Genomic DNA, 57,671 nt, shown 5'->3' with positions numbered 1-57,671 from the left:
TTTTATAGAAATTATTGATTTTTCGTTTTGGTAGAGCTCTGTTGTTTTTCCCCATTTGGTCAACAACAAATGACCAAAGTCCGAATAAGTGACTTACGCCTGTAATACGGAGATCTTCATATTTTAAGTTTAGTCTCTCGAGAGCAGCAGTCGCCTTGTTAAACTGAGGTTCTATTCTGTCAACCCATTCTGAAGTTTTGACCGAATAGGTTTCATATTTCTGATCAATCGTCTCTTGATTTGAGCCGAATAGCTTGTCCTCGGCGATAACAAAAATTAATTCTGATATGAATTCATGATCTTCCATTCTGTTTCGGTCTGTAGCCGTTTCGAGGCGTTTAATCCAAAATGGGTTAGTGTTTGCAATTTTTTCTACGAGCTTAAGTAATGGAGTGTTGTAATACTTTGCTTTTCTGAGTTCTTGCCCATTTAGTTTTTCACCGTTTCGATTCAGTCGGTCGAAAATCTCATCGATGAGTGATGAATCGTCCGAGTCGATTAGCTCTATTGGAATTCTATAGCGCCAGAAAGCTTTTTTGTATTCGGAAAGGTTTCCTTCAATTTCGCTGAATAGTAAACCTGAAATTTCATCGTTTTGATCTAGCTCGCTACTTACAGCAAGCTCATTTCTTATGAACATTGTAAGGGCGGTAAGTCTCTGTTTCCCATCGACAATGTCAAAGCTTGTTTTTCCTGTGTCTTCATCAATTTTTTGGTGTAGAAAAATTGGTGGAATTGGGAAGTTTTTCAGTATGCTATCTATTAGGAATGCACGTTTTTCATCCGTCCAAACACTTTTTCTCTGGTAGACAGGATCGTAGTTATATTTATTAAGTAAATGGTTTTCATAAAATTCTGAAATGCTAATGGACGCGCTTTCTCGTTTTAATCGACTCATTTTATCAATTCCTGAAGAATGGAGCTGCTGCGATATTGTTGGTATCTTGAAAATCTACTTTGTAATACTGCGTCAAAAATCGGGTTGGAGGATGGGTTTATTTTTGTGATATTGCAATCCTCTTCCGCCGAAAGCAGTATTTTATCAACTTCAAGGCGATCAACGTGCCAATAAGAAATCCCAGATATTATTATGGTTTCCGAGTTCTTTGCGCTGGCAATTGCTTTTTCTAATATGAGTCTGGACCAGCTTTGCTGGTATCTAGTCGAATCTCCATAAGGAGGTATAATGGTATTTATGAGTCTTTTTTGTTCTAGATCTTCATATGATGTTTTTATGTCGGATGGAGTGAGGGGGTCTTTGAATTTGTAGGAAATAAAATAATCAGGCATTGTTTCGGTTTGTGTTGGCTCTACCGAGGATACAAAGCTAATTGAACCGTGCGGCTTGAATATGGTTATTTTTTTTCCCTGCTCTTTATCTATTTGACTCGTTTGAAATTCAATTCCCTCATTTTTTAGTATGCGTTCGAGGTAAATGTCGTAGTTTAGAGTGATTATGTTTATTTTTTCATATTTTTTTTGAGCTGATTTTAGGAAGTTAAGCCAGTTCCACGTACTTATATTTTTTTTCCAGTCGCTTTCAACGAAAATTTTATCATACCAAATGAAAAGGCTTCTTAAGTACTCTACCAGCTCTAGATATGCTCTTATGTAAATGTTTTTCTCTTCGTCGCTCTGGTTCTTTGAACGATAAGAGTAAAAGTTTGCGCAAGTTATGATTTTTTCGAAAATAATTGCTGCGGTTTCTGGTGGGGTGTTTGGTGTGATCCCTAAGCTGACCAAGTTTGGGCAGTTTTTATAGGTTAGAAAACCTGAAAAGCCATTATGGCTCGGCCACTCAATTTCATCGCCTCGTGCGAATAAATTTCTTACGTTTATTTGCTCAGCTAGTTTAAGGTGGCTCATTAGGTCAATTGTGACGCCGTTACCTAATATTAAAGTGAGAGTTTTCATCGCGTCCCTGAAAAAAAATCACATGTAAAAAGAAGCCCCGCATATGCGAGGCTTCTATAATTAGCTTCCCAACAGCCATATAGGCGGCTCTTTATATCATGGCATTATGATATCATCAATCCCAGCTCAACGCCCCACCCGTCTGATACTCAATCACCCGAGTCTCAAAGAAATTCTTCTCTTTCTTCAAGTCCATGATCTCGCTCATCCACGGGAACGGGTTGGTCGTGCCTGGGTACTCTTCCTTCAAGCCAATCTGCGACAAACGACGGTTAGCGATGAACTTCAGATAGTCTTCCATCATCGCCGCATTCATCCCCAGCACCCCACGCGGCATGGTATCGCGGGCATATTCAATCTCCAGCTGAGTCCCTTGCAGGATCATCTGGGTCGCTTCTTCCTTCATCTCGGCATCCCACAGGTGTGGGTTTTCGATTTTGATCTGGTTGATCACGTCGATACCGAAGTTCAGGTGCATCGATTCGTCGCGCAGGATGTACTGGAACTGCTCGGCCACGCCGGTCATTTTGTTGCGACGGCCCATGGAGAGGATCTGGGTGAAGCCGCAGTAGAAGAAGATGCCTTCCAAAACGCAGTAGTAGGCGACCAGGTTGCGCAGCAGTTCTTTGTCGGTGTCGACGGTACCGGTTTCGAACTTCGGATCGGAGATCGAACGGGTGTACTTCAGGCCCCAGGCCGCTTTCTTAGCGACGGATGGGATCTCGTGGTACATGTTGAAGATCTCGCCTTCATCCATGGCCAGCGATTCGATGCAGTACTGGTAGGCGTGGGTGTGGATCGCTTCTTCGAAGGCCTGGCGCAGGATGTACTGGCGGCACTCTGGGTTGGTGATCAGGCGGTACACGGCCAGCACCAGGTTGTTGGCAACCAGGGAGTCGGCGGTGGAGAAGAAGCCGAGGTTGCGCATGACGATGCGACGTTCGTCGTCGGTCAGGCCTTCGGGGTTTTTCCACAGGGCGATGTCGGCGGTCATGTTGACCTCTTGCGGCATCCAGTGGTTGGCGCAGCCGTCGAGGTACTTTTGCCAGGCCCAGTCGTACTTGAACGGCACAAGTTGGTTGAGGTCGGCGCGGCAGTTGATCATGCGCTTTTCGTCAACGGCGACGCGGGCGGAGGCGCCTTCGAGTTCGGCGAGGCCTTCGGCGACGTCGAGGCTGTCAAGGGCGGCCTTGGCGCGCACGATGGCGGCGGAGTCACTGGCGGTGACGGCGCGGGCTTCGATGGCGGCAGCGGCGCCGGCACCGTCGAGGCGGTCCATGTTGGCTTCGGTGGCGTGGCCGGCGTTGGCGCCTTTGGTGGCTACTTCGCCTTCTTCTTCTTTGTCGAATTCGTCCCAGCTCAGCATGACGTGTCGTCTCCTGCGTGAGGGCTCAAAGGTGCCCGTGTGAAACCGGATGGTTGGGTGTTCACACGGCCCTGAGGCCGCGGTGGATCTTAAGGAATCGTTTGTTGCAGCTAGCGCACGCATTAAACGTAATTGGGTTACGGGTGCTCTGCTTGAGGCTTGAGGTGCGCAGCGGTCGGTGCAAGCTTGCGCGGAGGCCTCAGGTCTGGCTCTTCATCCCGGTGTAAAGGGATATTGCAGGCCCGATTTACCCGCGCATTGTAGGGGAAAAAAACGCGCTTGTGTTGGGGCGGATGGTTACGGATCACAGACAAAAAGCCTGCTATCTGAGCCAGAGTGAGGGTTTGCAGGGGTTTGGCGGGGTGACGGGCGGTGGAGGTATTTTGTTGGGGCTGGAGGAGGGGTTGTAGCTGATTGCAAAGGTGTGGCGGCTACCGCCATCGCAGGCAAGCCAGCTCCCACATTGGGATAGGGGTATTTCAGGGGAAGGTTCTTGGCCGCAAGAACGATTTCTTGCGGCGGCCAAGATCCGGGTTTAGAGCAAACTTGAGAAGTTATTAGCCGTTAGAGCAACCATTGCCCATGACTTGGTAGTTAAGAATGTGGCGTTGGCCTTGCGAATCTTCATATTCCATTTGTACCGGTACAACTTGGCAAACTTCCGGGATGGTACTCATGGACAATACTTTGGCGACGTCCAAGTGGGTGCTGTAAGTGTAGTCTTCAACGATCGGGGTATTGCGGCCAGCTACGTCAGTCGCGGCCTCGTCGGCCAGGGCGGCGGTGGCGCACAAGCTGCTGAGGGCCATAACTACTAAAGCTTTCATTTCTCTATTTACCTTATTGAGGTCGAAGTGGGTCACGGGGCCCTTGTGAGGCCACGTGTGTAACTTGGGATTGGAAAGTTCGGATTAACGTTGCCTTCGTGGGGGCTGTTGCGTTGTTAATCACAGTGTCGCGTTGACGGAATGAATTTTAGGCGTGTGGGTTATATTCATATACCCGTGCTTTTGATAAACACTATTGGCGGTTTTTGTAACAATCCCGTGGTAAAGCTTTTTTCATCAAGGCGCAAAGCGCCACGGGCTGCGGGCCAGAGCCGCAAACGCACATAGCAGGGCAAAATGTAGGGGCTTGTTACTACCATCGTCGAATGGTTCTATGGGGCAGCCCCGGCTACAACAGGGCATACAAAAACAACTATTGTCACCGAGGTAAGAAAGATGAGTGCGGCTTCCCTGTACCCCGTTCGCCCCGAAGTAGCAGCCAACACGCTGACCGACGAGGCGACCTACAAGGCCATGTACCAGCAGTCGGTGGTCAACCCCGACGGTTTCTGGCGCGAGCAAGCCAAGCGCCTTGACTGGGTCAAGCCTTTCACCGCGGTGAAGCAGACCTCTTTCGACGATCACCATGTCGACATCAAATGGTTTGCCGATGGCACCCTGAACGTTTCCTACAACTGCCTGGACCGTCACCTCGCCGAGCGTGGCGATCAGGCAGCCATCATCTGGGAGGGCGACGACCCTTCCGAAAGCCGCACCATCACCTACCGCGAGCTGCATGAAGAAGTCTGCAAGTTCGCCAACGCCCTGCGCGGCCAGGATGTGCACCGCGGCGACGTGGTGACTATCTATATGCCGATGATCCCCGAAGCCGTGGTCGCCATGCTGGCGTGTACCCGCATCGGTGCGATCCATTCCGTGGTGTTTGGTGGCTTTTCGCCGGAAGCCTTGGCCGGTCGCATCATCGACTGTCGGTCGAAGGTGGTGATCACGGCTGACGAAGGCATCCGCGCCGGTAAGAAGATTCCGCTCAAGGCCAACGTCGACGATGCCCTGACCAACCCGGAAACCAACAGCATCCAGAAAGTCATCGTGTGCAAGCGCACCAATGGCAACATCAAGTGGAACCAGCATCGCGACATCTGGTACGAAGACCTGATGAAAGTGGCGGGCACCGTGTGCGCGCCCAAAGAGATGGGCGCCGAAGAAGCGTTGTTCATCCTGTACACCTCCGGTTCCACCGGCAAGCCCAAGGGCGTGCAGCACACCACCGGCGGCTACCTGCTCTACGCAGCCCTGACCCACGAGCGCGTGTTCGACTACCGCCCGGGCGAAATCTACTGGTGCACCGCCGACGTCGGCTGGGTCACCGGCCACACCTATATCGTCTACGGCCCGCTGGCCAACGGCGCGACCACCTTGCTGTTCGAAGGTGTGCCGAACTACCCGGACATCACCCGGGTGGCGAAGATCGTCGACAAGCACAAGGTCAACATCCTCTACACCGCGCCGACCGCCATCCGCGCGATGATGGCTTCCGGCACCGCTGCCGTGGAAGGCGCCGATGGCAGCAGCCTGCGCCTGCTGGGGTCGGTGGGTGAGCCGATCAACCCGGAAGCCTGGGACTGGTACTACAAGAATGTCGGCCAATCCCGTTGCCCGATTGTCGATACCTGGTGGCAGACCGAAACCGGCGGCAACATGATGAGCCCGCTGCCGGGTGCCCATGCGCTCAAGCCGGGGTCGGCGGCACGGCCGTTCTTCGGCGTGGTGCCGGCGCTGGTGGATAACCTGGGCAACCTGATCGAAGGGGCGGCCGAGGGTAACCTGGTGATCCTCGATTCGTGGCCTGGCCAGGCGCGTACGCTGTACGGCGACCATGACCGCTTTGTCGACACCTACTTCAAGACCTTCCGTGGCATGTACTTCACCGGTGACGGTGCGCGCCGTGACGAGGACGGTTACTACTGGATCACCGGGCGTGTGGACGACGTGCTGAACGTGTCCGGCCACCGCATGGGCACCGCCGAGATTGAAAGCGCCATGGTCGCCCACCCGAAAGTCGCCGAGGCGGCGGTGGTCGGCGTGCCCCATGACATCAAGGGGCAGGGCATCTATGTGTATGTCACCCTCAAGAACGGTGAGGAACCGAACGAAGCGCTGCGCCTGGAGCTGAAGAACTGGGTGCGCAAGGAGATCGGGCCGATTGCCTCGCCGGATGTAATCCAGTGGGCGCCGGGCTTGCCGAAGACGCGTTCGGGGAAAATCATGCGGCGTATCTTGCGCAAGATCGCCACGGCGGAATATGACGGGTTGGGCGATATTTCCACGCTGGCCGATCCGGGCGTGGTGGCGCATTTGATTGAAACGCACAAGACCATGAACGTCGCGTAAAGCGAGACTGGTCTGATAAAGCCCCATTCGGTGTAAGCCGGGTGGGGCTTTTTTGTGAGGCGCAGTTCACTACCACTGAAGAAACCGGTTCACTGTGGGAGCTGGCTTGCCTGCGATGGCAATCTGTCAGTTAGCCCACCTATGTCTGATACACCCTCATCGCAGGCAAGCCAGCTCCCACAGTTGGCGTGCATTTCAAATCAAGGTCGGTGAGCTGTCTGACGGCCTTACTCAACGCAGAGGCCAATAAATATCGGTTTCCCTTGTGGGAAGTTTCCGAATGTTACCGCCGGCCCTGAATGTGTAACCCCACGCCCAATCATGAGGCAATGTGCTACGCCTTTGCCCCGAAAAACCCCATTCCAGACACTCCCAGAAATAAGATTAAACGCCAGACTTGCCGTGCTAGAAGGGTTTGCGAATAATAGGCCCGCAATTTGCAGCATCAACAGGTTTAATATCTTTTGTCTCTGCATAAAATTCAGGGACTGTCAATGTGCTGGAACCGCTTTCTCAGTGCTTCTGTAAATTGTTGTCGCATTGAGGAAATATCGGCTTCCGGCCTGTCGTTAGAATGCCGATCACTCGCTCGTCGTCGCAGGTGTATAGCCCGCGTAGGACGCAGCACCGCTATTCGGTTTCACTTAAGTCGCATCGTGGGCCCCGGCTCATACTGCTTTTTGCCCTATACCGATGGAGTCCCAAGATGAAGAAACTCGTGCTGTTGGGCGCCCTGGCGCTGTCCGTGCTGTCCATGCAGGCTTTCGCTGATGAGAAGCCCCTGAAGATTGGTATCGAAGCGGCTTACCCTCCGTTTGCCTCGAAGGCGCCGGATGGCAGCATCGTGGGTTTTGACTACGACATCGGCAACGCCCTGTGCGCAGAGATGAAGGTCAAGTGTGTATGGGTCGAGCAAGAGTTCGACGGCCTGATCCCTGCGCTGAAAGTGCGCAAGATCGACGCGATCCTGTCGTCCATGTCCATCACTGACGACCGCAAGAAGTCCGTGGACTTCACCAACCGCTACTACCTGAGCCCAGCGCAGCTGGTGATGAAGGAAGGCACCACCGTCAGCGACAGCCTGGATGAACTCAAAGGCAAGAAGATCGGCGTGCAGCGCGGTTCGATCCACGACCGTTTCGCCAAGGAAGTGCTGGCTCCGAAAGGCGCCACCGTTGTGCCTTACAGCTCGCAGAACGAAATCTACCTGGACGTGGAAGCCGGTCGCCTCGACGGCACCGTGGCCGACGCTACCCTGCTGCAAGACGGCTTCCTGAAAACCCCGGCCGGTAAAGGCTACGCGTTCGTGGGCCCACAGTTCACCGACGCCAAGTACTTCGGTGACGGCATCGGTATCGCTGTACGCAAAGGCGACAAGGCCGAGCTGGACAAGATCAACGCGGCCATCGCGGCGATCCGTGCCAACGGCGAATACAAGAAAATCCAGGACAAATACTTCGACTTCGATATTTACGGCGCTGACCCTAAGTAACTCGTCGCAGCTGTCTGTCCGCAATGGCGCAAGCAACAGAATTCCTGAGGTTTGCGCCATTTTTTCATCCCCCTTTTCGAGGACCTGAATCATGTTGAAAGGCTACGGGGCCGTCATCCTCGATGGCGCATGGTTGACGCTTCAGCTCGCCTTGTCGTCCATGGCCTTGGCCATTGTTCTGGGTCTGATCGGGGTCGCGTTACGCCTGTCGCCGGTGCGCTGGTTGGCCTGGCTGGGTGACCTGTACTCCACCGTGATCCGTGGGATCCCGGACCTGGTGCTGATCCTGCTGATTTTCTACGGCGGTCAGGACCTGCTCAACCGCGTCGCGCCGATGCTCGGCTACGACGACTATATCGACTTGAACCCCTTGGCCGCCGGTATCGGCACCCTGGGTTTCATCTTTGGCGCCTACCTCTCGGAAACCTTCCGTGGCGCCTTCATGGCCATTCCCAAGGGCCAGGCCGAAGCCGGCATGGCGTATGGCATGAGCCCGTTCCAGGTGTTCTTCCGGGTGATGGTGCCGCAGATGATTCGGCTGGCGATCCCTGGCTTCACCAACAACTGGCTGGTACTGACCAAGGCCACCGCGCTGATTTCGGTGGTGGGCCTGCAAGACATGATGTTCAAGGCCAAGCAGGCGGCAGACGCCACCCGCGAGCCTTTTACCTTCTTCCTCGCAGTGGCGGCGATGTACCTGGTGATCACCAGCGTCTCGTTGTTGGCCTTGCGTCATCTTGAGAAGCGCTACTCGGTAGGCGTAAGGGCGGCTGATCTATGATCTTCGACTACAACGTCATTTGGGACGCCATGCCGCTGTACCTCGGCGGCTTGTTGACCACCCTGAAACTGCTCGCCATCTCGCTGTTCTTCGGCCTGCTCGCCGCCTTGCCCCTGGGCTTGATGCGCGTGTCCAAACAGCCGGTGGTCAACGGTGCGGCCTGGCTGTTCACCTACGTGATCCGCGGCACCCCGATGCTGGTGCAGCTGTTCCTGATCTACTACGGCCTGGCCCAGTTCGACGCCGTGCGCGAAAGCTTCCTGTGGCCGCTGCTGTCCAGCGCGACGTTCTGTGCGTGCCTGGCGTTTGCGATCAACACCAGCGCCTACACCGCCGAGATCATTGCGGGCAGCCTCAAGGCCACGCCCAATGGCGAGATCGAAGCGGCCAAGGCCATGGGCATGTCGCGCTACAAGCTGTACCGCCGCATCCTGCTGCCGTCGGCCCTGCGCCGCGCACTGCCGCAGTACAGCAACGAAGTGATCATGATGCTGCAGACCACCAGCCTGGCCTCCATCGTCACCCTGATCGACATCACCGGTGCCGCGCGCACGGTGAATGCCCAGTTCTACCTGCCGTTCGAAGCCTACATCACCGCCGGCGTGTTCTACCTGTGCCTGACCTTCATCCTGGTGCGCTTGTTCAAGATGGCCGAAGGCCGCTGGCTGAGCTACCTGGCTCCACGGAAGCACTGATATGGAACGTATCGATCACCTGTTGCCCTGGGGTCACCTGGGCTGCGAGCGCCAGCTGAGCGTGTTCCGTTTCGGCAGTGGCGAGCGCAAGGCCTATATCCAGGCCAGCCTGCACGCCGATGAATTGCCGGGGATGCGCGCCGCGTGGGAGCTGAAAAAACGCCTCACCGAGCTGGAACAGCAGGGCGGCCTCAATGGCGTGATCGAGTTGGTGCCGGTGGCTAACCCGATGGGCCTGGGGCAGTTGCTGCAAGGCAGCCACCAGGGGCGTTTCGAGATCGGCAGCGGCAAGAATTTCAACCGTGATTTCGTCGAGTTGAGCGAGCCGGTGGCCGAGCGGCTCAAGGACAAGCTGGGGGATGATCCCCACGCCAACGTGCGCATGATCCGCCAGGCGATGAGCGATGCGCTGCAAGCATTGCCCGAGCCGAGCAGCCAGTTGCAAGGCATGCAACGCATCTTGCTGAGCCACGCCTGCACCGCTGACATCGTGCTCGATCTGCATTGCGACGCCGAAGCCGCGCTGCACATGTACGCATTGCCCCAGCACTGGCCGCAGTGGCGCTCGCTGTCCGCACATTTGAACGTGAAGGTCGGCCTGCTGGCGGAAGACTCCGGCGGCAGTTCGTTCGATGAAGCCTGCTCGCTGCCGTGGTTGCGTCTGTCCCAGGCGTTCCCCGAGGCGCAAGTCCCGCTGGCGTGCCTGGCGACTACGCTGGAGTTGGGTGGTCAGGCGGACACTGGCCGCGATGAAGCGATCTTCCACGCCGAAGGCATTCTGGCGTTCCTGGCCGAGCAGGGCCTGATCAAAGGTGAGTGGCCTGCGCCGCAACACGAACCGTGCGAAGGCTTGCCCTTCGAGGGCACCGAGTTGCTGTTTGCACCTCACGCCGGCGTGATCAGTTACCTGCGTAAGGCGGGTGATGTGATCGAAAAAGGCGAGCCGATTTTTGAAGTGATTGATCCCCTGACCGACCGCGTGAGCATTGTCTGCGCGGGCACGTCCGGGGTGTTGTTTGCCGTTGAACGGCTACGTTATGCCCAAGCGGGTTTCTGGCTGGCCAAGGTGGCGGGGCGCGAAGCGCTGCGTCACGGGCGCTTGCTCAACGACTGACCACCTGTTTTTGTGAGAACCGACCGCATGTACAAACTTGAAGTCCAAGACCTGCATAAACGCTATGGCAGTCATGAAGTGCTCAAAGGTGTGTCCCTGGCCGCCGCGGCCGGTGATGTGATCAGCATCATCGGTTCCAGTGGTTCGGGCAAAAGTACCTTTTTGCGCTGCATCAACCTGCTGGAGCAACCCCACGCCGGCAAGATTCTGCTCAACAACGAAGAGCTGAAACTGGTGGCCAACAAGGACGGCGCCATGAAGGCTGCCGACCCCAAGCAGCTGCAGCGTATGCGTTCGCGCCTGTCCATGGTGTTCCAGCATTTCAACCTGTGGTCGCACATGACCGCGCTGGAAAACGTGATGGAAGCCCCGGTGCACGTGCTGGGCGTGTCGAAGAAAGAGGCCCGTGAAAAGGCCGAGCATTACCTGGCCAAAGTCGGCGTGGGTCACCGTAAAGATGCGTTCCCCGGCCACATGTCCGGTGGCGAGCAGCAGCGCGTGGCGATTGCGCGTGCCCTGGCGATGGAGCCTGAGGTGATGCTGTTCGATGAGCCCACCTCGGCGCTCGACCCGGAGTTGGTCGGTGAAGTGCTCAAGGTGATGCAGGACCTGGCCCAGGAAGGCCGCACCATGGTGGTGGTGACCCACGAAATGGGCTTTGCCCGTGAAGTGTCGAACCAGTTGGTGTTCTTGCACAAAGGCATTGTTGAAGAGCGTGGCAACCCGCGTGAAGTGCTGGTGAACCCGCAGTCCGAGCGTTTGCAGCAGTTCTTGTCCGGCAGTTTGAAATAATCAAGGCTGCTTTTGTGCACTGAAGTAGTGCATGCTTCACAGCTCTAAAGCTGGCCTCGATTCCTGTGGGAGCTGGCTTGCCTGCGATAGCGGTCTATCAGAAACAGATGTATTCACTGACCCACCGCCATCGCAGGCAAGCCAGCTCCCACCTTTGATCTCTGTTTGATTTGAGATTTGTTTGGGTTTCCGGGCTAGCATTGGCCTTTGTCTTCTTTACTGTTTCAGGCTTCGGATAGCACTCCATGACCGCCCATAAAATTGGTTTCCTGATTTGGCCCAGCACAAAAGCCCTGACGCTTGCGCTGGCTGAGGAGGCCTTGCGCGTTGCCCAGCGGGTGCATCCGGAGGTGGTCTACGAGCTGTCGTTCCTGCTCGCCGAGCCCGCCACCGACGGCGCCTGGCAACTGCCGGGCGAGCCGTGGGCCGGCAAGCTGGAAGGTTTCCAGAAGCTGTTCCTGCTGGCAGACGAACCGCCCACCGTCATCGCTTCGCAACTGAGCACCGCGCTCAAGCAGTTGGTGCGCGCCGGTTGTGTGATCGGCGGCCTGTCGGCGGGGGTCTACCCGCTGGCCCAGCTCGGCCTGCTCGACGGCTACCGCGCTGCGGTGCACTGGCGGTGGCAGGATGATTTCGCCGAACGCTTCCCCAAGGTTATCGCCACCAGCCACCTGTTCGACTGGGACCGTGACCGCCTCACCGCCTGCGGTGGCATGTCGGTGCTCGACCTGCTGCTGGCAGTACTGGCTCGTGATCATGGCGCCGAACTGGCCGGCGCCGTCTCCGAAGAACTGGTGGTCGAGCGCATCCGCGAAGGCGGCGAGCGCCAGCGTATCCCGCTGCAAAACCGCCTGGGTTCCAGCCATCCGAAGCTGACCCAGGCCGTGTTGCTGATGGAAGCCAATATTGAAGAGCCGCTGACCACCGACGAAATCGCCCAGCACGTGTGCGTGTCGCGACGACAACTCGAGCGCATCTTCAAGCAATACCTCAACCGCGTCCCCAGCCAGTATTACCTGGAACTGCGCCTGAACAAGGCGCGCCAGATGCTCATGCAAACCAGCAAGTCGATCATCCAGATCGGCCTGTCGTGCGGCTTCTCCTCGGGGCCGCATTTCTCCAGCGCCTACCGCAACTTCTTCGGCGCCACCCCCCGCGAAGACCGCAACCAGCGCCGCAGCAGCAGCCCGTTCGAATTGTCCTCGGTACCCGCCGAGCGCGGTTGAGCGGGTTCACTCCTCCTGGGTCTGAGCCTGGGGCGACGGCAGTGGATTGCCGTGTTCGTCCTGCGTGGCCTCGATCACCTGAAATTCGTTGCCCGTGCGCTGGAAATAGCGCCTGAGCAAGCCAAGGCTTTCTGGCGACAGCGGGTTGCTGCTCAGGTCGCTGTCATCGTGAAACACGGGGATCATTTCCAGCAGGTCGGGCGGAATTTGCGTAATGAGGTTGTCGCTCAGGTCCAGGGTTTGCAGGTTTTCCAGTTGGAACACGCCCGTGGGCACCGTGCTGATGTGGGTAGCGCGCAAATGCAGCGCCACCAACTGGTTCATGCCGCTGACGTCGGGCGCCAGGGTCAGTGGGTTGTCGCTCAGGTCGAGAAACTCCATGGCACTCAAGTCCGCAATGGCGCGCGCGCTGTCTGCCGTCAAGGTGATAGCGCACTCATTCAGTTCCAGGCTGGACAGTTTCGGCAGGTTGTACAGCGCACTGGGCAGGGCTTGCAGCCGGCAACCCCGCATATTCAGCGTCTGCAGGTTTGGAAAACACTTCAACGTGCCATCCACTGACGTTGTTGTGCCGTCGCCGGTAAATTCGAAACGTGAGATATGTTCAAGGCGTGCACTCAGCCGGGGCAACTCGCCCATGATCGGTGTGTCGAGGTTCAGGCTGTGGGTGAGTTCATCGTCGAGGCTCTCATCATCTTCTGCGCTTTCGCGGCGCCATGCCTGCTCCAGAAGTGTCTTGAAGTCACGCCGTTTCAGCTGTTCCCGGGCTTGAGTGTCTTCATCCAGCGGAATGTCCAGTACGGGATGGCGTTGGGGTACGTCCAGGGCCCAATGCTCCAGGTCAGTCGTCAGCTGTTCATACTCGCTCTCAAGGTGCGTCAGGTGGGAGGCGAGTTCATCCATGTGCCCGGGTAGCCTGAAGACAAACCGGTCAGCTTCGTTTTCCAGCAGCAGAGGGTAGAGCGCCTCGACCCTTGCACGTTCGGCCGCCGGGCTTTGGGCGTTGAAGTATTCACCAGTGCGTTGGCAGTAGGCTTTGATCAGGTCCAGGCTGGCACGCGACAGCGGGTTGGCATAAAGGTTGAAGCGGTGAGTGACAGTTGCAGGCAGCCTGAAGCTGGCATCCGGCAGCTCGGTAATGGCGTTGTGGCTGAGGTTGATGGACATCGGGCGGTTCTGGGTCAACAAGCCCGGAGGCACTTCCCGCAGGCCGGTGTCTTGCAATGAAACATCGTTCAAGTTGGCCAGGCGCTGAAAGTCCACCACAAGGCCCAGAGGGTTGTTGGACAGGTCCAGATGCTCCAGGCGTGTCATGCCTGCCAGTGCAGTGCGGCTGGCCTGCGACAGGGTGATACCGCAACGTGGCAGGCCCAAGTGCGTGAGCTTGGGCAAGTCGAAGGTCGAGGCCGGAATGTCCCCCAGGTGGGCGTCTTGGATGTTGAGAATGTCCAGTGCCGCGAAGCTCTTGAGAAAGGTGTGCGGGTGTAAGGCGATGCCGTTGCCTTCAAGGCTCAGGTAACCGATGTGGTTGAACTGCGCACTCAGCGCCGGCAGATCGCCAGCCAGGGCGGGGGGCAAGCTCAATGCATGGATCAGGCGAGTATCCTGGGGTGTTTCCCGACGCCAACTGCGTTCCAGCACGCCGTGCAGTGACTGACGCCTGGCGTGTTCGAGCTCGCCGAGGCCTGGGTTATTCGACCACTCTGCCAATTCCCCCAGCAAAGTCTCCAGCTCTTCAGCCAGCCGTGCCAGTTCGCGCCGTCCTGCCTCGATGTCTCCCGGCAGGCTGAAGATGAATTGATTGATGGCGTCGTGAGTGAGGGAAGGATACAGCTGGCGCGCATCCCGTTGGTCGACTTCGGCAGCGTCGGCTTCGAAGCAGCTGCCATGCTGTTGGTAGTACGTTTTGATGCGCTCCAGTGTGGGCTGCGAGAACGGGTTGCCCGAAAGATCAAAACGCCGGCTGGCGGCAGGTGATAGTTCGAACAGCGCCGGCGGCAACTCACGCAACTGGTTGCCGCTCAAAAAGACGGTCTCCAGATCAAGCAGGTTGAGCAGGCCCGCGGGCATATGCCCAATGCCCGTCTCGGACAGGTCCAGGTCTTGCAGGTCGCGCATGGCTTGAAGGTCTGGCACTCGCCCCAGGGGGTTCTGATGCAGGTTGAGCCCTTGCAGGTCGCTCAGGGCAGCCAGGCGTGCGGCGCTGTTTGCACTGAGGGTGATGCGGCAGTTTTCCAGGCTCAAGATGCGCAGATGGGCCAGGTTGTCGATTGAGGCCGGAAGGTCGCCGAGGGGAATGTCCCTGATTTCCAGGTGACGCAGGCGTGGAAAGGCTTCGATAAAGCGCGCAACCCCCAGTGTGCCTTCGGCACCGATCACCGAGAGGGAAGAGACGTGTATCAGCGGTTGGTCGAGTGTCGGCAGTTCGCCGAGGGTCGGCCAGCCCAAACGCAGCGTGAAGCCATCGCGCGCCGGGTCCTCGTAGTGGTTGTCGATCTCGGTTTCCCGACGCCAGCAGCGTCGCACTTGCTCGGCGATATGCGCGCGGTTTTGCCGCTCATAGCGACGCCGGCTTGCACTCAGGGGTGTGCCCGTGTCGGGATGCTGCGAGGGCAGTGTGCCTTGCCAGGTCGCCAGCGACGTGTCCAGGCTCTGGTATTCGGCTTCCAGCAAGGCGAGTGCCGCGCTTGCGTCGTCGGGAGTCGCAGCCAAGTGGTCGAGCAACTGTTGGGCTTGTTGCTCATTCAGGATCGGAAACAGGCTGCGCGCGCGCTGTAACGGCGTTGCAGGCAAGGTCGGGGCCACGGGTTCTGCGGCGTAACCTTCGGTATTGCCGAGCAGGCGCAGGGTTTCGATGCGCAGGGTGTGCGAATGGGGAGTGTCCGTCTGGGCGCGCAACACTTCGCGTGGCAAGGGGTGCTGCGCCAGGCGTCTTCGCAGCTCGGGGCCGTCGTGGATATCGATGTTCAACGCCCGGCGTTGCGCATCAGGCAGGGCATGGAGGATCGCGCGGTACAGGTCGATCTCCCCTGACAAGGCAAGACTGCCTTCATGGGGCACGTACAGGCCGGAGTCCAGGCGCACCAGTGTGCGCTGGATCGGTGCGTCAGCCGGGCCGATGCTGTTCCACAAGGTTCCTTCGAGGCTGCGGTGGCGTGCGTCCAGCCGGATTTGATCCGACCATCCGGGTTGCAGCCGCAGCGAGTTGAGGCTCAGCCGATCGGTGTCGACACTGTTTTGTGAGTCGAGATACAGGCCTTCATAGGCCCGGTTCAGACGCAGCTCATCCAGGGCGGCCTGGGCCAGTTGGGCCAGGCGTGGTGGCGTGCGGCGCTGGTCGAGGATGTCGAGTTCAGCGCCGCTGGCGTCGCCTGCCAGTCGTTGTGCCACACCGATGGGCAGGCCGGCCGCAGTGTGTTGAATCTGCCGCGCGTAATGCGTTGTGGCAGAGGGCAGCGCGCCATAACGGGAGTCGAACAAAGCCGCACGTTGGCGTTCGGCACCCTGCGCCAGTTTTTCACGCAGTTGTTGCGTGCGCACTTCCAGGCTCAACTGCGGGTCGCCGATGCGTTCGCCGAATTGAATACGCAACTCATCCGGCGTCAGGCTTTGGAGGACGGCCTTGAGCAAATCTCCGTTTTTCAGCTGCGCTTCATGAATTTGCACCATGGGTTTGCTCGGGTCGCCAAAGGTCCAGGTGACCCGGCCGCGACTGTCGAGAAAGCACAGTGACTTCTCTGTTGGCCAATTGCCGTAGGTGGTCAGCAGTTGCAAGGTGTCCTGGGGGTCGATGCTGCCGTATACCGCCGGGTCATCGCTGCGCAGGTTGTCGATCAGGCGTGTGAGGTCACGGTCTATGCGCACGCGCGCCAGGCTGTCGTCCAGCAGAGGCGGCAGGGGCAGGCTGTTGACGTGCATTTTGCGCAGTGCGTCTTCCTGTACACCACTGAGGCCCAGGGCCTGTTCGCGGTCTGCCTCACTCAGACCTTCGGCTTTGTGGCCCAGGCGCTGCAACAGGGTGTTGCGGTCCCATTGCAGGGGGCGTTCCAGCTCGGTATGCCAGGCGCCCGCACCGTTATGGTGAACCAAGGGTTGATAGGCATCCGGGCGAGTGAGGTGTTTGAGGCGATAGTGTGCACTGTGCTCGGTCGGCTCCACGGCATAAAGCTTACCGCCCAGGGGCAGTATCGATTCGCCCCGCAAGGTATGCAGGCCCTGTTCATTGATGCCCAGGCGCGGCGGCAGACTGAGATCGTGCTGATAGGGCGACAGGTCGGGCTTCCAATAGCGCTTGCCCCCGTTGGCCAGGGTCACCGGTTTGAACCGTTCGATGAAGGCCACGACCTCTGCCGGTAACACTTTGCGCATTTGCGTGATGCCGATCGTACTGCCCACGCCAAATGCACCCAGTTTCACGAGTGACTGAAGAACGCCCATCAGGTGGACGAACGCCTCCCGTGTATCGTTTTGCGCCCAGGCGATTATCCCCTCGAATACCTCATCGAGCAGTTGATAGGCCATGTACCCCAACATCAACTCGCCCAATCCTGGAATGAAGGGGGCGACGATCAGCAGGGCGGCGTTGAGGATGGATGAGGCGACATTGACGAACGAGTCCCACAGCGCCCAGCGGGCTTTGCGGTCGACATCGGCCGTTGACACGGCTTGGGTTCGCGCGTCGTTGAGGATCTGATTGAGCTTTTGCTGATAGAGGTGTTGCCACGGCTCGCCTTGAATGACGTCTGCGACAAATTGCAGTTTGGGGTCATCGGTCGGCTGATTGCGCCACGGCGCCAGGCTGCTGCCGTACCCAGGCGGGTGCCAGGTGATTCGGCCCAGGCGCTGACTCAGATCGGCAAAAAAACGCCCACGGTGTTGGTGGGCGACAAAGCGGCTGAAAAAAGCCTGATAGTCGGGGCTGCGCAGCTGCCGTGTCAGCGCCTGCTTGAACGCCAGTGGCGAGGCATATTCCTTGAGCGGATGCTGTGGGTCGTCCGGGACGTAGGCCAGCAGGCGCTGGACTGAGCGGGTGTTCTCCAGGTCGGGTGCGAGCAGAAGGATGCCGGTCAGCGGCACTTGCAACATCGTGAAGGCGTGGCAGCGCAGGGGCAGGTTGTCGAGTGTCAGGTTGCGGCGGCCTTGCAGCAGCCCGTCCACCTGCTGTGCGTAAGCGTCGCTGATATCGCCCCGTGTGCGTGCCAGTTGCAGGGCGGCGCGCAGGGCGGCTTTCTGGCTGACGGTCACCTTGTGTTCGAGCACGGCGGCACTCACGGGTTCAGTGAGGCCCAGCTGTTCGCGCAAATAGGTTTGATAGTGTGCGCCGATGTCCAGTTCGCGGCATAACTGCGTGAAAGCGGGAATGCTGATTATCTTCCCGATCGCGGGCAGTGTATTGAATCGGCCGCTGTCGGAGGGCGGCGTAATGAACGTAGACGCGGCTTCGAATGCGCCTTCGAGGGTTTCGTCCTGTTCGAAGTTATGCAGGGCGGCGTCCAGCAGTGACACCGTCCACGTGCGCGCGGCTCCGGAGGGAATCGAAAACCAGGGGATGTGCTGGGGGATGTAAAGGCGCAGGAACACCGCCTCACTGTCGAGGACCAGGTCGAAGCGAGTTTTCAACGCATGTTCAAGTACTTCGCGGGCAAATTCCCTTGGGCCTTTCACGTGTTTGAGCGCGTTGTCCACGGCATTTTGCGCATCCCAGTGCTCGGCGTTCAGGCGCCTGAGCGCAGGGGCGGCGGGTAACGGCTGTGGGTTGGCGCGGGACAGGGCCTGCTGTTTGGCGTTGGAGGCTTTGCCTAACCAGCTGGGAATGGCGCCTCTCAGGATCTGGTAATGGCTGTCGGGCTGGCTGGAGGGTGAGGGCGTGCTCATGCTCAATCTCTGATAAGAGGAAAGGGCATCAGTAGATCAGCGCGTTTCACGCCGCCTGCTTTAGATAGTTAGTTTAAACTGCGCCATTGCGACGCTATTTGTCGCATTGGCGTAAACCCGCCAAAATCGCGGGTTGGCGCTATAAGAAGTTGTCGCTTGGCGACAAGGCCGCACTGAAAACTGTCCTTACAATCCCTGCATCGCCCGCCAGTTCCAGGCAGGCGTTCCTCTTCAGGAGACTCCGATGTCCGTTGAGCAAGCCCCGGTGCAACGTGCCGATTTCGACCAGGTCATGGTGCCTAACTACGCGCCTGCCGCCTTCATCCCCGTGCGTGGCGAAGGTTCTCGTGTATGGGACCAGGCGGGTCGCGAGCTGATCGACTTTGCCGGCGGCATCGCGGTTAACGTGTTGGGCCACGCCCACCCGGCGCTGGTCGGTGCGCTGACCGAACAAGCCAACAAGCTGTGGCATGTCTCCAACGTCTTCACCAATGAGCCGGCCCTGCGCCTGGCCCACAAGCTGATCGACGCCACCTTTGCCGAGCGCGTGTTCTTCTGCAACTCCGGCGCCGAAGCCAACGAGGCCGCGTTCAAGCTGGCCCGTCGCGTCGCGTTCGACCGTTTCGGCACCGAGAAGTACGAGATCATCGCCGCGCTGAACAGCTTCCACGGCCGTACCCTGTTCACCGTCAACGTCGGTGGCCAGTCCAAGTACTCCGACGGTTTCGGTCCTAAAATCACCGGCATCACCCACGTCCCTTATAACGACCTGGCTGCGCTGAAAGCCGCCGTGTCGGACAAGACCTGCGCCGTGGTGCTGGAGCCGATCCAGGGCGAAGGCGGCGTGCTGCCGGCCGAGCTGGCTTACCTGCAAGGTGCCCGCGAACTGTGTGACGCCAACAACGCACTGCTGGTGTTCGACGAAGTGCAGACCGGCATGGGCCGCAGCGGCCACCTGTTTGCCTACCAGCATTACGGCGTAGTGCCAGACATCCTCACCAGCGCCAAGAGCCTGGGCGGCGGTTTCCCGATTGCGGCGATGCTCACCCGTGAAGACCTGGCCAAGCACCTGGTGGTCGGCACCCACGGCACCACTTACGGCGGCAACCCGCTGGCGTGTGCAGTGGCAGAAGCGGTGATCGACGTGATCAACACCCCTGAGGTGTTGGCCGGCGTTAACGCCAAGCACGACCTGTTCAAGGCGCGCCTGGAGCAGATCGGCAAGCAATACGGCATCTTCACCGAAGTACGCGGCATGGGCCTGTTGCTCGGTTGCGTGCTGAGCGACGCGTTCAAAGGCAAGGCCAAGGACGTGTTCAACGCGGCCGAGAAAGAAAATCTGATGATCCTGCAAGCCGGCCCGGACGTGGTGCGTTTTGCCCCAAGCCTGGTGGTGGACGAGGCGGACATCAAGGAAGGTCTGGACCGTTTTGAACGTGCTGTGAAAGCGCTGACGCACGCTTGATGGACCGTTCGGCGCTCGAGCAATCGGGCGCCGAACACACATTCCAAAGGCCGGACTCTGTCCCTGTAGGAGCTGGCTTGCCGGCGATCCAGACACCTCGGTGCAACAACCACACCGCGCTGATGCGATCGCCGGCAAGCCGGCTCCTACAGGGGAACCTCCGGCATTTTTTCCTCTGTGAGTTTTCGAGTTAAGGAGTGACACCATGCTGGTGATGCGCCCCGCGCAAATGGCTGATCTGGGCGAGGTACAGCGTCTGGCTGCGGACAGCCCGATTGGTGTCACCTCCTTGCCGGACGATGTGGAACGCCTCAGCGACAAGATCGCCGCCAGCGAAGCGTCCTTCGCGGCCGAGGTAAGTTTCAATGGCGAAGAAAGCTATTTCTTCGTGCTCGAAGACACCGAGAGCGGCAAGCTCGCCGGCTGCTCGGCCATCGTCGCTTCGGCCGGTTATTCCGAGCCGTTCTACAGCTTTCGCAACGAGACCTTCGTGCACGCCTCCCGCGAGCTGAAGATCCACAACAAGATCCACGTACTTTCCCAGTGCCACGACCTTACCGGCAATAGCCTGCTCACCAGTTTCTACGTGGTGCCCGAGCTGGTCGGTTCGCCGTGGTCGGAACTCAATTCCCGTGGCCGCCTGCTGTTCGTCGCCAGCCACCCCGAGCGCTTTGCCGACTCGGTGGTGACCGAGATCGTTGGCTACAGCGACGAGAACGGTGACTCGCCGTTCTGGGACGCCATCGGCCGCAACTTCTTCGACCTCAACTACGCCGCCGCCGAGCGCCTGTGCGGGCTGAAAAGCCGTACCTTCCTCGCCGAGCTGATGCCGCATTACCCGATCTACGTGCCGCTGTTGCCGGACGAAGCCCAGGAAGCCATGGGCCAAGTGCACCCGCGTGCGCAGATCACCTTCGACATCCTGATGCGCGAAGGCTTCGAGACCGACCACTACATCGACATCTTCGACGGTGGCCCGACATTGCACGCACGGGTCTCGGGCATTCGCTCCATCGCCCAGAGCCGCGTGGTGCCGGTGAAGATCGGCGAGATGGTCAAGGGCGCCGGCCGCCAGTACCTGGTGAGCAACGGGCAGTTGCAGGATTACCGTGCGGTGATGCTGGAGCTGGACTACGCGCCCGGCAAACCGGTGACCCTGGACCTGGCCGCCGCCGAAGCCCTGGGTGTTGGCGAAGGTGCGAGTGTGCGCCTGGTCGCGGTTTAAAGAATTGAGTGTCGCGGGTGGCTGCCAGACAGCGGCCCGTCTGAGGAGATAGCATGATCGTTCGTCCCGTACGCAGCAGCGATTTACCGGCCCTGATTGATCTGGCGCGCAGCACCGGCACCGGCCTCACCACCTTGCCGGCCAACGAAGAGCGCCTGACCCATCGGGTTGGCTGGGCGGAAAAAACCTTTCGTGGCGACGCCGGGCGTGGCGATGCCGACTACCTGTTCGTGCTGGAAAACGACGAAGGCCGTGTGGTGGGCATTTCTGCCATCGCCGGTGCCGTCGGCCTGCGTGAACCTTGGTACAACTTCCGGGTGGGCCTGACCGTCAGCGCCTCCCAGGAGCTGAATATCTACCGCGAGATTCCGACGCTGTTTTTGGCCAACGACCTCACCGGCAACTCCGAACTGTGTTCGTTGTTCCTGCACGCCGATTACCGCACCGGCCTCAATGGCCGCATGTTGGCCAAGGCGCGCATGCTGTTCATCGCCGAATTCCCGCAGCTGTTTGGCAACAAGATCATCGCCGAGATGCGCGGTGTGTCCAACGAAGCGGGGCGTTCGCCGTTCTGGGAAAGCCTGGGTCGTCACTTCTTCAAGATGGAATTCAGCCAGGCCGACTACCTCACCGGCGTGGGCAACAAGGCGTTTATCGCCGAGCTGATGCCGAAGTTTCCGCTGTACAGCTGCTTCCTGTCCGAAGACGCGCGCAACGTGATCGGCAAGGTCCACCCGGACACCGAGCCGGCCCTGAGCATGCTCAAGAGCGAAGGCTTCAGCTACCAGGGCTACGTCGATATCTTCGACGCCGGCCCGGCCGTGGAGTGTGAAACCACCAAAATCCGTGCGGTGCGCGACAGCCAGTCGCTGGTGTTGGCCATCGGCACGCCGGGGGACGACGCCACGCCGTTCCTGATCCACAACCGCAAACGCGAAGAGTGCCGTATTACCGCCGCACCGGCCCGCCTGGCAGCGGGCACCCTGGTGGTCGATCCGCTGACCGCCAAGCGCCTGCAACTGGTGGTCGGTGATCAAGTGCGTGCCGTACCGTTGTCCGCTGCTCGGGAGTCCAAGTAATGAATTCGCTGTATATCGCAGGTAGCTGGCTGGCTGGCCAGGGTGAACTGTTCGAATCGCGCAACCCGGTGACCCAGCAGGTGCTGTGGACGGGCAATGGCGCCACGGCCGAACAGGTTGAGTCCGCCGTGCAGGCCGCACGCCAGGCGTTCCCGGCCTGGGCCAAGCGCCCGTTGGAAGAACGCATCAGCGTGCTGGAAACCTTCGCCGCTACCCTGAAACAACGCGCCGATGAAATCGCGCGCTGCATCGGTGAGGAAACCGGCAAGCCGCTGTGGGAGTCGGCCACTGAAGTCACCAGCATGGCCAACAAGATCGCCATCTCGGTGCAAAGCTACCGCGAGCGTACCGGCGAGAAGAGCGGCCCCCTGGGCGACGCCACTGCGGTGCTGCGTCACAAACCCCACGGCGTGGTGGCGGTGTTTGGTCCGTATAACTTCCCGGGTCACTTGCCTAACGGGCACATCGTGCCGGCGTTGCTGGCGGGCAATACCGTGCTGTTCAAGCCCAGCGAGCTGACCCCCAAGGTTGCTGAACTGACCGTGCAATGCTGGATCGAAGCCGGTTTGCCGGCGGGCGTGTTGAACCTGCTGCAGGGCGCGCGGGAAACCGGTATCGCCCTGGCGGCCAACCCGGGTATCGACGGGTTGTTCTTCACCGGCTCCAGCCGTACCGGCAACCACCTGCATCAGCAGTTTTCGGGGCGGCCGGACAAGATCCTGGCCCTGGAGATGGGCGGCAACAACCCGCTGGTGGTGGATGAAGTGGCTGACGTGGATGCGGCGGTCTATACCATCATCCAGTCGGCGTTCATTTCGGCAGGCCAGCGTTGCACCTGCGCCCGTCGCCTGCTGGTGCCGGAAGGCGCATGGGGCGATGCGTTGCTGGCGCGCCTGGTGGCGGTCAGCTCGACCATTGCAGTGGGTGCATTTGACCAACAACCGGCGCCGTTCATGGGCTCGGTGATTTCCCTCGCGGCGGCCAAGGCATTGATGGAGGCCCAGGAATTGATGCTGGCCAACGGTGCGGTCGCCTTGCTGGAAATGACCCAGCCCCAGGATCAGGCGGCGTTGCTGACCCCCGGCATCATCGACGTGACTGGCGTGACCGAGCGTGAAGACGAAGAGCTGTTTGGCCCGCTGCTGCAAGTGATTCGCTACGCGGGTTTCGAAGCAGCGATTGCCGAGGCCAACAACACCCAGTACGGCCTGGCCGCGGGTTTGCTGTCGGATTCCGAGGCGCGCTACCAGCAGTTCTGGCTGGAAAGCCGGGCGGGGATCGTCAACTGGAACAAACAGCTGACCGGCGCCGCCAGTACCGCGCCGTTTGGTGGGGTAGGGGCGTCGGGCAACCACCGCGCCAGTGCGTATTACGCGGCGGATTATTGCGCGTACCCGGTGGCGTCGTTGGAAACCCCAACCCTGGCGGTGCCAGCAACCCTCACCCCTGGCATTACGCTGCCCTGAATGTGGGGGCGGGCTTGTGTGGGAGCTGGCTTGCCTGCGAAGGCATCACCTCGGTTTTATCATAGACCGAGTCGTCCGCATCGCAGGCAAGCCAGCTCCCACAGTTGATCGGGTTAACAGTTACAGATCTGCACTAGATGCCTATAAAAACAGATGTTCGTGGAGCCTCGCCGATGAAATCCTATGAAGTCAATTTTGACGGTCTAGTGGGGCCGACCCATAACTACGGCGGTTTGTCCTTCGGCAACGTCGCGTCCCAGAGCAACAGCCAGCAGCATTCCAACCCCAAGGAAGCGGCGTTGCAGGGCCTGCAAAAAATGAAAGCCCTGATGGACATGGGGTTTGTGCAAGGCGTATTGGCGCCCCAGGAACGTCCTGATGTGGCCGCCTTGCGCAGCCTTGGCTTCAGCGGTAGTGACGCGCAGGTGATCCAGCAGGCGGCCAAGCAAGCCATGCCGCTGCTGGTGGCAAGCTGCTCGGCGTCGAGCATGTGGGTGGCCAACGCCGCCACGGTCAGCCCGAGCGCCGACACCGCGGATGGCCGCGTGCATTTCACCGCCGCCAACCTCAACTGCAAATACCACCGCAGCATTGAGCACCCCACCACCAGCCGCGTGCTGGGGGCGATGTTTGCCGATCAACAGCACTTCGCCCACCACGCCGCCTTGCCCGCTGTGGCGCAGTTTGGTGACGAAGGCGCAGCCAACCACACGCGTTTCTGCCGTGAGTACGGCGAGGCGGGCGTGGAATTTTTTGTGTTCGGCCGCAGTGCGTTCGACCCGCGCTACCCGGCGCCGCAGAAGTACCCGGCGCGCCAGACCCTCGAAGCGTCCCAGGCCGTTGCGCGCCTGCACGGGCTGAAGGATGACGGCGTGGTCTACGCCCAGCAGAACCCGGCGGTGATCGATGCCGGCGTGTTCCACAACGACGTGATCGCCGTGGGCAACGGCGAAGTGCTGTTCTATCACGAGGACGCGTTCCTCAATACCGAACAGATGCTGGGTGAACTGCACGCCAAGCTGGGCAAACTGGGCGGCAACTTCCAGTCCGTTTGCGTGCCGCGCGCCCAGGTCAGCGTCGAGGACGCGGTGCGTTCGTACCTGTTCAACAGCCAGTTGCTCAGCCGTGCCGACGGCTCGATGTTGCTGATCGTGCCGGAAGAATGCCGCGCCAACGAGCGCGTCTGGCAATACCTGCAGGGCCTGACCGCTTCCGGTGGGCTGATCCGCGAAGTGAAGGTGTTCGACCTCAAGCAAAGCATGCAGAACGGCGGTGGCCCGGCGTGCCTGCGCTTGCGCGTGGCGTTGAACGAAACGGAACTGGCGGCGGTGAATCCAGGCGTTATCATGACCGCGCCGTTGTACGAAACACTGACCCAGTGGGTAGGCAAGCATTACCGCGACAGCCTGCGCGAAAGCGACCTGGCTGACCCGCAGTTACTGCTTGAATGCCGGACGGCACTGGATGAACTGACGCAAATCCTTAAACTGGGCTCGGTTTATCCTTTCCAGATCAATTAACGCCATACGGCTGAGAACATAGTTATGACCACCGACACCCTGAAGCTGATCCTTGAAGACACCGACGGCACCCAGCTGGAAACCTCTTGCACCCGCGTCGCCGTGGTGTGGCAGGGCAAGGAGATCTGGATCCAGCACGACGGCCGTGGCCAGCTGCTGATCGGCGTGGACGTGGAAGAAGGCGACGCCGAGTACGCCAACCTGCTGATGCGCCCCCTGGCGACCAACCTGATGAGCCTGCAACTGGAAATGGAACCGGCTGACGTTGAAGGTGACGACGACGATCACGTCCACGGCCCAGGCTGCAACCACTAAGGAAGCTGCTTATGCTCGCCCTCGGCAAACTGCTTGAACTGACCCTCGCCGGTCGTGAACCGGCGCAAAAAATTCAACTGACTGTCGACGGCGTGCAGATGCGCTGGCTCAGCGAGGGCGCGCTTGAAGTGCGCCCGCCGCAGGGCCGAGACAACGGCAGCGACTTGCTGCTGTCGTCTGGCATCCATGGCAACGAAACCGCGCCGATCGAACTGCTCGACCGCCTGTTGCATGGCATTGCCCGTGGGGAGATCAAGCCCCGCAACCGTATCCTGTTCCTGTTCGGCAACCCCGAGGCCATGCGCCGCGGCGAGCGATACCTGGAACTGGACGTCAACCGGCTGTTCAACGGCCGTCACGAACAAAACATCGGCCCGGAGGCCATGCGCGCCGCCGAGCTGGAGCAACTGGCCCGGACCTTCTTCAGCCTGCCCGACCGCTCGCGCCTGCATTACGACCTGCACACGGCGATCCGTGGTTCGAAGATCGAGCAGTTCGCGCTGTACCCGTGGAAGGACGGCCGCCAGCATTCTCGCCATGAACTGGCCCGCCTGCGTGCCGCCGGTATGGAGGCGGTGCTGTTGCAGAACAAGACTTCCATTACTTTCACTGCATTTACCTACGAGCAGCTGGGCGCAGAAGCCTTCACCCTGGAGTTGGGCAAGGCACGGCCGTTTGGGCAGAACCAGGGCGTGGACGTGTCTCGCCTGGAGACGCGCCTCAAGCAGATCATCGAAGGCACCGAGCCCGAGACCGACAGCCTCGACGGATTGAAGCTGTTTGCCGTGTCCCGCGAAATCATCAAGCACAGCGATGCCTTCCTCCTGCACTTGCCGGCGGATGTGGAAAACTTTTCGGAATTGGAAAAGGGCTATTTGCTGGCCGAAGACGTGGCCAAGACCCGCTGGGTGATCGAGGAGGAGGGGGCGCGCATTATCTTCCCGAACCCGAAGGTCAAGAGCGGTTTGCGGGCGGGAATTCTGATTGTGCCGACCACGGATGCGGGTTTGGCGTAGGTCTCTGACGGCTTCTCGCGATCCCTTGTAGGAGCTGGCTTGCCGGCGATGCAGACACCTCGGTCTATGCGTAAATCGAGGTGATGCAATCGCCGGCAAGCCGGCTCCTACACGGTGTGGTTTAGACCGCTACAGCCCGTGGCTCGCTGCGACGGATGGCACGCACTTTGTGCAGCGTGTCGGCACAGGTGCGAGCCGCTTCCTGGCCCTTGTGCACGAAGTGATCGAAGAAGAAGGTGTGGTGCTCGCTGCCCGCGTGGAAGTGGTGCGGGGTCAGGGACACGGAGAACACCGGCACTTCGGTTTCCAGCTGCACTTGCATCAGGCCACTGACCACCGATTGGGCGACGAATTCGTGACGGTAGATGCCACCGTCCACTACCAGTGCGGCCGCGACGATACCGGCGTAACGGCCAGTCTTGGCCAGCAGCTTGGCGTGCAGGGGCATTTCAAAGGCGCCGCCGACTTCGAAGAAATCAATGTCCGATTCCTGGTAGCCCTGGGCGATCATTTCGGCGAGGAAGCCTTTACGGGATTGGTCGACAATATCCTTGTGCCAGCAGGCCTGGATAAACGCGACGCGCTCGCCGTGATGGTTTTTGCTTTTGCTGTCGATTGCGGTGGGTTGCATGTTCTGACTCCTGTTTAAGAAAAAAACAGGGCGTTATGAATCGAATGGGATTTAAGGGTACGGACAGCGTCGTCATGCAAGCATGAGGTCGGCGCGCGGCCCTTAGGTGCCAATCCCGTTCTCTCTTCATCCGGACTATGACCGTCGGCCCCGGGATCACACCGGGTCTGCTGACCTTGTCGCCGTCCTGCGTGAGCAGTTCGAGGCGCCAAGCGCTCGCGGGCTATACACATTGCGTGTAATTACCGCCGGTGGGGAATTGCACCCCGCCCTGAGAACGTTGCCGCCAGAACCCTGGCGGCGGAGAGTTTTTAACACGGTTTTTCAAAAACTGCACCACCGCTGTATCGATAAGCTATATCGGTTTATTTGGTTGGTATTCGATTGAAGCTGTTCAGGGCTTGATATTCCGTGGCTTTGCCCGCAGTAATCTGTTTCAAAAGGAACTTACTCATCCCTCAGAGGCTTGTTTCATGTCTGTGATCGACCTGCGCAGCGACACCGTGACCCAACCCACCCCCGGCATGCGGGACGCCATGGCCAATGCCGCCAGCGGTGATGACGTGTACGGCGAAGACCCCAGCGTCAACCACCTGGAGGCCGAGCTGGCCAAACGCCTGGGTTTTGCCGCTGCGTTGTTCGTGCCCACCGGCACCATGAGCAACCTGTTGGCGTTGATGGCCCACTGCGAGCGTGGTGAGGAATACATCGTCGGCCAGCAGGCCCACACCTACAAATACGAAGGTGGCGGCGCGGCGGTGCTAGGATCGATCCAGCCCCAGCCGCTGGAGGTGCAGGCGGACGGCTCGCTGGACCTGGACCAGGTGCTGGCGGCGATCAAGCCTGACGACTTCCACTTCGCCCGCACGCGTCTGCTGGCCCTGGAAAACACCATGCAAGGCAAGGTGTTGCCGCTGGAGTACCTGGCGAAGGCGCGGGCGTTTACCCGTGAACACGGCCTGGCCCTGCATTTGGACGGTGCGCGGCTCTACAACGCAGCGGTCAAGCTGGGCGTGGATGCGCGGGAAATCGCCCGGCATTTCGATTCGGTGTCGGTGTGCCTGTCCAAGGGCCTCGGCGCGCCGATTGGCTCGGTGCTGTGCGGCTCCACGGCGTTGATTGCCAAGGCTCGACGCCTGCGCAAGATGGTCGGCGGTGGCATGCGTCAGGCCGGCTCGCTGGCGGCGGCGGGGCTGTATGCGCTGGATCATCAGGTGCAGCGCCTGGCCGACGACCACGCCAACGCCCAATGGCTGGGGGATGAACTGCGTAAGGCCGGTTATGAAGTAGAGCCGGTGCAGACCAACATGGTCTACGTGCAGATCGGCGACCGGGCGCAGGCCCTGAAGGCGTTTGCCGCCGAGCGTGGTATTAAGTTGAGCGCCGCACCGCGCCTGCGCATGGTCACGCATCTGGACGTGAGCCGGGCACAGATGGAGCAGGTGCTGCAGACATTTGTCGAGTTTTCCCGAAAATGACAGTGCAGACCGTCTAATTGACTGTTTCTATCGCATAAACACGCTGTACCACCGGCAAAGGGCCGATATAATGCGGCCCTTTGCCGTCGCTCCGTCTGATGATGTTGCGCACTGGCCTTTGGCCGCAGCCTCCGTGGAAGAACCTAATGAAAAGCGCAGAAATCCGTGAAGCCTTCCTTCGCTTCTTCGAAGAGCAAGGTCACACCCGTGTAGCCTCCAGCTCCTTGATCCCAGGCAATGACCCCACCCTGCTGTTCACCAACGCGGGCATGAACCAGTTCAAGGACTGCTTCCTGGGTCAGGAAAAACGTGCCTATACCCGTGCTGTCAGCAGCCAGAAGTGCGTGCGCGCCGGTGGTAAGCACAACGACCTGGAAAACGTCGGCTACACCGCCCGTCACCACACCTTTTTCGAAATGCTCGGCAACTTCAGCTTTGGCGATTATTTCAAGCAAGACGCGATCAACTTCGCCTGGACCTTCCTCACCGGCGTGCTGAAACTGCCGAAGGAAAAACTCTGGGTGACCGTCTACGCCAGCGATGACGAAGCCTACGACATCTGGACCAAGCAGGTCGGCGTACCGGCCGAGCGCATGGTGCGCATCGGCGACAACAAAGGCGCGCCGTACGCCTCTGACAACTTCTGGACCATGGGCGATACCGGCCCGTGCGGCCCTTGCACCGAGATCTTCTACGACCACGGTGCCGACATCTGGGGTGGCCCACCGGGCTCGCCGGAAGAAGACGGCGACCGTTACATCGAGATCTGGAACAACGTGTTCATGCAGTTCAACCGCACCGCCGATGGCGTGTTGCATCCACTGCCAGCGCCGTCGGTGGACACCGGCATGGGCCTGGAGCGGATCAGTGCGGTGATGCAGCACGTGCATTCCAACTACGAGATCGACCTGTTCCAGAGCCTGCTGGCCGCGGCCGCCAAGGCCATCGGTTGCGCCAACGAAGAACAAGCGTCGCTCAAGGTGGTGGCTGACCACATCCGTTCCTGCGGTTTCCTGATTGCCGACGGCGTGCTGCCGTCCAACGAAGGCCGTGGCTACGTGCTGCGCCGCATCATCCGTCGCGCCTGCCGCCACGGTAACAAGCTGGGCGCCAATGGCAGCTTCTTCTACCAGATCGTTGCGGCCCTGGTGGCCGAGATGGGCGACGCGTTCCCTGAGCTGACCCAGAACCAGGCGCACATCGAGCGCGTGTTGAAGGCCGAAGAAGAGCAGTTCGCCAAGACCCTGGAGCAGGGCCTGAAAATCCTCGAGCAGGACCTCGCCAACCTGCAAGGCTCCGTGGTGCCGGGCGACGTGGTGTTCAAGCTCTACGACACCTACGGCTTCCCGATGGACCTGACCGGCGACATCGCCCGTGAGCGTAACCTGACCCTCGACGAGGAAGGTTTCGAGCGCGAGATGGAAGCCCAGCGTGTGCGTGCTCGTTCGGCCAGCTCGTTCGGCCTGGACTACAACAGCCTGGTCAAGGTTGACGTGGCCACTGAGTTCACCGGTTACAAAGCCACCAACGGTTCGGCCAAAGTGGTTGCCCTCTATAAAGAAGGCCAGTCGGTCGACGTCTTGAATGAAGGTGACGAAGGCGTTGTGGTGCTGGACCAGACGCCGTTTTACGCCGAATCCGGTGGCCAGATCGGCGACTGCGGTTTCCTCAAGGCAGCCGCTGGCCGGTTTGATGTGCGCGACACCACCAAGACCGGTGGCGCATTCCTGCACCACGGCGTGCTGGCTTCGGGCAGCCTGACCGTGGGTTCGCCGGTAGACGCTCAAGTGGACGCAGACGTGCGTCATGCAACGTCGCTGAACCACTCGGCCACTCACTTGCTGCACGCTGCACTGCGCCAGGTACTGGGCGAGCACGTTCAGCAGAAAGGTTCGTTGGTCGACAGTCAGCGCCTGCGTTTCGACTTCAGCCACTTCGAAGCGATCAAGCCTGAGCAGATCAAGGCGCTGGAAGACATCGTTAACGCCGAGATCCGCAAGAACACGGCGGTTGAGACCGAAGAGACCGATATCGAGACCGCCAAGGCCAAGGGTGCCATGGCGTTGTTCGGCGAGAAGTACGGCGACAGCGTGCGCGTCCTGAGCATGGGCGGCGATTTCTCGGTGGAGCTGTGTGGCGGTATCCACGCCAACCGTACCGGCGACATCGCTTTGCTCAAGATCATCAGCGAAGGCGGTGTGGCCTCCGGTGTACGTCGTATTGAAGCGGTGACTGGCGCTGCGGCCCTGGCCTACCTCAATGCGGCCGAAGAACAACTCAAGGAAGCGGCCAGCCTGGTCAAGGGCAGCCGCGACAACCTGATCGACAAGCTGTCCGCTGTGCTGGAGCGCAACCGTGCGCTGGAGAAACAGCTGGAACAGTTGCAAGCCAAGGCGGCCAGCGCTGCAGGCGACGATTTGTCGGCTTCGGCGGTGGACGTCAAGGACGTGAAAGTCCTGGCTGCGCGCCTGGATGGCCAGGACGGCAAGGCGCTGTTGGCCTTGGTCGATCAGTTGAAGAACAAGCTCGGCCGCGCAGTGATCCTGCTCGGCGGTGTCCATGAGGATAAGGTCGTTCTGGTTGCCGGTGTAACCAAGGACCTGACTGGCCAACTCAAGGCCGGTGATTTGATGAAGCAAGCCGCTGCGGCAGTGGGCGGGAAGGGCGGTGGTCGTCCGGACATGGCGCAAGGCGGTGGTGTAGACGCAGGCTCCCTGGACGCGGCCCTGGCCCTGACCGTGCCGTTTGTCGAGGCAGGCATTTAAGGCACCGTTAATGAGCCCATGGTCTAGTCATGGGCTCGCTGCGGTGCTGCAAGATTTGTTTATTGGGCGCCCCTTTACGGGCTGAGGCGGCTTAGAAATGGCTTTGATCGTACAGAAATTTGGAGGCACCTCGGTCGGCTCTGTCGAAAGAATCGAGCAGGTCGCCGACAAGGTTAAGAAATTCCGCGATGCCGGCGACGACCTGGTGGTGGTGCTGTCGGCCATGAGCGGTGAGACCAATCGCCTGATTGACCTGGCCAAGGCAATCAGCGGTGATCAACAGCCGCTGCCGCGTGAGCTGGATGTGATCGTGTCGACGGGTGAGCAGGTGACCATTGCCCTGTTGGCCATGGCGCTGAACAAGCGTGGCGTGCCAGCGGTGTCCTACACTGGCAGCCAGGTACGCATCCTCACCGACAGTGCGCACACCAAGGCGCGCATCCTGCAGATCGACGATCAGAAGATTCGTGCGGACCTGAAGGAAGGTCGAGTGGTGGTTGTCGCCGGTTTCCAGGGTGTCGACGAGCAGGGCAACATCACTACCCTTGGGCGTGGCGGTTCGGACACCACTGGCGTAGCGCTGGCAGCAGCCTTGAAGGCTGATGAATGCCAGATCTACACCGATGTCGATGGCGTCTATACCACTGACCCGCGTGTGGTGTCCGTGGCCCAGCGCCTGGACAAGATCACCTTCGAAGAGATGCTGGAAATGGCCAGCCTCGGTTCCAAGGTGCTGCAGATTCGCGCGGTGGAATTCGCCGGCAAGTACAACGTTCCGCTGCGCGTATTGCACAGCTTCAAAGAGGGTCCGGGCACCCTCATTACTATTGATGAAGAGGAATCCATGGAACAGCCGATCATTTCCGGCATCGCTTTCAACCGCGATGAAGCCAAGCTGACGATCCGTGGCGTGCCAGACACCCCGGGCGTGGCCTTCAAGATCCTGGGCCCTATCAGTGGCGCGAACATTGAGGTCGACATGATCGTGCAGAACGTTTCGCACGATAACACCACCGATTTCACCTTCACCGTGCACCGCAACGAGTACGATGCGGCGGAGCGGATCCTGCAGAACACCGCGAGCGAGATTGGCGCTCGTGAAGTGGTCGGCGATACCAAGATTGCCAAGGTGTCGATCGTGGGTGTGGGCATGCGTTCCCATGCCGGCGTTGCCAGCCGCATGTTCGAGGCGCTGGCCAAGGAAAGCATCAACATCCAGATGATCTCCACCTCGGAGATCAAGGTCTCGGTGGTGATCGAAGAGAAGTACCTGGAGTTGGCTGTACGCGCTCTGCATACCGCGTTTGAGCTCGACGCTCCGGCCCGACAGGGCGAGTGATGCAGTGCCAGGAAGGCGCGGTTTACCGCGCCTTTCCTTTTTTTGTGGGGCGCATGTTCTTTTGCGTGGGCTCGACAATACTTAGGCGGATAGGGCTATGGCCTTTTTGGTTGTAGGTCGAAGGCCTTTTTTTTGCAGACTGTTGTTCCTGAACTGAAATGCGTGAGGAGAAAGGTATGCTGATTCTGACTCGTCGGTGCGCAGAAAGCCTGATTATCGGTGATGGCGAAATCACCGTGACCGTGCTCGGCGTCAAAGGCAATCAAGTACGTATCGGGGTTAACGCTCCGAAAGAGGTAGCGGTCCACCGCGAGGAAATCTACCTGCGGATCAAGAAAGAGAAGGACGAAGAACCAAGCCTTTAATTTTTATCGTTTTTTATGTTTGCAAACGGGGATGAACGTGGTTAATATACGCCCCGTGTTGCGGAGAGCTGGCCGAGTGGCCGAAGGCGCTCCCCTGCTAAGGGAGTACACCTCAAAAGGGTGTCGGGGGTTCGAATCCCCCGTTCTCCGCCATTATTTGCTTAGTACGTTGCAATCTGGTTTTTTCGCTAAGTTGTTGAAATTAAACGAAAAAATAGCTTTACATAGAGATTGAACGGCCTATAATGCGCGGCAACAAATGCACTCGTAGCTCAGCTGGATAGAGTACTCGGCTACGAACCGAGCGGTCACAGGTTCGAATCCTGTCGAGTGCACCATTTAAGAGTCAGTTGCAGCAATGCAGGTGACTCGGCTTCAACCAGTTGTGATCTGGTCTAAAAACACAATCTGCACTCGTAGCTCAGCTGGATAGAGTACTCGGCTACGAACCGAGCGGTCACAGGTTCGAATCCTGTCGAGTGCACCATACAAACAAAAAGCCCGCCTAGTGCGGGCTTTTTGCCGTCTGGGGTTTGGGTAGGATTTCATCTTTTTATCCTGCCCTCATGTGTTTTCCTCCTCGGCTGCGTCGTCGCAGTTCATAGATGCAGCCAATGCTCAGCTTTGGCTCGCAAGCGCTTGTTCTTTCCAGTTTTTTGACGTTAAAAGCGCGCGCAGCGTGTATCATTGCGCCCGTCAGCCCCGCCGGGGCTTGTGGAATACCTCCATGGACTTACCCAGTAGTTACTCAGTACCCCGCTTTACCAATCATGAATTGACTGATTGATCCTTCCGGCGTGCCCCGCTGCTGGGAGTGGAGTTCGCCTATGACCGAAGTAGAAGTAAAGAAAACACAAGAAAGCCTGCAGGATCGCCTGGCTCAAGTCATCGAGCTACTGCAGCGCCAGCGCGTGGTCGAAGACCTCACGCACCGCCAGGAAGGTCCGAACCACGACCGCGTCGAAAACCTGGTCCACCGGCAAAACCTCGTCGAGCTGCAACGCAAGCTCGATGATCTGCACTCCGCCGACGTTGCTTATATCCTTGAAGCCTTGCCGCTTGATGATCGACTGACCCTCTGGCAGTTGGTCAAGGCTGATCGCGACGGCGACATTCTCCTCGAAGTATCCGATTCGGTTCGTGAAACCCTGATCGCCGACATGGACGATCACGAACTCCTGGCTGCCGCCAAGGAGATGGACGCTGACGAACTGGCTGACCTGGCCCCAGAGCTGCCGCGTGACGTTGTCCATGAGCTGATGGAGGCCCTCGACGGCCAGCAGCGTGAGCGGGTGCGTTCCGCCTTGTCTTACGACGAGGATCAGGTCGGCGCGCTGATGGACTTCGAGATGGTCACCATCCGCGAAGATGTCAGCCTGGAAGTGGTTCTGCGCTACCTGCGCCGCCTCAAGGAGCTGCCGGGCCATACCGACAAATTGTTCGTGGTCGATTACGAGGGCATCCTCAAGGGTGTGCTGCCGATCAAGCGTCTGCTGGTCAACGACCCTGAGAAGAAAGTTGCGGACGTCATGGCCAGTGATCCGGTGAGCTTTCACCCGGACGAAGACGCCTACGACGCCGCCCAGGCGTTCGAGCGTTATGACTTGATCTCGGCCCCGGTGGTCGACAAGAACGGCAAGCTGATCGGCCGTCTGACCATCGATGAAATGGTCGACCTGATTCGTGAAGAAAGCGAAACCGAAGTCCTGAACATGGCGGGTCTGCGTGAGGAGGAGGATATCTTCGCCTCCGTCTGGCGCTCGCTGCGTAACCGTTGGGCGTGGCTGGCGATCAACCTGATCACTGCATTCATCGCTTCGCGAGTCATTGGTCTGTTTGAGGGCTCGATCGAGAAATTGGTGGCCCTGGCGGCCCTGATGCCAATCGTGGCAGGTATTGGTGGTAACTCGGGTAACCAGACCATCACCATGATCGTGCGCGCCATGGCGCTCGACCAGGTGAACACGGGCAACACTTCACGCCTGATGCGCAAAGAGTTGGCGGTTGCGCTGATCAATGGCGTGGTGTGGGGCGGGGTGATCGGTATCGTGGCCTACTTGCTGTATGGCAGCTGGTCGCTGGGTGTCGTGATGACCGCCGCCATGACGCTCAACCTGTTGCTGGCTGCGCTGATGGGGGTGCTGATCCCCATGACCCTGGCGCGCCTTGGGCGTGACCCTGCAATGGGGGCCAGCGTGATGATCACGGCCATGACCGACAGCGGTGGCTTCTTCATCTTCCTGGGCCTGGCCACGATCTTCCTGCTTTGACCTTCCTGGCAAGCCAGCTCCCTGTAGGAGCTGGTTTGCCAGCGATCGCATCCCCTCGGTCTAACTGACAGGCCGCATCGCCCGGATCGCCGGCAAGCTGGCTCCTACAAAAAATCCCACGCAAAAAAAAAGCCAGCACATGGCTGGCTTCGGCTTTCAGTTGCAGATCAATCGGCTTCTGCGGCCGCTTCAACGTCGTGCGCGATAAGCGAGACGAGAGCATTTTGCTGGCGGTGGGAGAGCTGACGAAAACGCTGCAGCAGTTCGCGTTCGTGCAGTGACAGCTCTGGGCTGTCCAGGCGCATGCTCAACTCTTCGCCCAACGCACCTTCCTGAATGAGGCTCTGTTCCAGGCGCGCGATGATTTCGGAGTTCATGCTGCGGTGATGATTGCGAGCCACCTCGGCAATGCGTTCCCGCATTCCGTCTGGCAGACGTACGACGAACTTGTCAGCCGTACGGCTGGAATAAATTGCCTGTTTCAATGGGCGCATATATTTAACCGGTTAGTTCAGGGGAGCGGTTTTTGGAATTGGCCGCAAGATGAGTGTTAAGACAAGACTCACGACCAAAGTTCAACCCGAATTGCAAAGAGGCCGCATCATGCCTCAGATTTGACAGTTCCTTGGCGTCAATTCTGTGACAAATATTGAACTGCCTAAAGGCTTTATGCCAGCACTGATTTGCATTTTTGCGGACTGGTTGGAAAACTTTTCCACGAGTCATTCCCCAAGGGAACTTCCCGTAAGTCCAGGCCACCACAGGGTTTGAGGCCGCACATCCTATAGCAATATGGCCTTTTGCCCTTAATTTTAAGACTAGTGGCAATTTGCCGATTTACTAGGGCGGGGCGACATAAGGTAGGTGCGGGGGAGGCGGTTAGCGCAACACAGGGTCGAATTTGAATCGGCGGCCAACGATGAGCGACAGCACCAACAGGCTGGCAAACACACCTGCGACGACGAATGCAGTGGTTTGCTCATCCTGGGCTGATGCGCTCATGCCAAACACGCCTGCCGCGAGGGTCAGGCCTAGAAACAGCCATGCAGACTTTGTCATCGCAGTTACCTCAGAAAACCCAGTGTTCGGAGACAGGAGCGGCTTGGACGTCCTGGTTCACACGGATCGGCGTTTGCACGCCAGGTGTCATCACTGCCAGTTGTGGCCGCTGTTGGAGGTGATGCTGCACTGCTTGGCTGATTTGCCCGGCATCATCCGAATTGGCGGACTGGAAATGGAACATGACCAGTGCTGCCAAGGCTACCGCATTAAGGGTCAACAGGAGGGCGCTGTTCATGTTCTTGTTCTCCGCAGTGGCTGGGCCGGATGAGGTCTGTCTGTAGGATAAGTATTGCAGTCCTCGTGCCAACCTTTTAGATCAATAAAATCAATAGGTTATAGATGTTTATGGGTGCCTTTGCGTTGCATTTTGCAAGACGGGCAAATCGCAGGATTGCATTTTGCACGACGCCACAAAGTGCCCGTGTTTACTGGGCGAGGCACGGTCCGGCCGAGTAAGGAGCGACCTACACTCAAAAAGCCCACGGATGACATGACAAACGCCGACCCGGCCGTTAACATGCACGCCGTCCGTCGCCGCCCGCTTGGCAGGCGCCTGTCATTTGTCCCAGTAGCTCAATTGGATAGAGCATCCCCCTCCTAAGGGGAAGGTTGGCCGTTCGAACCGGCCCTGGGACACCAGATTCAAAGCCCCGCACAGACTGTTCTGGCGGGGCTTTTTTGTGGGCGCGTGGCAACATCGCGTCGAACCTTGCGGGCGATCAGGGTTCACAGCCAGTGCACCATCTATTTATCGCAACCGGTGTACCTCCCAGGCGAGCAAGCGGCGTCTGAGTGATTAAGCAAAAAATACCCCGGAAACAGCCGATACCGCCTGTCCGGATCCGGCAACCCCGGACTATCATGCCGATAGCCCTGTCTCTCACCGCAAGGAGCCGCTCGGAACGCCGATGCGCCAGATCTGGAAATCTTTTCGAGCCCTTTATTTCGCCTCCTTGATGATGCTGATCGGCTCCGGCCTGCTCAGTACTTACCTGGCCCTGCGCCTGGCCGCCGACCATGTCGACAGCTTGTGGGTGGGTGCGTTGATGGCGGCCAACTACTTTGGCCTGGTACTGGGCGGCAAGATCGGGCACCGCCTGATCGCCCGGGTCGGGCATATTCGCGCCTATGCCACCTGTGCCGGTATCGTCGGTGCGGCGGTACTCGGCCACGGGTTGATCAACTGGCTGCCGGCCTGGATCGTGCTGCGTACGATCGTGGGCCTGGGGATGATGTGCCAGTACATGGTCATAGAAAGCTGGCTCAACGAACAGGCAGACGCCAAGCAGCGTGGCGTGGTGTTCAGCGGCTACATGATCGCGTCCTACCTGGGTCTGGTGCTGGGGCAGTTGATCCTGGTCATGCACCCTCAACTCGGTCTCGAACTGCTGATGCTGGTCGCGGTGTGCTTTGCCCTGTGCCTGGTGCCGGTGGCCATGACCCGACGCATTCACCCCGCGCCTCTGCACCCTGCACCGATGGAGCCGCGCTTCTTCATTAAACGGGTGCCGCAGTCGCTGAGCACGGTGCTGGGGGCTGGAGTAATCGTGGGCTCGTTCTACGGTTTGGCGCCGCTCTATGCGTCGCAGCAAGGCCTGACGACCGAGCAGGTCGGTCTGTTCATGGGCTGCTGTATTTTTGCCGGCCTGCTGGTGCAGTGGCCGTTGGGCTGGTTGTCGGATCGCTATGATCGGGCGTTGCTGATTCGTTGCTTCGCGTTGTGCCTCGCGGTGGCTGCATTGCCGCTGGCGATCATGTCGCAGGTGCCGCTGGAGGTGCTGTTCGTCGCCGGTTTCCTGTGTTCGCTGGTGCAGTTCTGCCTGTATCCGCTGGCCGTGGCGTTTTCCAACGACCATGTGGAAGGTGATCGCCGGGTTTCTCTGACGGCAATGCTGCTGGTGACCTACGGCATTGGTGCCAGTATCGGGCCGCTGCTGGCGGGTGTGGCGATGAAGCTGTTTGGCAGTCACATGCTGTATGCGTTCTTCAGCCTGTGTGCGTTGATCCTGGTGTGGCGTATCCGGCCGAAGGCGGTGACCAACCTGCATCAGGTGGATGATGCACCGCTGCATCACGTGGCAATGCCCGACAGCATGTCCAGCTCGCCGCTGGTGGCTTGCCTTGATCCACGGGTGGACGAGGCGGTGGTGCAGGAACAGATGCAGGCCACGCCCGTGGACCCTGCGCCCGAAGCCGATCCGGCGCCGGTGGTGGATGAGTCCGTCGTCGAAGGGCCACCGCCGCCCCTGGACCCGGATGACCACCCTCATGACCTGAGCCGCGCGCGGCCCTGAAAGCAAAAGCGGGCAGATCCCATCAGGATCTGCCCGTTTTTTATTGCGCTCGAAAATGCTTAGAAGTCGTCGTCTTTATCGAAGCGACGGGCTTCGCGCTGCAATTGGTACACAAAGCGCTCGACCTGGCGCTGCACCAGGCCACTCATGTTGTGGAAACGCACGCCGGCAAAGGTGGTGTTGATCTTCTCTTCGAAGTGCAGGTAACGCAGCTCTACTGAGGTGGTCATGCTGCCGAAGGGCAGGGCGGCGATGAACCGGTCATAGACCTGACCCAGTTGCAGGCGCTCGGAGATATCGCCTTCAAAGCGCAATTTGCAGCCGGTGGCGGAGATGTCCAGCAACTTGCCGCTGATCGGTGCCTTGAGCTTCTCGCCACCCAGTTCGATATTGACCAGTTGGGCCAGCTTCAATGCGGCGCGGAAGGCGTTACGGCGCTGATGGTAGACCACCTCGTCGGGCATGCTGCCGGTATAGATGCGGTGCCCGTCTTTTTCGCTGATGGTCAGGGTGCCGTTGCTTTCCCAGGCCACACGTACGCCTTCGTGGAAGCCCTCGATGCGAAACGGTTCGCCATTTTCGAGGTAGCGCTCACCGTCGCGCGGGATCATTTCGTCCAGGGCCAGCGTCCCGCTGTCCCGGTCAACGTCCACCAGGTAGCTTTGGAAGCGCTGGCTGCGTTCATGGAAAGTGATGATCAGAGGATCATGGCTTTCTTGCAGCATCCGCAAAGTGCCGGCGATTTCCAGAGGCGTGGTGAGGACCTTGGGTGGCTGCGGGGCATCTTCCGCATTGAGGGCGTTGAACACGGTTCTTCCATCTCCAGACAAAATACGACTTCACGCAAGAACAGGCATTTTGCCAGCATGTAGCGCGCCTTGGATAGGGCGCGCTGAAAACCGGCGTCAGGCTTGGCTGCGGGTGCTTGGCTTGACCAGGCGCGAGGTGGAGCCTTGGGCGTTGTAGAGGGCCGGAGGCTCTCCGCCGTGGAGTATACGCAACTGGTTGGCGGTCGTAGCTTGCTGTAGCTGGATCGACTGACCGTTGAGCAGGTTGGCTTCCTGGCACTGGGCGAGCAATAGATTGAGGGCGTTGCTCTGTGCCAGCAGTTGATCGCCGACCGAGGAGTGACTGGCCAGCTGAGCGAGGCCGTCGTGATCAGCCGGCAGGCCCAGGCTGATGAGAATCTGGCTGCGCTTCTTGCCATGCTGTTCCAGCAGCACAATCAGCGACTGCTTGCGTGCGAGGATTTCCTCCAGCAAGCGCATGTCCCGACCGTACAGGGCCAGGGACTCTTCTTTGAGCAGCTCGAGCAAATGTTGCGTCGGCGCCAGATCGTCAATGATCAGTTGAAGCAAATGTTCGTCGTGGTGCATGGCTGGCCTTGGGTTTTAAGCGTCCAAAAGCCCTGCGCAGGCCTTTGCCTAGCGCTCGGCTTCGAAGTTAAGCAGCTTGCTGGCTACACGGTTGCTGTCGACTTTATAGCTGCCATCGGCGATAGCCTGTTTCAACTCGGCCACGCGGGCTTTGTTGACCACCGGTTGATCGCGCAGCGAGTCAGTGACCTTCTGCAACTGTTGAGCCTCATTGCTCAGGTGTACCGATTCCCCGCTTTGGCTGGCACCGGCCTGCTCTGCCTTGGCGGGCAGGGGCTGGGACTTGGCATCTACGCTGTCCTTGGCACCGCTGGTGCGCGTAGAGCCGGGCAAAGCCTGGGCGTTATTCAAACGGCTGAAATCAATGACCATAATAAAAAAACCTCTGGGTATTTGGACGCTTGCCATGTTTTCGGCCATACCCGGACAAACTTTAGGCTCGATTGACAATAAACCTGTTTGCGCGAACGTCTGGCGCACAGTGTAGGAAAAGCTGGCGTCCGATACCAGTGATCTATAAAGCCACCTCGACTTGTCCGGGAGCGGTCACCCGCGCCTTGATCACGCGGTTGGAATTCAGGTTCTTGACGCGGATCTGCTCGCTCATGCCGCCGTTGGACAGCGCCTCGCCCGGCATCTTCACGTTCAGCGCGCCGCTGCTGGCAGAGATCACCACCTGGTCGCCCTTGCGCACAACCTCGGCCTGCTCCAGGTGAACCAGGGTAATCACCTGGTCGGTGACCATTGGTCGGGTCAGTTTCTGCCCGATGGCCTGGTCCAGCGTGGTGAGGTAACCCTGATTGATCAGGCTGATATCCCGCTCACGCAAGGCAACGTCTTGATCGCCGATGATCCCGGTGCGCTTGAGCGGGCGGGTCACCACCACCACGTCGCGGAACAACTTCACCTGCGCCGGCACGAACACCGTCCAGGGCGACGCGCCTTCGCAGCGCACTTTGACCGTGACACGGCCGATCGGCTGGGCTGGGCTTTCCAGGGTGGCTGTCAATTCCTTGTCGCACGCCGGCATGCGCAGGCGGGGGTCCAGCTGGTTGACCTGGATTTCGTAGCGCCCGGGCGTCTGGGTGGTTGCCAGATAATCTTCTACAGTGAACTCAAGAAAGCCCTGAGTGACGCCGATAAGTAGATCAGGCAAGGTGACGTTATCTGCGCGGGCCGTGGCCCCTGTGCCCATGGCAAGCAATGCCAGCGACGCGCAGAGCAGGCTACGGAGTCGTTGGGGAGCAAGGCGTCGGGAAACTGTCGTTTTAAGGTTCATGACCAATAAAAAGCAAAGCTCGTGCCGTTTAATGTTGGGTGCGCGTCGTACCCCTTAGGTTTTAGCGTAGGAGTCTGGGCATGGCAGGTGTAATGGATTCAGTAAACCAGCGCACACAGCTGGTAGGGCAGAATCGCCTGGAGTTGTTGCTTTTTCGCCTGGACGGCAAGCAGCTATATGGCATCAACGTGTTCAAGGTGCGGGAAGTGCTGCAATGTCCCAAGCTGACGATCATGCCCAAGTCCAGCCCGGTGGTGTGTGGCGTTGCCAACATCCGGGGTGCGACGATCCCGATTCTTGACCTGGCCATGGCCACCGGCTCTTCCGGTTTGCAGGACCGTGAAAGCCCGTTCGTGATCATCACCGAGTACAACACCAAGACCCAGGGCTTCCTGGTGCGCTCGGTGGAGCGCATCGTCAACATGAACTGGGAAGAGATCCATCCGCCGCCCAAGGGCACCGGCCGCGATCACTACCTCACGGCGGTGACGCGGGTCGATAACCAGTTGGTGGAAATCATCGACGTGGAGAAGATCCTCGCCGAAGTGGCGCCGACCTCGGAAAACATCTCGGTCGGTGTGGTTGATGCCGAAACCGCGCACAAGGCGGTATCGCTGCGGGTATTGACCGTGGATGACTCCTCCGTGGCGCGCAAGCAGGTCACCCGTTGCCTGCAAACCGTCGGTGTGGAAGTGGTCGCGCTCAATGACGGCCGCCAGGCGCTGGATTACCTGCGCAAGCTGGTGGACGAGGGCAAGAAGCCGGAAGAAGAATTCCTGATGATGATTTCCGACATCGAGATGCCGGAAATGGACGGCTACACCCTCACGGCTGAGATACGCAACGATCCACGCATGCAAAAACTACATATCATCCTGCATACTTCGTTGTCCGGTGTATTCAATCAGGCGATGGTCAAGAAGGTCGGTGCCGATGACTTCCTGGCCAAATTTCGTCCTGATGACCTGGCATCCCGGGTAGTCGACCGGATCAAGGCAGCAGATCACGGCTAGGGGGATTTCCCCTGGCGGTCACACGATTTAAGAGGCGGTATCATTGTCTACGGGTAATTTGGATTTCGAACAATTCCGGGTCTTCCTGGAAAAAGCCTGTGGCATATTGCTCGGTGAAAACAAGCAGTACCTGGTATCCAGCCGTCTCAACAAACTGATGGAACAGCAGGGTATCAAGTCCCTGGGCGAGTTGGTCCAGCGCATCCAGGGCCAGCCGCGCAGTGGCCTCAAGGAAATGGTGGTCGATGCCATGACCACCAACGAAACCCTGTGGTTTCGGGATACCTACCCCTTTGAGGTGCTCAAGAGCAAAGTGCTGCCCGAGGCCATCAAGGCCAGCCCGGGTCAGCGCCTGCGCATCTGGTCGGCGGCGTGTTCTTCGGGGCAGGAGCCGTACTCGATCTCGATGTCCATCGACGAGTTCGAACGAACCAACATGGGCCAATTGAAGGCAGGTGCGCAAATCGTTGCCACCGACCTGTCCGGCACCATGCTCACCAACTGCAAGACCGGCGAGTACGACAGCCTGGCCCTGGGCCGTGGTTTGTCCCAGGAGCGCCTGCAGCGTTACTTTGACCCGAAAGGGGCAGGGCGCTGGGCGGTCAAGGCGCCGATCAAGAACCGGGTGGAGTTCCGCTCGTTCAACCTGCTCGACAGCTACGCCAGCCTGGGCAAGTTCGACATGGTGTTCTGCCGCAACGTGCTGATCTACTTCTCGGCCGAAGTGAAGAAAGACATCCTGTTGCGCATCCACGGCACGCTCAAGCGTGGCGGCTATCTGTTCCTTGGTGCTTCCGAAGCGCTGAACGGTCTGCCGGATCATTACCAGATGGTGCAGTGCAGCCCGGGGATCATCTACCAGGCCAAGTAATACCCAAGCACTGTGGGAGCCAGGCTTTTGTAGGAGCTGGCTTGCCAGCGATAGCATCACCTCGGTCTAAATAAAAAACCGAGGTGCCTGCATCGCCGGCAAGCCGGCTCCTACAAGAGCTGGCTCCCATTTTTTTGCGGCAATCCTTCCCCGAGCGGCAAACCCCCATTGCCGCTTTACTGGCGCCACGCGGAAACCCGTTGCCGCTTTTCTGGCATTGCCGGCGGCAAACACCTCGCAAACCCTTGAGTTACGGCCTTTTCGTGAATTGGCATGCGCCTTGCTATAACCCAGTTACGAAAAGCAGGTCAGCCTAAAGGTTTCCGCCATGAGCATCAGCTTCGATAAAGCGCTCGGTATCCACGAACAAGCCCTGGGCTTCCGCGCCCAGCGTGCCGAAGTCCTGGCCAACAACATTGCCAACGCCGACACCCCGAACTACAAGGCTCGGGACCTGGACTTCTCCGCCGTGCTCGCTGCACAGCAGGACAAGACCAAGAACGGCACCTTCGCCTTGAACATGACCAATAGCCGTCATATCGAAGCGCAAGGCCTGGGCAATGGTGACGAGTCGCTGCTGTATCGCACGCCGATGCAGCCGTCGATCGACCAGAACACCGTCGACGCCCAGCTGGAGCAATCGGCCTACGCCGAGAACTCGGTGAACTTCCAGGCCAGCTTCACCCTGCTCAACAGTAAATTCAAAGGGCTGATGTCAGCCCTGCGTGGAGAGTAAGCCATGTCCCTCGCCAGTGTTTTCAATATTGCCGGCAGTGGCATGAGCGCGCAGACCACGCGTTTGAACACCGTCGCCAGTAACATCGCCAACGCCGAGACCGTGTCTTCGAGCATTGACCAGACCTACCGCGCCCGTCACCCGGTGTTCGCCACCATGTTCCAGGGTGGCCAGAGCGGCGGCAGCGATTCGCTGTTCCAGAACCAGGATGCCGCCGGCCAGGGCGTGCAGGTGCTCGGCGTCGTTGAAGACCAGAGCAACCTGGAAGCCCGCTACGAGCCGAACCATCCGGCAGCGAACGAAAAAGGTTACGTGTACTACCCGAACGTTAACGTGGTCGAGGAGATGGCAGACATGATCTCCGCCAGCCGCTCGTTCCAGACCAACGCGGAAATGATGAACACCGCCAAAACCATGATGCAGAAGGTCCTGACCCTGGGTCAGTGATAAGGGGCGCCAAATAATGGCCATTGTTGATACCACTTCTACCAACACGGCGGTTCAGGACCTTTTCAACTCGAAGGTCAAGACCGCGACGGACAACAGCAGCGTCGGTGACGCTTCCAAGGCGGCGACGGGCAACCAGTCGCTGGGCAAGGACGCATTCCTGCAACTGCTGGTGACCCAGCTCAAAAACCAGAACCCGCTGTCGCCTCAGGACAACGGCGCGTTCGTGGCGCAACTGGCGCAGTTCAGTAGCCTGGAAGGGATCAACACCCTGAACGACTCGGTGAATGCGATCTCCAGCAACTTCAGCTCGTCGCAAGCGCTGCAAGCGTCGTCGCTGGTGGGGCGTTCGATCATCACCCAGACCGACAAGGCCATGGTTGATACCAGCAAGAGCATGACCGGTTCGGTGGCGGTGACGGCGGCGACGGGCAACGTCTCCGTGAAGATCACCGACAAAGACGGCAACGTGGTGCGCACCATCGACATGGGTGCCCAAAGCGCCGGCGATGCGAGCTTTATCTGGGATGGCAAGAACGACAAGGGCGAAGTCGCCCCTGCCGGTACCTACACCTTTGCCGCCACCACGAAGAACGACAAGGGCGACTCGGTTGCCCTGGCCACTTCGCTGCCGGCAACCGTTACCAGCGTGACGCTGAGCAAGACCGGCGGCGAAATGCTGTTGAACCTTGCAGGCGGCATGGGCAGCGTCAAGCTGTCGCAAATTCAGACTATCGGTACATAGAGCCGGCTAAATACGGCAGAAGGAGAGAAACATGTCTTTTAACATCGGCCTGAGCGGCCTCTATGCGGCCAACAAACAACTGGACGTGACCGGCAACAACATCGCCAACGTCGCGACCACTGGCTTCAAGTCGTCCCGTGCGGAATTCGCGGACATCTACGCGGCCTCCAAGCTGGGCACCGGCCAGAACAGCATCGGCAACGGTGTGAACCTGGCGGCGGTGTCCCAGCAGTTCACCCAGGGTGACGTGAACAACAGCGGCGGCATCCTGGACATGGCGATCCAGGGCGGTGGCTTCTTCGTGCAGAAGGCCAGCGACGGTTCGCTGGAATACACCCGTAGCGGTGCCTTCCGTGCCGACAAAGACGGCTACATCACCAACAACACCGGCACCTCGCGCCTGCAGGGCTACGCGGCGGACGCCGATGGCAAGATCATCAAGGGCGGCCTGACCGACCTGCAACTGAACCTGTCGAACCTGCCGCCGAAGGCGTCCACCAAGGTGGACTCCACCAGTAACCTGAACTCTTCAGAAGCGGTGATCAACCAGACGACCAAGCCGTTTGACCCAAGTGACACCAGTACCTTCACCACTCAATACAGCACCACCTTGTACGACAACCAGGGTAACGCTCACCCGATGGTGCAGTACCTGGTCAAGACCGACAGCAACGTCTGGAAATCCTACACGCTGATCGATGGCCGTAACCCGGACGGCACACTGCCAACGGGCACAGGCGCAGGCACTGCGCCACCTGCTGCGACGACGCTGACGTTTGATGGTTCCGGCAAGCTCACCACTGTTGCTGGGGCAGGTGTGACCGGCAATACCCTGACCATCACCGGCTGGGTGCCGGGTACCGTGACCAATGGTGTGTGGAAGGCAAACGGTGCGACTGCCAACCCTACCGGCATCGCAATCAACATGGGCAACATCACCCAATACAACTCGGCCACCTACCGCAACCCGCCGACCACCGACGGTTATGCGACCGGCCAGATCACCGGCCTCAAAATCGACGGCAGCGGCGTACTGTTCGCCACGTTCAGCAACCAGCAGAGCAAGGCCATTGGCCAGATCTCCCTGGCCAGCTTCAACAACGAACAAGGCCTGCAGCCAGCCGGTGGCACCACCTGGAGAGAGACCTTCGCCTCGGGCCAGCCGGGTTACGACACCCCGCAAGCCGGTACCCTGGGTTCGATCGTGGCCAACTCCCTGGAGAACTCCAACGTCAACCTGACCAACGAGCTGGTGGACCTGATCAAGGCCCAGAGCAACTACCAGGCGAACGCCAAGACCATCTCCACCCAGAGCACCATCATGCAGACCATCATTCAGATGACGTGATGCGTTAACGCTTCACAAAAAGCCCCTCACACGAGGGGCTTTTTTGTGGGCGCATTCCGGTAACCCAACACAACCCTGCGCGACGCAACGCGACCCCATGTAGGAGCCGGCAAGCCGGCTCCTACAATGGTTGGCGGTGTATCAGGCGACGGATGGTTCGACAAAGGCCCGGTCAATGGTGGGAGCTGGCTTGCCTGCGATAGCTATGTGGCTGATACACCGCTATCGCCGGCAAGCCAGCTCCCACAGGTGATTGCATGTCCAAACAGAGGCCCGTGCCACGCCCATAAAAGAAAACCCCCGGCAAGCCCGGAGGCTTGGCGGGGGTTCTCGGGTAGGCGCCTTTGCGCGCCTACCGGCTCAGCTTACTGGCAAGCTTCGCAATCCGGCTCGTCGATCGCGCAGGCTTTTGGCACTGGCGCCGGACCGGCTGGAGCGGCGAGAACCGAGTCGTCACCGTGGTTGCCGCCGCTGGAAACAGCGTTCAGCTTACCGGTGTTGATGGTCGACTTCTCGGTGCTGGTCGCAGCCAGGGCACGGAGGTAGTAAGTGGTTTTCAGGCCACGGTACCACGCCATGCGGTAGGTCACGTCCAGCTTCTTGCCCGAAGCGCCGGCGATGTACAGGTTCAGGGACTGAGCCTGGTCGATCCACTTCTGACGACGGCTGGCGGCGTCAACGATCCACTTGGTGTCCACTTCGAAGGCGGTCGCGTAGAGCTCTTTGAGTTCTTGCGGGATGCGCTCGATCTGCTGCACGGAACCGTCGTAGTACTTCAGGTCGTTGATCATGACCGAGTCCCACAGGCCGCGGGCTTTCAGGTCGCGAACCAGGTACGGGTTGATCACGGTGAATTCGCCCGACAGGTTCGATTTCACATACAGGTTCTGATAGGTCGGTTCGATCGACTGCGACACGCCAGTGATGTTGGCGATGGTGGCGGTCGGTGCGATGGCCATGATGTTGGAGTTACGAATACCTTTCTGCACACGGGCACGTACTGGCGCCCAGTCCAGGGATTCGTTCAGGTCAACGTCGATGTACTTCTGGCCACGGGCTTCGATCAGGATCTGTTGCGAATCCAGCGGCAGGATGCCTTTGGACCACAGCGAACCCTGGAACGTCTCGTAGGCGCCGCGCTCGTCGGCCAGGTCGCAGGAAGCCTGGATCGCGTAGTAGCTGACCGCTTCCATGGACTTGTCGGCGAACTCGACCGCAGCATCCGAACCGTAAGGAATGTGCTGCAGGTACAGCGCGTCCTGGAAGCCCATGATGCCCAAGCCGACCGGACGGTGCTTGAAGTTGGAGTTCTGCGCCTGTGGCACCGAGTAGTAGTTGATGTCGATCACGTTATCGAGCATGCGAACGGCGGTGTTGACGGTGCGCTCCAGCTTGGCGGTGTCCAGCTTGCCGTTGACGATGTGGTTCGGCAGGTTGATCGAGCCCAGGTTGCAAACGGCGATCTCGTCCTTGTTGGTGTTCAAGGTGATCTCGGTGCACAGGTTCGAGCTGTGGACCACGCCCACGTGCTGCTGCGGGCTGCGCAGGTTGCACGGGTCTTTGAAGGTCAGCCATGGGTGGCCGGTTTCAAACAGCATGGACAGCATTTTGCGCCACAGGTCTTTGGCCTGGATGGTCTTGAACAGCTTGACCTTGCCTGGGTACTCGGTGAGGGCTTCGTAGTACTCGTAGCGCTCTTCGAAGGCTTTACCGGTCAGGTCGTGCAGGTCCGGCACTTCGGATGGCGAGAACAGGGTCCACTTGCCGTCATCGAAGACGCGCTTCATGAACAGGTCAGGGATCCAGTTGGCGGTGTTCATGTCGTGGGTACGACGACGGTCATCACCGGTGTTCTTGCGCAGCTCGATGAACTCTTCGATGTCCATGTGCCAGGTTTCCAGGTAGGCACACACAGCGCCTTTGCGCTTGCCACCCTGGTTCACGGCTACAGCGGTGTCGTTCACCACTTTCAGGAACGGTACAACGCCCTGGGACTTGCCATTGGTGCCCTTGATGTACGAACCCAGTGCACGCACCGGCGTCCAGTCGTTGCCCAGGCCACCGGCGAATTTGGACAACATGGCGTTGTCGTGGATCGCGTGGTAGATGCCCGACAGGTCATCCGGCACGGTGGTCAGGTAGCAGCTGGACAGCTGTGGACGCAGGGTGCCGGCGTTGAACAGGGTCGGGGTCGACGACATGTAGTCGAAGGACGACAGCAGGTTGTAGAACTCGATCGCACGGTCTTCTTTCTGCTTCTCTTCGATCGCCAGGCCCATGGCCACGCGCATGAAGAACACTTGCGGCAGTTCGAAGCGGATACCGTCCTTGTGGATGAAGTAACGGTCGTACAGGGTTTGCAGGCCCAGGTAGGTGAACTGCTGGTCACGCTCGTGGTTGATCGCCTTGCCCAGTTTTTCCAGGTCGAAGGTGGCCAGAACCGGGTTCAGCAATTCGAATTCGATACCCTTGGCGATGTAGGCCGGCAGGGCCTTGGCGTACAAGTCGGCCATCTCGTGGTGAGTGGCGCTGTCGGCGACTTTCAGGAAGCCCAGGCCTTCGGCACGCAGGGTGTCCATCAGCAGGCGCGCGGTCACGAACGAGTAGTTCGGCTCGCGTTCAACCAGGGTACGGGCGGTCATCACCAGGGCGGTGTTGACGTCGGTCAGGGCCACGCCGTCGTACAGGTTTTTCAGGGTTTCGCGCTGGATCAGGTCACCATCGACTTCTTCCAGGCCTTCGCAGGCCTCGGTGATGATGGTGTTCAGGCGGCCCAGGTCCAGCGGTGCAAAGCTGCCGTCGGCCAGGGTGATGCGGATCGATGGGTGAGCTTGTACCGCAGCTTCTTCAGATGGGGAGCGCACGGCACGCTCTTTGGCGCGCGAGTCGCGGTAGATCACGTAGTCGCGGGCGACTTTCTGCTCGCCGGCACGCATCAGGGCCAGTTCGACCTGGTCCTGGATTTCTTCGATGTGGATGGTGCCGCCCGACGGCATGCGACGCTTGAAGGTCGCGGTGACTTGTTCGGTCAGGCGGGCAACGGTGTCGTGGATGCGCGACGAGGCAGCAGCGGTGCCACCTTCAACTGCAAGAAACGCTTTGGTGATGGCGACGGTGATTTTGTCATCGGTGTAAGGAACGACAGTGCCGTTACGCTTGATCACTCGCAATTGGCCGGGTGCGGTGGCGGACAGATCCAGGTTCGAATCAGCGGCCTGCGGCACGGAGCCTTGCGGGTTCTCGCGAGTTGTGTCGGTTTGCATGGGGGGTTGTCTCCACATTCTATATTTATTTGGGCACCATCAAGGTGCCCACCGTTCCGTCCTGAAGCACTTACAACAGGCCAAGGGCCTGGCATAACAACTTCGGGACAGGAGGAAGGGAGCTGTTCGCGCCGCTTCCATGCCGAAGTCTTCGGTTCGGGGCTGAAAAGCCCTTGACCGTATTCCTGGTGGGTGACAGTTGCCCGCTTCAAGCACTGCAACACCCGTACCGTTTTCTGCCCGTTGGGCTGGAAAACGCTTGCCATCCGCGTGCGCGGTTTGGGCTTTCAAAAAATGCTTTGGTTCAACCAAACGGGCGCAAGAAACCTCTTGAATTTCTTGTCTGATCTGTGTTTGGTTTTTCGCTTAAAACCCTACATGTAGGGTTTTTTTAGCGCCGAGGTACAAGATAATGCGTTTTTGGGGGCTTAGCAACGCACTACCTGTGGATAACGCTGTGGGTAAAATGTGTATGAAACGTGGAACACCCGTGTAGGCCGCACTACTGCTGGATTCGGCCGTTTGTCACTGAATATTCCAAGGTAAAAACAGCGGGTTGGATTTTTGAGGGCGCGAACCCTATCACAAAAAAACGCGATCACCGAATGGATTTCCAGGCTTGTGTTAGGGGACTGGCCCGTGGCTACAATCGGCATCCGTTATGCCCTCAAAACATGACAAACAGGGTATGACCGATGGAGATCAAACTGTGGATCTCCACGGGTCAGAAGAACTTCTAATAACAATGAGGACCACCCGTGGAGCAAGAAGCCTGGCAAATACTGATCGTCGAGGACGACGAACGTCTGGCCGAGTTGACCCGTGATTACTTGGAGAGCAACGGCCTGCGCGTCTCGGTGGAAAGCGACGGGGCCCGGGCGGCGGCGCGCATCGTCGCCGAACAGCCAGACCTGGTGATCCTCGACCTGATGCTGCCCGGCGAAGACGGCTTGAGCATCTGCCGCAACGTGCGTGAGCGCTACGACGGGGTGATCCTGATGCTGACCGCGCGCACCGACGACATGGACCAAGTGCTTGGCCTGGATATGGGCGCCGACGACTACGTGTGCAAACCCGTGCGCCCACGCCTGTTGCTGGCGCGTATCCAGGCGTTGCTGCGGCGCAGTGAACCGGCCGAACCGGCCAGCGTGGAAAACCAGCGCCGCCTGCAATTCGGTCCGTTGGTGGTGGACAGCGCCCTGCGCGAAGCCTGGTTGCACGAGGGCGGCATTGAGCTGACCAGCGCCGAGTTCGACCTGTTGTGGCTGCTGGTGGCGAATGCCGGGCGCATCCTCTCCCGCGAAGAAATCTTCATCGCCCTGCGTGGCATTGGCTATGACGGCCAGGACCGCTCCATCGATGTGCGCATCTCGCGCATCCGGCCCAAGATCGGCGACGACCCGATCCACCCGCGCTTGATCAAGACCATCCGCAGCAAAGGCTACCTGTTCGTCCCCGAAGCCGCCGCCGACCTGTCGCTGTGAACTCGATCTTCCTGCGCATCTATGGCGGCATGTGCGCCGCGCTGATCCTGGTGGCGCTGCTTGGCGTACTGGCCCTGCACCTGCTCAACGAGGTGCGTAGCGGCCAATACCGCGAGCGCCTGGCCCACGGCACCTTTGCCTTGATGGGTGACAACCTGCAACCCATGAGCGCCATCGAACGCCAGCGCGCCCTGGCCGTGTGGGAGCGCTTGCTGGGGATCCCCCTGGAGCTGCGTCCCCTGGCGGATGCGCAACTGGACCTGAGCCAACGCAACCGCCTGCAACGTGGCCAAGTGCTGGTGGAACAGACCGGGCCTCACGCCGCACGGGTGTTGCGCCTGGTCAGCGAGCAGGAACAGCTGGTGCTTACCGGCGAAGTGCAGCAAATCAGCGAGCAATTGGCCCGCGCCACTATTTATCTGCTGGCTGATGAGCTGGTGCGCTTTCCCGTCGCCGAGCAGCCGCAAAAACTGGCAGACATAAAAGAAGCCAAGGGCTTTGGCTTTGACATGCACCTCATGACCCTGAATGAGGCTGACATGGACGAGGACCAGCGCCGCCGCGTATCGGAGGGCGATACGGTGATGGCCCTGGGCAAGGGCGGTGATTCGATCCGTGTGTTCGCCGGCATGGTCGGCACGCCGTGGGTACTGGAAATCGGTCCGTTGTACCAGATGAACCCGTACCCGCCGCAATGGTTGATCCTGATCGCGCTGATCAGCCTGACCCTGATCGGCCTGATCGTCTATTTACTGGTGCGTCAGCTGGAACGCCGTCTCAAAGGCCTGGAAGCCGCGGCCACTCGCATTGCCAAGGGCAACCTCGAAGTGCGCGTGCCGGCCCGGGGCGCAGACTCGGTCGGGCGCCTGGCCGCCGCCTTTAATGGCATGGCCGAACACCTGCAGCAACTGCTGGCGATCCAGCGCGAATTGGTGCGCGCGGTGTCCCACGAGTTGCGCACGCCGGTGGCCCGCCTGCGCTTCGGCCTGGAAATGGTCGGCGACGCTACGACGCCTGAAGCGCGGCGCAAATACCTGGAAGGCATGGACAGCGATATCCAGGACCTCGATGGCCTGGTGGATGAAATGCTCACCTATGCACGCTTGGAACAGGGTGCGCCCGAGCTTAATTTCCAGCGCGTCGACCTCAGCGCGTTGCTCGATCAGGTGATCGGCGAATTATCGCCACTGCGCCCGCAAGTCACCGTGAGTCGTGGTATCTGCCTGTCATCGGCACATTGGGATGACGCGTGGGTCGACGCCGAACCGCGTTACCTGCATCGCGCGCTACAGAACCTGGTGAGCAACGCCATGCGTCATGCCCAGGGCCAGGTGTTGATCAGTTACCAGGTGGGCCAGGTGCGTTGCCGCATTGACGTGGAAGACGACGGCCCCGGCGTGCCGGAAAGTGCCTGGGAGCGCATCTTCACGCCGTTCCTGCGCCTGGACGACAGCCGCACGCGGGCCTCTGGCGGGCACGGGCTGGGCCTGTCGATTGTGCGGCGGATCATTTATTGGCACGGCGGAAGGGCGTTGATCGGCAAGAGCAACAACTTGGGTGGGGCGTGCTTCAGCCTGAGTTGGCCGCGGGATCAGGATAAAGGCTGATACCGCGATCGCCGGCAAGCCGGCTCCTACAGGGGAACGCATTCCCGACTCAACTGTAGGAGCCGGCTTGCCGGTGATGGCGATTCATCAGGCGCTGATGGCCACCAGGCTCAACAACTGCTCCCCGTCCACCGCAAACTGCCCCACCAATTCCTTGCCATGGCACCATTCTTCGGACAAGTCCGTCAGTAGTCGCAACCGCACCCGGCCCGACGCCGACCACTCCACCACCTCGGCATGCTCAAAGTAAAAGCGCTTCTGCACAATCGGGTAGAGCGCCTTGAACAAACTCTCCTTCACCGAAAACGTCAGCGTCACCACTAGAGCAATCTGCTCACGCGGCACGCTGGCCATGCGTTGCAGCTCATCAGCCGTCAGAATTTCCCCTGCCAGGCGCTCCGCCCGTTCCAGGCTTAGCACATTCTCCAGGTCCATCCCTAGCCCGCGCCACTGCGCCTTGTGCCCGACAATCGCCGCCGCATGCCCGGTGCTGTGGGTGATGGAACCGCTGATATGGGCCGGCCAGACCGGCGCGCGATCGTCGCCGATGGCGGGCACGCAATCCATATGGTCGAGCTGTTGCAGGGCTGCGCGGGCGCACAGGCGGCCGGCGAGGAATTCGGCCTGGCGCTTGGCTACTGAGCGCTGAATGCTGGCCGGCGGCAGCACGGCGCAGCGCAGGAAGTCGCCCTGCGCGAGCAGGGTGGGGTCGAAGCGGGTGCTGAGGAACACCGTACCGGGCAAGGGGTCGGGCAGCGGCCAATGGGCGTCGAGTGGGGTGCAGCAAGCGGGTAGGGGCGTCATGGGCGCTATTTTGCTTCAGGTGACGCGCCAGTGGATAGCCCGCAGCGGTTCAGGCGCGGTTCAGAGCCCGTTCAGGGGGAGTTCAGGGGCGCCTGCGTAGTCTGGCCCTACAGCCAAAACGCGTAGAGGTAAGCCCCATGACTGCGATCAAAAAGCTGATGTTGGCGTTATCCATGCTCAGTGCCACTGCCGGCGTCCAGGCGTCCGACGGTGCCTTCGCGGCATTCGGTAGCGAGAAAACCAAGAAATCCAGCACGTTGATCCAGCGTGTCAGCTTTGAAGAGGTGGGCAGCCAGGCCGCGCCCTGGGGCCAGTCCCTGGGCCTTGCCACGCCGCAACCGGCCTACCGTACCGGCTATGAACACCTGACGGGCCAATACAATGGCATTAAACTGCGCCCGCAAGACCTGCAGGGCCGCTATGATATCCCTCTGTCGGACAGTTGAATCGCCTTGGAGAGCCTTATGAAATTGCTGGTGGTAGAAGATGAGGCGTTGCTGCGTCATCACCTGTTTACCCGCCTGACCGACAGCGGGCACGTGGTCGAAGCCGTGGCCAACGCCGAAGAAGCCTTGTACCAGACCGGGCAATTCAACCATGACCTGGCGATCATCGACCTGGGCCTGCCCGGCATGGGCGGCCTGGACCTGATCCGCCAACTGCGCACACAGGCCAAGACTTTCCCGATCCTGATCCTTACCGCCCGTGGCAACTGGCAGGACAAGGTCGAAGGCCTGGCCGCCGGTGCCGACGACTATGTGGTCAAGCCGTTCCAGTTCGAAGAGCTGGAGGCGCGGATGAACGCCTTGCTACGCCGTTCCAGCGGTTTCACCCAGTCGACCATCGTCGCCGGCCCGTTGCTGCTGGACCTCAACCGCAAGCAGGCGTCCCTGGATGAACAGCCTCTGGCGTTGACCGCGTACGAGTACCGCATTCTCGAATACCTGATGCGCCACCATCAGCAGGTGGTCGCCAAGGACCGCCTGATGGAACAGCTTTACCCTGACGATGACGAGCGTGATCCGAATGTCATCGAAGTGCTGGTCGGCCGCCTGCGTCGCAAGCTGGAAGGCCCGGCCGGGTTCAAGCCGATCGACACCGTGCGCGGCCTGGGTTACCTGTTCAATGAGCGCTGCCGTTGATTCGCTCGCTTCGTGTGCGCTTGATGTTGGCGGCCGCCACCCTGGCCGTGTTGTTTATGCTCGGTTTGTTGCCGGCCATGCAAGGGGCGTTCAGCCTGGCGCTGCAGGATTCCATCGAGCAGCGCCTGGCGTCGGATGTCACCACGCTGATTTCAGCGGCACGCGTTGAAAACAACCGTCTGCTGATGCCGGCGCAGTTGCCGGACGAACGTTTCAACCTCACCGATAGCCGCTTGCTCGGCTATATCTACGACCGCGAAGGCCACCTGGTGTGGCGTTCGCGCGCCACCCAGGAAGAAAACATCAACTACAAGCCGCGCTATGACGGGCGCGGCAACGAGTTTGCGCGGATCCGCGAGGCCAATGGCCAGGAATTCTTCGTGTACGACGTCGAAGTCAGGCTGTTGGGCGGCAAGAGCGCGGCGTTCAGTATCGTCGCCCTGCAACCGGTGCGTGAATACCAACTGACCCTCGAAGGCCTGCGTGAGAACCTCTACCTGGGGTTCGGCGCCGCCTTGCTGGTGCTATTGACGCTGTTGTGGCTGGGCCTGACCTGGGGCTTGCAAGCCCTGCGGCGCCTCAGCCAGGAACTGGACCAGATCGAAGGCGGCACCCGTGAAAGCCTCACCGAGGAACACCCGCGTGAGCTGCTGCGCCTGACCGGCTCGCTCAACCGCCTGCTGCACAGCGAGCGCGAGCAACGGGCGCGTTATCGTGACTCCCTCGATGACTTGGCCCACAGCCTGAAAACCCCGCTGGCGGTATTGCAGGGGGTGAGTGAGGACATGGCCCAGCGCCCCGAAGACCGTGGCCAGGCCTGGGTGCTGCAATCGCAGATCGAGCGCATGAGCCAGCAGATCGGCTATCAATTGCAGCGCGCGAGCCTGCGCAAGAGCGGCTTGGTGCGCCACCAGGTGCGCCTGGAACCGGTGGTGCAAAGCCTGTGCGACACACTGGACAAGGTCTACCGCGACAAGCGCGTGACCGTGGCCTTCGAGCTGCCCGAGGACTGTGATGTGCCGATCGAGAAGGGCGCCTTGCTCGAAATGCTCGGCAACCTGCTGGAAAACGCCTACCGCCTGTGCTTGAGCAAAGTGCGCATCAGCCTGGTGGAAAACCCGGAAGGCACCGAGTTGTGTATTGAAGACGATGGCCCAGGCGTGCCGCCCGACCAGCGCGCGCGGATCCTGCAGCGCGGCGAACGCCTGGACCGCCAGCACCCGGGGCAGGGGATCGGGCTGGCGGTGGTCAAGGACATCATCGAAAGCTACGGCGCGCGGTTGACCTTGGGGGATTCGCCTTTGGGTGGGGCGGCCTTCAAGATTCATTTTCCGGCGGTGTGATCTCTATTGACCGTGCTGGCCTCATCGCAGGCAAGCCAGCTCCCACATTTTGAACTGTGAACCCCTTCAAGTGTGGGAGCGGGCTTGCTCGCGAAAGCGTCACTCGCATCAATACTCATCTGACGCCATCGCCGGCAAGCCAGCTCCTACAGTTAATGCATTCACACATATTTTGAATTGTGAACGGGATCGAGTGTGGGAGCTGGCTTGCCTGCGAAGAGGCCGGTGCAGGCGACACACCTCTAACTCTCCTGCGCGCGATACGCCCCCGGCGTCACCCCCGTCCACTTCTTGAACGCCCGATGAAATGCCGACGGTTCGGAAAACCCCAGCTGCTCGGCAATCTCCTGCAACGACAAATCCGCCCGCCCCAAATGGTAGATGGCAATGTCCCGCCGCAGCTCATCCTTGAGCGCCTGGAAGCTGGTGCCTTCCTCACGCAAATGCCGACGCAGGGTCTGCGGGCTGATGTGCAGGTGCTGGGCGACGGCCTCCAGGTCTGGCCAGGGCGTGCGGTCGCGGCTGAGCAGGCGGCGCAATTGGCTGCTCAGGCTGTCGCCTTCATCCGGCCGTGACAGCAGGTCGGCGGGGGAGCGTTCGAGAAAGTGCTTGAGGGTGCGTTCGTCCTGCAACAGCGGCAGGCTCAGGTAGCGGCTGGGAAACACGAGACTGCTGTTCGGTGCGCCGAACACCTGGGGGCAGGGGAACAGCAGGTCATATTCGCCCGCGTGGGCCGGCATCGGGTAACTGAAGGTGGCCTGGTTCAGGCGAATACGCTGGCCGATCAGCCAACTGCCCAAGCGATGCCAGATCACCAGCAGGCATTCGCTGAGGAAGTGATCGGGGTCCCATAGCTGCGAGTCGTCCAGGCTCAAGCGGGCCATGTCGCCCTCTCTTGTCAGGTGCCAACGCGGACCCTGCGGGAATAGGCTATAAAAGAGTAAGCCGCGTTCCAGAGCCTTTTCCAGGGTGCGGCAGTGGATCAACGCATGGCACATCATGGCGAAGGTGCCGCGCTTGCTCGGCCCCTCGGCAAAGCCCAGGTATTCGTCGTCCAGCGCCAGCCAGAGCATTTGCAACAGCCGGGTAAACTGCTCTGGCGCAATGCGGGCGCGGGGTTCGGTCAGCAGCTCGGGGGTAATGCCCACCTGCTGCAACAGCCCCGAATAGTCGTAACCGGCCCGGCGCGCACCGCCGAGGGCGGCCCGGGCGTAGTGACTGGCGATGGTACGTTCACGCATGTGAGGGCCTCGTCCATGGAGTGGCGGATGTTAGCCATCACCTGCCGGGGCGACAAGGCGGATATCCGCCAATTTGTAGGACAGGATTGGGCGAGTGGGCGGAATTCCGCCACTGTGTTCGGGGCGCTGGCAGGTGGATGAAAACCCCAAGCCCTGATGTCTAAAGGCCTTCAGGGTTTTTAAGGAAAGTGGCACGGCGTTTGCGATAGAGATGACAGCGCAGGCCTGCTTTAAAGGACCTCGCAAACA

The 57,671-nt window shown here is 59.6% G+C and carries 47 protein-coding genes, 4 tRNA genes and 1 riboswitch (1 of these 52 cut by a window edge); of the genes, 35 read left to right on the top strand and 16 right to left on the bottom strand.

The features are described from left to right. The 4 genes from HX792_RS21490 to HX792_RS21475 all read right to left on the bottom strand — a co-directional run. On the bottom strand, positions 1 to 898 hold the 5' portion of the coding sequence (locus tag HX792_RS21490) for a DUF262 domain-containing protein (protein WP_176997969.1). It extends 128 nt beyond the left edge of the window; 898 of the gene's 1,026 nt are visible here — the first part of the coding sequence; its start codon is at positions 896 to 898; its stop codon lies beyond the left edge, outside the window. Then, positions 895 to 1,914, bottom strand: a complete 1,020-nt coding sequence (locus HX792_RS21485) for an SIR2 family protein (RefSeq protein ID WP_176997968.1) — start codon at positions 1,912 to 1,914, stop codon at positions 895 to 897. The genes HX792_RS21490 and HX792_RS21485 overlap by 4 nt, the downstream gene beginning before the upstream one ends. A 115-nt stretch (positions 1,915 to 2,029) precedes the next feature. Beyond that, entirely contained in the window at positions 2,030 to 3,280 is a 1,251-nt protein-coding gene (locus tag HX792_RS21480) for a ribonucleotide-diphosphate reductase subunit beta (protein ID WP_176997967.1), read from the bottom strand. A gap of 557 nt (positions 3,281 to 3,837) precedes the next feature. Beyond that, a complete protein-coding gene (locus HX792_RS21475) occupies positions 3,838 to 4,107 on the bottom strand; it encodes a DUF2790 domain-containing protein (protein ID WP_176998020.1) in 270 nt (89 codons plus the stop codon). 396 nt (positions 4,108 to 4,503) lie between these two features. Here HX792_RS21475 and acs point away from each other — a divergent pair, with 396 nt between their 5' ends. From acs to argR, 7 genes are all read left to right on the top strand, one after another. Beyond that, entirely contained in the window at positions 4,504 to 6,459 is a 1,956-nt protein-coding gene (acs, locus tag HX792_RS21470; protein ID WP_176997966.1) for an acetate--CoA ligase, read from the top strand. Between the two features lie 706 nt (positions 6,460 to 7,165). Next, positions 7,166 to 7,951, top strand: coding sequence for an ABC transporter substrate-binding protein (locus HX792_RS21465; protein WP_071483227.1), 786 nt, complete (start codon positions 7,166 to 7,168; stop codon positions 7,949 to 7,951). A gap of 91 nt (positions 7,952 to 8,042) precedes the next feature. Then, entirely contained in the window at positions 8,043 to 8,732 is a 690-nt protein-coding gene (locus HX792_RS21460) for an ABC transporter permease (RefSeq protein ID WP_016973726.1), read from the top strand. Beyond that, positions 8,729 to 9,427 carry an ABC transporter permease gene (locus HX792_RS21455; protein ID WP_176997965.1) on the top strand — a complete coding sequence of 233 codons (699 nt, stop codon included), beginning with the start codon at positions 8,729 to 8,731 and terminating at the stop codon, positions 9,425 to 9,427. The genes HX792_RS21460 and HX792_RS21455 overlap by 4 nt, the downstream gene beginning before the upstream one ends. A gap of 1 nt (position 9,428) precedes the next feature. Then, positions 9,429 to 10,541, top strand: coding sequence for a succinylglutamate desuccinylase/aspartoacylase family protein (locus tag HX792_RS21450; protein ID WP_176997964.1), 1,113 nt, complete (start codon positions 9,429 to 9,431; stop codon positions 10,539 to 10,541). Between the two features lie 27 nt (positions 10,542 to 10,568). Further along, the gene (locus HX792_RS21445; RefSeq protein WP_016973723.1) at positions 10,569 to 11,333 is read left to right on the top strand and encodes an ABC transporter ATP-binding protein; all 765 of its coding nucleotides are present in this window, start codon (positions 10,569 to 10,571) and stop codon (positions 11,331 to 11,333) included. A gap of 245 nt (positions 11,334 to 11,578) precedes the next feature. Then, a complete protein-coding gene (argR, locus tag HX792_RS21440) occupies positions 11,579 to 12,559 on the top strand; it encodes a transcriptional regulator ArgR (protein ID WP_176997963.1) in 981 nt (326 codons plus the stop codon). Between the two features lie 6 nt (positions 12,560 to 12,565). On the opposite strand, the gene HX792_RS21435 is transcribed toward argR, so the two are convergent. Then, a complete protein-coding gene (locus HX792_RS21435; RefSeq protein ID WP_176997962.1) occupies positions 12,566 to 18,433 on the bottom strand; it encodes a dermonecrotic toxin domain-containing protein in 5,868 nt (1,955 codons plus the stop codon). A 244-nt stretch (positions 18,434 to 18,677) separates the two neighbouring features. Here HX792_RS21435 and HX792_RS21430 point away from each other — a divergent pair, with 244 nt between their 5' ends. From HX792_RS21430 to astE, 7 genes are all read left to right on the top strand, one after another. After that, the gene (locus HX792_RS21430) at positions 18,678 to 19,898 is read left to right on the top strand and encodes an aspartate aminotransferase family protein (protein WP_176997961.1); all 1,221 of its coding nucleotides are present in this window, start codon (positions 18,678 to 18,680) and stop codon (positions 19,896 to 19,898) included. Between the two features lie 205 nt (positions 19,899 to 20,103). Beyond that, complete coding sequence (aruF, locus tag HX792_RS21425) at positions 20,104 to 21,123, top strand: arginine/ornithine succinyltransferase subunit alpha (protein ID WP_176997960.1); 1,020 nt, start codon at positions 20,104 to 20,106, stop codon at positions 21,121 to 21,123. Positions 21,124 to 21,176: 53 nt separating this feature from the next. Next, positions 21,177 to 22,202, top strand: a complete 1,026-nt coding sequence (astA, locus tag HX792_RS21420) for an arginine N-succinyltransferase (protein WP_176997959.1) — start codon at positions 21,177 to 21,179, stop codon at positions 22,200 to 22,202. Further along, positions 22,202 to 23,668, top strand: coding sequence for a succinylglutamate-semialdehyde dehydrogenase (astD, locus tag HX792_RS21415; RefSeq protein WP_176997958.1), 1,467 nt, complete (start codon positions 22,202 to 22,204; stop codon positions 23,666 to 23,668). The genes astA and astD overlap by 1 nt, the downstream gene beginning before the upstream one ends. A gap of 173 nt (positions 23,669 to 23,841) precedes the next feature. Then, positions 23,842 to 25,188, top strand: coding sequence for an N-succinylarginine dihydrolase (gene astB, locus HX792_RS21410; RefSeq protein ID WP_176997957.1), 1,347 nt, complete (start codon positions 23,842 to 23,844; stop codon positions 25,186 to 25,188). Between the two features lie 24 nt (positions 25,189 to 25,212). Continuing rightward, positions 25,213 to 25,503 (top strand): hypothetical protein, encoded by a 291-nt coding sequence (locus HX792_RS21405; protein WP_003214319.1) that lies wholly within the window; start codon positions 25,213 to 25,215, stop codon positions 25,501 to 25,503. Positions 25,504 to 25,514: 11 nt separating this feature from the next. After that, positions 25,515 to 26,519, top strand: coding sequence for a succinylglutamate desuccinylase (astE, locus tag HX792_RS21400; RefSeq protein ID WP_176997956.1), 1,005 nt, complete (start codon positions 25,515 to 25,517; stop codon positions 26,517 to 26,519). A gap of 121 nt (positions 26,520 to 26,640) precedes the next feature. On the opposite strand, the gene HX792_RS21395 is transcribed toward astE, so the two are convergent. Continuing rightward, positions 26,641 to 27,150, bottom strand: coding sequence for a 6,7-dimethyl-8-ribityllumazine synthase (locus HX792_RS21395; protein WP_176997955.1), 510 nt, complete (start codon positions 27,148 to 27,150; stop codon positions 26,641 to 26,643). A gap of 113 nt (positions 27,151 to 27,263) precedes the next feature. Further along, a riboswitch (FMN riboswitch) is annotated at positions 27,264 to 27,433 on the bottom strand. Between the two features lie 190 nt (positions 27,434 to 27,623). Here HX792_RS21395 and ltaE point away from each other — a divergent pair. From ltaE to mgtE, 8 genes are all read left to right on the top strand, one after another. Beyond that, on the top strand, positions 27,624 to 28,628 hold the full coding sequence (gene ltaE / locus HX792_RS21390) for a low-specificity L-threonine aldolase (RefSeq protein ID WP_176997954.1): 1,005 nt from the start codon (positions 27,624 to 27,626) through the stop codon (positions 28,626 to 28,628). Between the two features lie 146 nt (positions 28,629 to 28,774). After that, on the top strand, positions 28,775 to 31,393 hold the full coding sequence (gene alaS, locus HX792_RS21385; RefSeq protein ID WP_176997953.1) for an alanine--tRNA ligase: 2,619 nt from the start codon (positions 28,775 to 28,777) through the stop codon (positions 31,391 to 31,393). A 97-nt stretch (positions 31,394 to 31,490) separates the two neighbouring features. Further along, entirely contained in the window at positions 31,491 to 32,732 is a 1,242-nt protein-coding gene (locus HX792_RS21380) for an aspartate kinase (RefSeq protein ID WP_024076998.1), read from the top strand. A gap of 176 nt (positions 32,733 to 32,908) precedes the next feature. Continuing rightward, entirely contained in the window at positions 32,909 to 33,097 is a 189-nt protein-coding gene (csrA, locus tag HX792_RS21375; RefSeq protein ID WP_003175645.1) for a carbon storage regulator CsrA, read from the top strand. A gap of 62 nt (positions 33,098 to 33,159) precedes the next feature. Then, positions 33,160 to 33,250 (top strand) — tRNA-Ser (locus tag HX792_RS21370). A gap of 108 nt (positions 33,251 to 33,358) precedes the next feature. Then, positions 33,359 to 33,435 (top strand) — tRNA-Arg (locus HX792_RS21365). A gap of 72 nt (positions 33,436 to 33,507) precedes the next feature. Next, positions 33,508 to 33,584: transfer RNA gene (locus tag HX792_RS21360), tRNA-Arg, on the top strand. 340 nt (positions 33,585 to 33,924) lie between these two features. Next, entirely contained in the window at positions 33,925 to 35,367 is a 1,443-nt protein-coding gene (gene mgtE / locus HX792_RS21355) for a magnesium transporter (protein ID WP_176997952.1), read from the top strand. Positions 35,368 to 35,534: 167 nt separating this feature from the next. Here the strand turns inward: mgtE and HX792_RS21350 are convergent, their stop codons facing one another. The 3 genes from HX792_RS21350 to HX792_RS21340 all read right to left on the bottom strand — a co-directional run bounded on the left by HX792_RS21350 (position 35,535) and on the right by HX792_RS21340 (position 36,664). Beyond that, positions 35,535 to 35,861 (bottom strand): Arc family DNA-binding protein, encoded by a 327-nt coding sequence (locus HX792_RS21350; RefSeq protein WP_024076996.1) that lies wholly within the window; start codon positions 35,859 to 35,861, stop codon positions 35,535 to 35,537. 385 nt (positions 35,862 to 36,246) lie between these two features. Further along, positions 36,247 to 36,426 carry a PA3371 family protein gene (locus tag HX792_RS21345; RefSeq protein WP_176997951.1) on the bottom strand — a complete coding sequence of 60 codons (180 nt, stop codon included), beginning with the start codon at positions 36,424 to 36,426 and terminating at the stop codon, positions 36,247 to 36,249. Between the two features lie 10 nt (positions 36,427 to 36,436). Further along, the gene (locus tag HX792_RS21340) at positions 36,437 to 36,664 is read right to left on the bottom strand and encodes a hypothetical protein (RefSeq protein ID WP_176997950.1); all 228 of its coding nucleotides are present in this window, start codon (positions 36,662 to 36,664) and stop codon (positions 36,437 to 36,439) included. A 327-nt stretch (positions 36,665 to 36,991) separates the two neighbouring features. On the opposite strand from HX792_RS21340, the gene HX792_RS21335 reads away from it, so the two are divergent. Both HX792_RS21335 and HX792_RS21330 read left to right on the top strand, forming a co-directional pair. Beyond that, positions 36,992 to 37,068: transfer RNA gene (locus HX792_RS21335), tRNA-Arg, on the top strand. 269 nt (positions 37,069 to 37,337) lie between these two features. Next, positions 37,338 to 38,723: an MFS transporter gene (locus HX792_RS21330; RefSeq protein WP_176997949.1), complete on the top strand. Its 1,386-nt coding sequence runs from the start codon at positions 37,338 to 37,340 to the stop codon at positions 38,721 to 38,723. Between the two features lie 59 nt (positions 38,724 to 38,782). Here HX792_RS21330 and HX792_RS21325 read toward each other — a convergent pair whose 3' ends face one another. From HX792_RS21325 to flgA, 4 genes are all read right to left on the bottom strand, one after another. Beyond that, positions 38,783 to 39,532 (bottom strand): flagellar brake protein, encoded by a 750-nt coding sequence (locus HX792_RS21325; RefSeq protein WP_176997948.1) that lies wholly within the window; start codon positions 39,530 to 39,532, stop codon positions 38,783 to 38,785. A gap of 96 nt (positions 39,533 to 39,628) precedes the next feature. Then, positions 39,629 to 40,099, bottom strand: coding sequence for a flagella synthesis protein FlgN (locus HX792_RS21320; protein WP_176997947.1), 471 nt, complete (start codon positions 40,097 to 40,099; stop codon positions 39,629 to 39,631). A 48-nt stretch (positions 40,100 to 40,147) separates the two neighbouring features. Then, a complete protein-coding gene (gene flgM, locus HX792_RS21315) occupies positions 40,148 to 40,471 on the bottom strand; it encodes a flagellar biosynthesis anti-sigma factor FlgM (protein WP_176997946.1) in 324 nt (107 codons plus the stop codon). Positions 40,472 to 40,613: 142 nt separating this feature from the next. Continuing rightward, complete coding sequence (gene flgA / locus HX792_RS21310; RefSeq protein WP_176997945.1) at positions 40,614 to 41,378, bottom strand: flagellar basal body P-ring formation chaperone FlgA; 765 nt, start codon at positions 41,376 to 41,378, stop codon at positions 40,614 to 40,616. Between the two features lie 80 nt (positions 41,379 to 41,458). On the opposite strand from flgA, the gene HX792_RS21305 reads away from it, so the two are divergent. The 6 genes from HX792_RS21305 (at position 41,459) to flgE (ending at position 46,538) form a co-directional block, all read left to right on the top strand. Continuing rightward, on the top strand, positions 41,459 to 42,391 hold the full coding sequence (locus HX792_RS21305) for a chemotaxis protein CheV (RefSeq protein WP_176997944.1): 933 nt from the start codon (positions 41,459 to 41,461) through the stop codon (positions 42,389 to 42,391). A 43-nt stretch (positions 42,392 to 42,434) separates the two neighbouring features. Continuing rightward, on the top strand, positions 42,435 to 43,262 hold the full coding sequence (cheR, locus tag HX792_RS21300; RefSeq protein WP_025854126.1) for a protein-glutamate O-methyltransferase CheR: 828 nt from the start codon (positions 42,435 to 42,437) through the stop codon (positions 43,260 to 43,262). A 328-nt stretch (positions 43,263 to 43,590) separates the two neighbouring features. Beyond that, positions 43,591 to 43,998: a flagellar basal body rod protein FlgB gene (flgB, locus tag HX792_RS21295; protein WP_003214246.1), complete on the top strand. Its 408-nt coding sequence runs from the start codon at positions 43,591 to 43,593 to the stop codon at positions 43,996 to 43,998. A gap of 3 nt (positions 43,999 to 44,001) precedes the next feature. Then, complete coding sequence (gene flgC / locus HX792_RS21290; protein WP_016973698.1) at positions 44,002 to 44,445, top strand: flagellar basal body rod protein FlgC; 444 nt, start codon at positions 44,002 to 44,004, stop codon at positions 44,443 to 44,445. 16 nt (positions 44,446 to 44,461) lie between these two features. Then, positions 44,462 to 45,190 carry a flagellar hook assembly protein FlgD gene (flgD, locus tag HX792_RS21285; RefSeq protein ID WP_176997943.1) on the top strand — a complete coding sequence of 243 codons (729 nt, stop codon included), beginning with the start codon at positions 44,462 to 44,464 and terminating at the stop codon, positions 45,188 to 45,190. A gap of 31 nt (positions 45,191 to 45,221) precedes the next feature. Next, complete coding sequence (gene flgE, locus HX792_RS21280) at positions 45,222 to 46,538, top strand: flagellar hook protein FlgE (RefSeq protein ID WP_176997942.1); 1,317 nt, start codon at positions 45,222 to 45,224, stop codon at positions 46,536 to 46,538. Between the two features lie 365 nt (positions 46,539 to 46,903). Here flgE and HX792_RS21275 read toward each other — a convergent pair whose 3' ends face one another. After that, positions 46,904 to 49,801, bottom strand: a complete 2,898-nt coding sequence (locus HX792_RS21275) for a ribonucleoside-diphosphate reductase subunit alpha (protein WP_176997941.1) — start codon at positions 49,799 to 49,801, stop codon at positions 46,904 to 46,906. A 758-nt stretch (positions 49,802 to 50,559) separates the two neighbouring features. Between HX792_RS21275 and HX792_RS21270 the strand changes: the two genes are divergently transcribed. Both HX792_RS21270 and HX792_RS21265 read left to right on the top strand, forming a co-directional pair. Continuing rightward, the gene (locus HX792_RS21270) at positions 50,560 to 51,285 is read left to right on the top strand and encodes a response regulator (protein ID WP_176997940.1); all 726 of its coding nucleotides are present in this window, start codon (positions 50,560 to 50,562) and stop codon (positions 51,283 to 51,285) included. Then, on the top strand, positions 51,282 to 52,892 hold the full coding sequence (locus tag HX792_RS21265) for an ATP-binding protein (protein ID WP_176997939.1): 1,611 nt from the start codon (positions 51,282 to 51,284) through the stop codon (positions 52,890 to 52,892). Before HX792_RS21270 ends, HX792_RS21265 begins: the two co-directional genes overlap by 4 nt. Positions 52,893 to 52,979: 87 nt before the next feature. Here the strand turns inward: HX792_RS21265 and HX792_RS21260 are convergent, their stop codons facing one another. Further along, positions 52,980 to 53,696 carry a 4'-phosphopantetheinyl transferase gene (locus HX792_RS21260; RefSeq protein WP_176997938.1) on the bottom strand — a complete coding sequence of 239 codons (717 nt, stop codon included), beginning with the start codon at positions 53,694 to 53,696 and terminating at the stop codon, positions 52,980 to 52,982. Between the two features lie 137 nt (positions 53,697 to 53,833). On the opposite strand from HX792_RS21260, the gene HX792_RS21255 reads away from it, so the two are divergent. The 3 genes from HX792_RS21255 to HX792_RS21245 are packed head-to-tail and all read left to right on the top strand — an operon-like array spanning position 53,834 to position 56,181. Further along, positions 53,834 to 54,142: a hypothetical protein gene (locus HX792_RS21255; RefSeq protein WP_176997937.1), complete on the top strand. Its 309-nt coding sequence runs from the start codon at positions 53,834 to 53,836 to the stop codon at positions 54,140 to 54,142. Between the two features lie 18 nt (positions 54,143 to 54,160). Beyond that, complete coding sequence (locus HX792_RS21250) at positions 54,161 to 54,838, top strand: response regulator (RefSeq protein WP_010208358.1); 678 nt, start codon at positions 54,161 to 54,163, stop codon at positions 54,836 to 54,838. Continuing rightward, positions 54,835 to 56,181 carry an ATP-binding protein gene (locus HX792_RS21245; protein WP_176997936.1) on the top strand — a complete coding sequence of 449 codons (1,347 nt, stop codon included), beginning with the start codon at positions 54,835 to 54,837 and terminating at the stop codon, positions 56,179 to 56,181. Before HX792_RS21250 ends, HX792_RS21245 begins: the two co-directional genes overlap by 4 nt. Positions 56,182 to 56,423: 242 nt before the next feature. Here the strand turns inward: HX792_RS21245 and HX792_RS21240 are convergent, their stop codons facing one another. Further along, positions 56,424 to 57,422, bottom strand: coding sequence for an AraC family transcriptional regulator (locus HX792_RS21240; RefSeq protein WP_176997935.1), 999 nt, complete (start codon positions 57,420 to 57,422; stop codon positions 56,424 to 56,426). Positions 57,423 to 57,671: the final 249 nt, after the last annotated feature.

Origin of the sequence: Pseudomonas sp. B6002 (assembly GCF_013385985.1) — a bacterium.
Taxonomy (GTDB): domain Bacteria; phylum Pseudomonadota; class Gammaproteobacteria; order Pseudomonadales; family Pseudomonadaceae; genus Aquipseudomonas.
Note: the sequence above shows the minus strand (reverse complement) of the source record. Positions and strands in the feature narration are given on the sequence as shown.

What these genes read in the sequence shown, in the direction of transcription:
- csrA (WP_003175645.1), top strand. Translation starts at nt 32,909, where the DNA reads ATGCTGATTCTGACTCGTCGGTGCGCAGAAAGCCTGATTATCGGTGAT.
- HX792_RS21340 (WP_176997950.1), bottom strand. Translation starts at nt 36,664, where the DNA reads ATGAACAGCGCCCTCCTGTTGACCCTTAATGCGGTAGCCTTGGCAGCA.
- alaS (WP_176997953.1), top strand. Translation starts at nt 28,775, where the DNA reads ATGAAAAGCGCAGAAATCCGTGAAGCCTTCCTTCGCTTCTTCGAAGAG.
- HX792_RS21395 (WP_176997955.1), bottom strand. Translation starts at nt 27,150, where the DNA reads ATGCAACCCACCGCAATCGACAGCAAAAGCAAAAACCATCACGGCGAG.
- ltaE (WP_176997954.1), top strand. Translation starts at nt 27,624, where the DNA reads ATGTCTGTGATCGACCTGCGCAGCGACACCGTGACCCAACCCACCCCC.
- astA (WP_176997959.1), top strand. Translation starts at nt 21,177, where the DNA reads ATGATCGTTCGTCCCGTACGCAGCAGCGATTTACCGGCCCTGATTGAT.
- HX792_RS21450 (WP_176997964.1), top strand. Translation starts at nt 9,429, where the DNA reads ATGGAACGTATCGATCACCTGTTGCCCTGGGGTCACCTGGGCTGCGAG.
- HX792_RS21480 (WP_176997967.1), bottom strand. Translation starts at nt 3,280, where the DNA reads ATGCTGAGCTGGGACGAATTCGACAAAGAAGAAGAAGGCGAAGTAGCC.
- HX792_RS21275 (WP_176997941.1), bottom strand. Translation starts at nt 49,801, where the DNA reads ATGCAAACCGACACAACTCGCGAGAACCCGCAAGGCTCCGTGCCGCAG.
- argR (WP_176997963.1), top strand. Translation starts at nt 11,579, where the DNA reads ATGACCGCCCATAAAATTGGTTTCCTGATTTGGCCCAGCACAAAAGCC.
- flgM (WP_176997946.1), bottom strand. Translation starts at nt 40,471, where the DNA reads ATGGTCATTGATTTCAGCCGTTTGAATAACGCCCAGGCTTTGCCCGGC.
- HX792_RS21350 (WP_024076996.1), bottom strand. Translation starts at nt 35,861, where the DNA reads ATGCGCCCATTGAAACAGGCAATTTATTCCAGCCGTACGGCTGACAAG.
- HX792_RS21455 (WP_176997965.1), top strand. Translation starts at nt 8,729, where the DNA reads ATGATCTTCGACTACAACGTCATTTGGGACGCCATGCCGCTGTACCTC.
- astE (WP_176997956.1), top strand. Translation starts at nt 25,515, where the DNA reads ATGCTCGCCCTCGGCAAACTGCTTGAACTGACCCTCGCCGGTCGTGAA.
- HX792_RS21255 (WP_176997937.1), top strand. Translation starts at nt 53,834, where the DNA reads ATGACTGCGATCAAAAAGCTGATGTTGGCGTTATCCATGCTCAGTGCC.
- HX792_RS21405 (WP_003214319.1), top strand. Translation starts at nt 25,213, where the DNA reads ATGACCACCGACACCCTGAAGCTGATCCTTGAAGACACCGACGGCACC.
- HX792_RS21460 (WP_016973726.1), top strand. Translation starts at nt 8,043, where the DNA reads ATGTTGAAAGGCTACGGGGCCGTCATCCTCGATGGCGCATGGTTGACG.
- aruF (WP_176997960.1), top strand. Translation starts at nt 20,104, where the DNA reads ATGCTGGTGATGCGCCCCGCGCAAATGGCTGATCTGGGCGAGGTACAG.
- HX792_RS21320 (WP_176997947.1), bottom strand. Translation starts at nt 40,099, where the DNA reads ATGCACCACGACGAACATTTGCTTCAACTGATCATTGACGATCTGGCG.
- HX792_RS21485 (WP_176997968.1), bottom strand. Translation starts at nt 1,914, where the DNA reads ATGAAAACTCTCACTTTAATATTAGGTAACGGCGTCACAATTGACCTA.
- HX792_RS21435 (WP_176997962.1), bottom strand. Translation starts at nt 18,433, where the DNA reads ATGAGCACGCCCTCACCCTCCAGCCAGCCCGACAGCCATTACCAGATC.
- HX792_RS21250 (WP_010208358.1), top strand. Translation starts at nt 54,161, where the DNA reads ATGAAATTGCTGGTGGTAGAAGATGAGGCGTTGCTGCGTCATCACCTG.
- flgA (WP_176997945.1), bottom strand. Translation starts at nt 41,378, where the DNA reads ATGAACCTTAAAACGACAGTTTCCCGACGCCTTGCTCCCCAACGACTC.
- HX792_RS21465 (WP_071483227.1), top strand. Translation starts at nt 7,166, where the DNA reads ATGAAGAAACTCGTGCTGTTGGGCGCCCTGGCGCTGTCCGTGCTGTCC.
- HX792_RS21305 (WP_176997944.1), top strand. Translation starts at nt 41,459, where the DNA reads ATGGCAGGTGTAATGGATTCAGTAAACCAGCGCACACAGCTGGTAGGG.
- HX792_RS21475 (WP_176998020.1), bottom strand. Translation starts at nt 4,107, where the DNA reads ATGAAAGCTTTAGTAGTTATGGCCCTCAGCAGCTTGTGCGCCACCGCC.
- flgC (WP_016973698.1), top strand. Translation starts at nt 44,002, where the DNA reads ATGTCCCTCGCCAGTGTTTTCAATATTGCCGGCAGTGGCATGAGCGCG.
- HX792_RS21260 (WP_176997938.1), bottom strand. Translation starts at nt 53,696, where the DNA reads ATGACGCCCCTACCCGCTTGCTGCACCCCACTCGACGCCCATTGGCCG.
- flgB (WP_003214246.1), top strand. Translation starts at nt 43,591, where the DNA reads ATGAGCATCAGCTTCGATAAAGCGCTCGGTATCCACGAACAAGCCCTG.
- mgtE (WP_176997952.1), top strand. Translation starts at nt 33,925, where the DNA reads ATGACCGAAGTAGAAGTAAAGAAAACACAAGAAAGCCTGCAGGATCGC.
- astD (WP_176997958.1), top strand. Translation starts at nt 22,202, where the DNA reads ATGAATTCGCTGTATATCGCAGGTAGCTGGCTGGCTGGCCAGGGTGAA.
- flgE (WP_176997942.1), top strand. Translation starts at nt 45,222, where the DNA reads ATGTCTTTTAACATCGGCCTGAGCGGCCTCTATGCGGCCAACAAACAA.
- flgD (WP_176997943.1), top strand. Translation starts at nt 44,462, where the DNA reads ATGGCCATTGTTGATACCACTTCTACCAACACGGCGGTTCAGGACCTT.
- HX792_RS21345 (WP_176997951.1), bottom strand. Translation starts at nt 36,426, where the DNA reads ATGACAAAGTCTGCATGGCTGTTTCTAGGCCTGACCCTCGCGGCAGGC.
- acs (WP_176997966.1), top strand. Translation starts at nt 4,504, where the DNA reads ATGAGTGCGGCTTCCCTGTACCCCGTTCGCCCCGAAGTAGCAGCCAAC.
- HX792_RS21330 (WP_176997949.1), top strand. Translation starts at nt 37,338, where the DNA reads ATGCGCCAGATCTGGAAATCTTTTCGAGCCCTTTATTTCGCCTCCTTG.
- HX792_RS21240 (WP_176997935.1), bottom strand. Translation starts at nt 57,422, where the DNA reads ATGCGTGAACGTACCATCGCCAGTCACTACGCCCGGGCCGCCCTCGGC.
- HX792_RS21430 (WP_176997961.1), top strand. Translation starts at nt 18,678, where the DNA reads ATGTCCGTTGAGCAAGCCCCGGTGCAACGTGCCGATTTCGACCAGGTC.
- HX792_RS21380 (WP_024076998.1), top strand. Translation starts at nt 31,491, where the DNA reads ATGGCTTTGATCGTACAGAAATTTGGAGGCACCTCGGTCGGCTCTGTC.
- HX792_RS21445 (WP_016973723.1), top strand. Translation starts at nt 10,569, where the DNA reads ATGTACAAACTTGAAGTCCAAGACCTGCATAAACGCTATGGCAGTCAT.
- astB (WP_176997957.1), top strand. Translation starts at nt 23,842, where the DNA reads ATGAAATCCTATGAAGTCAATTTTGACGGTCTAGTGGGGCCGACCCAT.